Below are 40,955 nucleotides of genomic sequence, written 5' to 3'. Positions count from 1 at the left end.
GGGGGATGTGAGAGGGGGTCAGCGGGCCAGGCGGCTCACCTTCACGTACTGGAACATCGAGGTGAAGTCGCCGGGGCCGCCGAGCGAGATCAGGCCGATTCGCGCGGTCGACCCGAGCGCGGCCGTCCAGGTGATGCCCTTGTCCCAGTGGTGCCCGTCGAGGCTGGTGTACGCGGTGTACGCCTCCTGCCCCGACACCGTGTGCTTCACGATCCGGAGATAGGTCCAGTCGCCGACCGGCCCGACCACGCCGTTGCCGTAGGACGGCTGACCGGGCGCGGCGGTGCTGATGTGCTTGCCGAACTCCGTCTGCCGCGTGTTCCAGATCGAGTTCGAGGTGAGGCGCACGTAGTCACCGTCGCTCCTGTACACGATCAGGCCGCCCTGCACGTAGTTGTGCACGTCGTTCAGGCCGGTGTTCACCGACACCTTCGTCTCGACGACGTAGTCGCCCTGCGGTGCCGGCTCGGTCAGGACGGATGCCTGCGAGTTGTCCGGCGGCTGCAGATCGGCGTTCTGCACCTTCCACGAGAACGCGCCGCCGCTCACCGAGTAGGTGCTCGGATCCGGCTGCCGCACCCACGACCAGCGGCTCGACAGCGACGATCCGTTGAACGTGTCGGACAGCGCCGCGATGGGCTTGCCCGGCTTCGCCTGCGGGACGAACGACGGGCGGTACGCCGTCCGCTCGCCCGGCTGCGCGGCGGGCGCCGGCATCGTGCCGTCGGACGGGCCCCGGTCGCCCCGGACGACGGGCCAGCCGCCGCGCCAATCGAGCGGATCCATCAGCGCGGGCCGCTTCGTGTACGTCGCGTTCGTGCCGCCGCTGTAATACGGGTCGGTCCGATCCACGGCGTGGTAGACGATCCAGTCCTGGCCGGAGTAGTCGGTGATGACCGCGTTGTGGCCCGTGCCGACCCAGCGGTTCCCGTTCTGGCCGAGCACCGGGGTGCCCCCGACGCGGCTGGCCGTGATCGCGACGCCGTCCTTGTCGACGAACGGCCCGAGCGGGCTCCTCGACCGGGCGGTGAAGACGCTGTAGCCGGTCAGCGAGCCGTTGCAGCAGTTCGTGGCCGAGCCGAAGAAGTAGTACCAGCCGTCGCGCTTGACGATGTAGGTGCCCTCGTAGCGGTTGTCGATCGCGATCCGCTTCTCCGTGGAGGCGATGGAGGTGCGGCCGTCGGCCGACAGCTGCCGCACGAAGATGCCGCCGTTGTACGAGCCGAAGTACAGGTAGTCGTGGCCCTTCGCCGAGATGACCTCGGGATCGAACTCCCAGCGGCCCTGGCCGTTGTCCGGGTTCACCCCCGGCGGCACGACGGGCGTGCCGGTGTCGGTCCACGGCCCGGTCGGCGACGAGCTGGTCGCGAGGCCGATCGCGGAGCCGCCCGCCTTCGTGTCGGATGCCGTGTAGTACATCCGGTACTGCCCGTTCCGGTACACGACGTCGGGCGCCCAGACGCCCGCGTCCGACTTCAGCCAGGACGGCTTCGTCGGGAACGCGTCGCCGGCGTAGATCCAGTGCACGAGGTCGGTCGACCGGTACTGCGGCACCTGGTGGATCACCAGCGCGCCGGTCGAGTCGGTCTCGCTCGAGGTGAGCGCATCCGCGGTGCAGTAGAGCGTCCAGCGGTGGTCACCGGCGGTCGGTCGCAGCACGAACGGATCCGCGCAGCTCGCCGCGGTCTGCCCGTGCGGCAGCTGCAGGTCGAGCGGATTGGAGTAGGTGCCGGCGGTCCTGGCATGGGCCGGGGCGGCGGATGCGGCCGGCGCCGCAGCGACGCCGAGCAGAGGTACCGCCAGGACGGCGGCCGTGAGGACCACGGGGATCTTGAGGCGCACAGATGCTCCCACTTCGTCGTAGGCCGCCGGGACCGGCGGGTCCGCGCAGCGTAGGAAGCGCCTCTGCGAGGTCTCTGGTAAGCGCTGTAAATACGCCGAGTCCACGGCGTGTGGGTGCCACCCGCGCGGCGCCGTGCCCGCGAGGCCCACCCGCGAGTGCTGTCCGTGCGGACAACTGCTCGCGCTGCAGCAGCCACAGTTGTCCGTGCGGACAGCAGACGGACGTCGGGCGGGCGGATGCCGTCCGCTCAGGCGGATCCGGGATCGCGCGGCCTAGCCTGAAGCCATGGCAGCCGAAGCCTCCGCCACCCGCTCCTTCTCGGTCCCGCAGGAGCGGCGGCTCGTCACCGAGCTGCCCGGCCCGCGATCCCGCGAGCTGCAGGAGCGGCGCATCCGCTCGGTCTCCCGCGGTGCCGGCACCCTCGCGAACATCTACATGGACCACGGGTCGGGCGCGGTGCTCGTCGACGTGGACGGCAACCAGATCATCGACCTGGGCTGCGGCATCGGCGTCACGACCATCGGCCATGCGAACCCCGACGTCGCCGCGGCGGTCGCCGAGCAGGTCGCGAAGCTCACCCACACGCTCTTCACCGTCACGCCGTACGAGAACTACGTGCGAGTCGCGGAGAAGCTCGCGGAGATCACCCCGGGCGACTTCGAGAAGCACTCCGTGCTCGTCAACTCGGGCGCGGAGGCCGTCGAGAACGCCGCGAAGATCGCCCGCCGCTACACCGGCCGCCGCGCCCTCGTCGTGCTCGACCACGCCTTCCACGGACGCACGAACATGACGATGGCCATGACCTACCGTCCCTGGCCCGAGCGCGAGGGGATGGGGCCGTTCCCCGGCGACATCCACAGCGTGCCGATCAGCTACCCGTTCCGGGACGGCCTCTCCGGCGAGGAGGCGGCGGAGCGCGCGATCGACCTCATCGAGACGCACATCGGGCCGCGCGAGGTGGCGGCGTTCTTCGCCGAGCCGATCCAGGGCGACGGCGGCATCATCATCCCGGCGCCCGGCTACTTCGCCCGCATCGCCGAGTACTGCCGCGACAACGGCATCGTCTTCGTCGCGGATGAGATCCAGGCCGGCATCGCCCGAACGGGCGCCTGGTACTCGATCGAGCACCACGGCGTCGTGCCCGATCTCGTCACCTCCGCCAAGGGCATCGCCGGCGGCATGCCGCTCGCGGCCGTCACCGGTCGCGCCGAGATCATGGACGCCGTGCAGCCCGGCGGCATCGGCGGCACCTTCGGCGGCAACCCGGTCTCCACCGCGGCCGCGCTCGCCGTCTTCGACCTGATCGAGCGCGAGGACCTGATCGGTGAGGCGCAGCGCGTCGAGCGGACCCTCGTCGAGCGGATCGGCGACTGGCCCGACCGCTTCGACGTGGTCGGCGACGTGCGCGGCAAGGGCGCCATGTTCGGCGTGGAGCTCGTCCAGCCCGGCACGAGGAAGCCGAACCCCGCCGCGCTGAAGCACGTGCTCACGTACGCGGCCGAGCGCGGCGTGATCGCCCTCGACGCCGGCTCCTGGGACAGCGTGCTGCGGCTGCTGCCGAGCGTCGTCATCTCGGGTGCCCTGATCGACGACGCGGCCGGCGTGCTCGAGGAGGCGCTCGCCACGCTGCCGGGCAGCGGCGACGAGCCCGATCCCGTGCCGGCGTCCTGAGATCTCCCAGCAGAACTCCCGTGATCGCGGTACCTTTTTCGCACCCCGGCGCGCTTCGGGCGATCGAGGAATCATGACCCAGCACGACCAGCATCCTGCGCACGACGGCGTCTCCGCCGAGGCGGTGCTCGAGATCTCCTCGGTGGCGGGTGCCTCCATCTCGACGTTGGGCGGCCTTCTGGGCTCGGAGACCCTCTCCGCGAGCGACGAGATCATCGCCCGCATCGACGAGATCCAGTTCGATCTCGGCGAGGGGCCCTGCTGGGACGCGATGAGGATCGGCCGTCCCGTTCTCGAGCCCGACCTGCGCCATCGCACCGACGCGACCTGGCCCGCCTTCATGCGAGCGGTCACGAACGACAAGGTGGCGGCGCTGTTCGCCATCCCGCTGAACGTCGGACCGCTCCGCATCGGTGCCATCGACATGTACGACGTGCGCGTGCGTTCCCTCGACGAGGGCGAGCTCGGCCGCGCCGTGGCGCTCGCAGCCGACGTGAGCCGCACGGTGCTGCGGCAGGCGATCGAGGAGAGCGGTCTCGAGGAGACGCCGGCCGCCGTCCGTCCGATGTCGCGCCGGCGGATCCACCAGGCCACCGGGTTCGTGATCGCGCAGCTCGACGTGTCCGCCGCGGATGCCGAGCTGCTGATCCAGGCGAGGGCGTTCGCCGAGGGGCGCACCATGCTCGAGATCGCCGACGAGATCCTCACCCGGCGCCGACGGTTCACCGTGCGGGGCGGCGAGATCGAGGACGAGCGGTGAACGAGACCAGCCGCGAACTGGAGCTGCTCGACGCGTTCGCCAACCTCTCCGACACGCTCGTCGGCGGCTACGACGTGGTCGAGCTGCTGCAGCTGCTCGTCGACACCTGCCGTGACGTCCTCGACGTCACCGCCGTGGGGCTTCTGCTCGCTTCCCCCGACGAGGAGCTCGAGCTGGTCGCCTCCACGAGCGAGGAGAGCCGGATCGTGGAGACGTTGCAGCTCGGTGCCGAGAACGGCCCGTGCGTGCACTGCTTCCACACCGGGCAGCCGGTCGCGGTACCCGACATCGCCGCCATGCGGGACACGTGGCCGGAGTTCGCGGCGAGCGCGAGCGAGCAAGGGTTCCGAGGCGTCTTCGCGATCCCGCTCCGGCTCCGCTCGACCACGATCGGGGCGATGAACCTGTTCCGCGCCGAGCCGGGCGAGCTGAACGAGCGCGACCTGCGCGCCGCGCAGGCGCTCGCCGACGTCGCGACCATCGGGATCCTGCATGAGCGCAGCTTCCGTGCGAACGATGTGGTGCGCGAGCAGCTGCAGATCGCGTTGAACTCCCGGATCCTCATCGAGCAGGCGAAGGGCGTCATCGCCCACCGCCACGGCGTCGACATGGACGAGGCGTTCGGCATGCTGCGCACGTACGCCCGGACGAACCGCGTGCGCCTCGTCGAGACCGCGCGGGGCGTCGTCGAGCGGCGGGTCCCGCTCTAGGTCCTAGGCCTCGTCCACCTCGAAGGCCGCGGCGTCGTCGAACTGCGCGACGGGCAGCGGCTCGCGGAGATGAGCGGACCGGTCCTTCAGCCCGCGGACGAACTCGCGGTCGACGAGCTCATCACCCGCGGTCGTCAGGTCCTCGGACGACAGCTGGCTCATCGGCCCGATGAGCAGCGTGGACCGGCCGGCGGATCCATCGGGGCGCCTTGTGGGCACCCGCACGAGATCGTGCCGGCCGTACTGGGCGAGGACCCAGGCGTACTCGAGCACGGCATCCGCGACGTCGTCACCGGTGAGGAACGATGTCCCGGTGCAGAAGTAGACGCGTTGCATTTCCAGTCCCTTGATCGGCCGATGATCGGATCCCTGGGTCTGGGGGAAACGGTTGCGGCAGCGACGGTACACCCGGATGCGCACGGACCGAGGGGGATGCGCGATCGGGGCCGCTGTGCTACCCGCGGGCCCTGCAGGTGATCGGGCCGTTCAGCGCTGCTCGGCGAGGAGCCGCGGGAGCTCGTCCGCGAGCTCCCGTGCGAGGAAGCCGACGGGGCCGATCCGCTCCGCGAGCCGGTCGCCGGCGGTCGCGTGGAGCCAGGTCGCCCAGCAGGCGGCGTCGCCGAGGTCGACGCCGCGGGCGACCAGTCCGGCGATCGCGCCGGCGAGCACGTCGCCGCTGCCGGAGGTGGCGAGGCCGGGGTTGCCGGCCTCGATGTGCCGGAGCCGGCCGCCCGGCTCCGCCACGTAGCCGCTGCCGCAGACCACGGCGCCGTAGCGGTCGGCGAGCTCGGGCAGGTCGTCCGTCTCATCTCCCGCATCGTGGCCGAGCAGGATCTCGGTCTCCGTGCTGTTCGGGGTGAGCAGCAGCCGCCCCTCGAGCGGCCGGCAGACGTCGGGGTCGTTCGCGAGCGCGCCGAGCGCGAACGCGTCGAGCAGCACGACGGTGTCGTCGCCCGTCATCGGGACGAGGCGTTCGAGCAGCTCGTGGGCCTCGTCGGCGTCGTCGAGACCTGGCCCGACGACCACGCAGTCCACATCGAGCTGGCCCTCGAGGGCACTGCCCGCGCCGCCGGTGACGGACCCCGCGCGGTTCTGCGGCAGCCCGATCACGCCCGCCTCGGGGAAGGCGACGGCGAGCGGCGCCGCGACGGCCTCGGCGACCGCGACCGTCAGCCGGCCGGCGCCGACGCGGAGCACGGCGAGCCCGGTGAGGGCGACTGCGCCGGGGGTCTTCGCGGCGCCACCGACCACGAGCACGTCCCCCCGCTGCCGCTTCGACGGCGCCGGTGCCGGCAGCGCCGGCAGGGTCTCCGGGGTGGTGGTCTCAGACTCGCGCGGCATCCGTGCTCCCTCCGTGCTCCGTCACCTCGTCGAGGTGGCCCACCTCGTTCACGACGGTCGCGCGCCACGGCCCGGCCCGGTCGTCGCGGACGAGTCGCGTGATCGAGGCGTTCGGGATGGGGTGAGCAGCCGCGCCCTCGAGCAGGGCCTGCTCGTCGATCCGCTCGCAGACGGCCCGGAAGAGGTGGATGACGGCGTCGTGCGCGACCACCAGCACGCGGTCGCCGCTCGCCGTCAGGTCGATCAGTACCGAGCGCACCCGGAGCGCGACGTCCACCCACGACTCGCCCCCCGGCGGACGGTAGTAGTACTTGCCGAGGAAGGCGCGGCGTGCGGCCTCCTCGGGATGCAGCTCCCGCACCCCGCGGCTGGTGACCGTGTCGAGGATGCCGAGCTCCCGGTCGCGCAGCCGTTCGTCGATCCGCGGCTCCGCGCTCCAGCCGGCCGCTGCGAGCGCGATGGAGGCCGTCGAGCGGGCGCGGAGGTAGGGCGAGACCCACACCGCGTCGGGCTCCGCCTCGTCGGCGAGCCTGCGGCCGAGGTCCTCCGCCTGGCTGCGACCCAGGTCGGAGAGCGCCACGTCGGGATCCCGCGCGGGGACGGCGACGCGGAGCGCGCCTGTGCGCTCGGCCTCGGACGCCGCGATGTTCCCGGCGCTCTCGCCGTGGCGGCAGAGGATCAGCTCCATCTGGGCCGCCTCAGTGCGACGAGCCCTCGGACTCGATCTCCGTGCGGTCGTCGCTCCAGAGGGTGTGGAAGGTGCCCTCCTTGTCGACCCGGCGGTAGGTGTGGGCGCCGAAGAAGTCGCGGAGGCCCTGGATGAGCGCGGCCGGCAGGCGGTCGGCCCGCAGCGAGTCGTAGTACGACAGCGCCGACGCGAAGCCCGGCACCGGCACCCCGGACAGGGCCGCGGTGGAGACCACGCGCCGCCAGGCGGCCTCGCCGTCTGCGACGGCCTTCGCGAAGTACTCGTCCGCCAGCAGCGTGGGCAGGTCGGGGTTCCGGTCGTAGGCCTCGACGATGCGGTTCAGGAACCGGGCGCGGATGATGCATCCGGCGCGCCAGATCTTCGCGACCGCGCCCTTGTCGATGTCCCAGCCGAACTCCTTGGCGCCCGCGATGATCACGTCGAAGCCCTGCGCGTAGGCGACGACCTTCGAGGCGTAGAGGGCGGCGCGCACGTCGTCCTCGAATCCGTCTGGCTTCGCCACCGGCTTCGGCCGGTCGCCGGCGAGGGCGCCGACCGCGGCCCGCTGCTCGGGCTTCGAGGACACGGCGCGGGCGAAGACCGCCTCGCCGATGCCCGAGACGGGGATGCCGAGGCCGACGGCGTTCTGTACGGTCCAGACGCCGGTGCCCTTCGAGCCCGCCTGGTCGACGACGACGTCGAGGAACGGCTTGCCGGTCTCGGCGTCCTTCTGGCGCAGCACCTGGGCCGTGATCTCGATGAGGTAGGACTCGAGGTCGCCCTCGTTCCAGGCGTCGAACACCTGGGCCATGTCGGCGGGCTCGTACCCGCCGATGCGCCGCAGCAGGTCGTAGGACTCGGCGATGAGCTGCATGTCGGCGTACTCGATGCCGTTGTGCACCATCTTCACGAAGTGCCCGGCGCCGTCGGAGCCGATGTGGGTGACGCAGGGCTCGCCCTCCGCCTCCGCCGCGATCGACTCGAGGATCGGGCCGAGCGTCTTGTACGCCTCCGCCGAGCCGCCGGGCATGATCGACGGGCCGTTCAGCGCGCCCTCCTCGCCGCCCGAGATGCCGGTGCCGACGAAGTTCAGCTGCTTCTCGCGCAGCGCCTTCTCCCGGCGGATGGTGTCGGTGAAGAGGGAGTTGCCGCCGTCGACGATGATGTCGCCCGGCTCGAACCGCTCCGCGAGCTGGTCGATGACCGCATCCGTGCCCCGGCCCGCCTGCACCATGATGATCGCCGCGCGCGGCTTCTTGAGGCTCGCGACGAACGCGTCGATGTCGTGGCTCGGCACGAAGTCGCCCTCGTCGCCGTGCTCCGCGATCACCTGGTCGGTCTTCGCGGCCGTGCGGTTGTAGACGGCGACGGTGTGGCCGTGGTGGGCCAGGTTGCGGGCGAGGTTGGAGCCCATGACGGCCATGCCCACCACCCCGATGTCGGCGGTGGCCGTGGTGCCGGAGTCGGAGGTTGCGGTGTCGCTCACGAGCTGCTCCCAGGGGGTCGGATGGCGTTCAGGCGACTGTATCCGTCCTCCCCGAAGGCTCGCCCCGCGTTGTCGAGGAGCGGGTGGCTGCCTCACTGCCGCGGCCGGGTGGGGCGTCGGTAGGCTGCGGCCGCCCCGCATCCCTCGACGAGAGCGAGCCCATGCCGAACGAGCGCCTGCGCGTCGTCGCCGCCACCCCCATCCCCGACGAGCTGGTCGCGACCGTGCTCGCCGCGGAGCCGCGGATCGACTTCGTCGTCGACCAGTCCCTGCTGCCGCCGATGCGCCACCCCGGCGACCACGCGGGCGACCCCGGCTTCCGGCGCACCGACGAGCAGCAGCGCCGCTTCGAGGAGCTCGTCGACTCGGCGCAGGTGCTCTACGGCATCCCGGGGGAGCGGCCGAGCGAGCTGCGGCGCACGGTCGAGGCGAACCCGTCGCTCGAGTGGGTGCAGCTGATGCCCGCGGGCGGCGGCGCCCAGGTGCGCGGGGCGGAGCTGACCGAGGAGCAGCTCGGCCGCATCCGCTTCACGACCACCGCCGGCGTGCACGCGGGACCGCTGTCGGAGTTCTGCGTGCTCGGGCTGCTCGCCGGCTTCAAGAGCCTGCCCCGGCTCGAGGAGCACCAGCGGCGGCACGAGTGGGCCGACGGCCGCTGGATCATGAAGCGCCTCGACGGCAGCCGCGTGCTGCTCGTCGGGCTCGGCGGCATCGGGCGCCTGACGGCGCAGAAGCTCGCCGCCCTCGGCGCGCACGTGTCCGGCACCTCGCGGCGCGACGTCGAGGTCGATGGCGTCGAGGAGGTGATCCACCCGGATGCGCTCGCGGACCGGGTGGGGGAGTTCGACGGCATCGTCGTCTCGCTGCCGGGCACACCGGACACGGAGGGCCTGATCAGCGCCACGGTCCTGGCGAGCGCGAAGCCGGGGGCCGTGCTCGTCAACGTCGGGCGCGGCACCGTCGTCGACCAGGAGGCGCTCGTCGAGCAGCTGCGCGCCGGGCGGATCGGGTTCGCCGCCCTCGACGTGACGACGCCGGAGCCGCTGCCCGCCGACCATCCGCTCTGGGACGAGCCGAACGTGCTGATCAGCCCCCACACCGCGGCACTCAGCGACCTCGAGGACGAGCTGATCGCGAGGCTCTTCGCCGAGAACTGCACCCGCTACCTCGACGGCCGCGAGCTGATCAACCCGGTCAACACCCGCGAGTTCTACTGAGGCGCCGCCGATCGCCGCGCTGGAATCGCGCCGTTCCGGAGTTCCTGAGCGACACGCCGCGCCTCGGCGCTCATCCGCGGGGTGTCGCCCGATTTCTCCGGATCCGCGCGATGCCGGCCTCGTCGCTCACCGTGCGGAGCGGATCCCTCGCCGCCTCGGAGGTCGGGGCGCTACCGTCTGCCCCGTGGACCTGCCTCCGATCGTCGTGATGGGCGTCTCCGGATCCGGGAAGACGACCGTCGGCACCGCGCTCGCCGAGCGCGTCGGCGGGGTGTTCCTCGACGCCGACGACCTGCATCCGGCCGCCAACGTGCACAAGATGTCCCAGGGCATCCCCCTGAACGACGCCGACCGCGCCCCGTGGCTCGACATCGTCGGCAAGGAGATCCGCAAGCGGCAGGGCGAGGGCCGGACCGTCGTCATGGCGTGCTCGGCGCTGAAGCGGAAGTACCGGGAGCGGATCCGCGCCGAGGAGCCCGCCGCCTTCTTCGTGCTGCTGACCGGCACGCGCGAGGAGCTCGAACGGCGGATGCAGGCCCGGCACGGGCACTTCATGCCGGCGTCGCTGCTCGACTCGCAGCTCGACACCCTCGAGCCGCTCGGCTCGAACGAGCACGGCGCGACGGTGAACATCCACGGCACGAAGCAGCAGGTGGTCGACCGCGTGCTCGACGCGGCGACGCACTCGAAGCGCCCCGCCTAGCGCCCGCGCCCGTCGTGCTCGGCCCTCGGCCTTGAAGTGCTTGACCGCGCGATTCCGGGCGCGGCGGCCGTGCGGAAGGGGCCCGGCCGCGTCCGGTATGCTCGTCCGTCGGACTTCGGCGAGGGATGCGCATCCGCATCCGTGATCGACGCGGCGCGCCAGGAGGCGTGCGCTCGACCGCCGACCGATCGACCGGGCCGGTAGGGCCCACGGAGGGACCGACATGGCCGAGAAGATCACTGCAGAGCGTCGCGAGTCGTTCGGCAAGGGCGCTGCCCGCAAGCTGCGTGCCGCAGGCCGCATCCCCGCGGTCATCTACGGGCACGGCGCCGAGCCGGTGCACATCTCGCTGCCCGGCCACGAGACCGCGCTGATCATCCGCAAGGCGAACGCCGTGCTCGAGCTCGACTTCTCGGGTGCGACGCAGCTCGCGCTGATCAAGGACGTGCAGAAGGACCCGGTGCGCCAGGTCATCGAGCACGTCGATCTGCTGCTCGTGCGCAGCGGCGAGACCGTCCAGGTCGAGGTGCCGGTGCACCTCGAGGGCGAGTCGGCCCCGGGCACCATCGCGACGCTCGACGCGCAGACCCTGCTGCTCGACGTCGAGGCCACGCACATCCCGGAGCGGGTCCTCGTCTCGATCGAGGGCCTCGCCGAGGGCACGCACGTGACCGCGGCGGACGTGACGCTGCCGGAGGGCGCGAAGCTCGCCTCCGACCCGCAGCTGCTGATCGTCGGCATCTCGGGCGAGGCGTCCGACACGGAGGACGAGACGGCGACGCCGGCCGCGCCTGCCGAGCCGGCCGAGACCGCCGCCGCGAGCTAGTCGCAGCATGGACGAGGGCCCCTGGCTCGTCGTCGGACTCGGCAACCCCGGGGGCCAGTACGCCGGCAACCGGCACAACGTCGGGCGGATGGTGCTGGACGAGCTCGCGCGCCGCATGGGCGTGCGGTTCGGCCGGCACAAGACGAACGCGTTCGTCGCCGAGGGCCGGGAGACGCCAGGCGGTCCGCGTTACGTGCTCGCCGCGCCCGAGACGTACATGAACGAGTCGGGCCGCCCCGTCGGGCGGCTCGTCAAGTTCTACTCGCTGACGCCCGAGCGGCTGATCGTCGTGCACGACGAGCTCGACATCCCGTTCGGCGCCCTGCGTCTGAAGACCGGTGGCGGGCACGGCGGCCACAACGGCGTGCGCGACATCGCGACGGTGCTCGGCACCCCGGAGTTCGCCCGCGTGCGCGTCGGCATCGGGCGGCCGCCCGGCAGGCAGCCCGCGGCGGACTTCGTGCTGCGCGACTTCACGCCCGCCGAGCGCAAGGAGCTGCCGCTGCTCGTCGGCGCCGCCGCGGATGCGGTCCTCGCGCTCTCGACGGACGGCCTGGCGGCGGCCCAGCAGCGCTTCAACACCGCGCCCGCCTGACCGCCGCCCCCTTCTCCTCCTCGACTGTTGCCACTTTCTGCGACCTTGCCGGCGTCAAGGTCGCGAAAAGTGGCAACAGTCGTCTCTGCGAGAGGCGCAGCTGCAGGGGTTGCCACTCGTGGTGACTTCTCGCGTCCGGAAGTCGCCACGAGTGGCAACTCCCGGGGTCGGACGGGTGAGACCGGTGAGGTGGGGTGCGCGGGTCAGGCCGGGTCGAAGCGGCGGCGCACCGTCGACGCATCCGCACCCGATCCGCCGACCGCGGCCATCGGATCCCCGGAGGCCAGGTCCGTGACGCCCGCGGTCTCGAGCGCCCCGATCGCCATGGTGCGGCGCACGGCCGCGAACGTGAGCACGTGCGCGACCACCCCGCCGAGGGTGAAGGTCTGCGGGGGATCGCAGGTGAGGTCGACGAACGTCGCCTCGGCCTGGCCGTCCGCGACCGGCGCGACGATCACCTCGCGGAACCGCGGCGCGACGGCGTCGAGGCGCCTGCGCAGCCCGGCCGGGCTCGTGTCGCCGGCGGCGATGCTGGTGCCGCCCTCGATGGCAGTGACCCACTGCTCGAGCTGCCGCACGAGGCGGTCGCTGAGGGTGCGCAGGGTCGGCGACGCGTCGATGCCCTCGACGGAGAGGGCGATTGGGGAGTCGAGCGCATCCGGGACGGCGTCGAGCCGGTCGAGGATCGCGGCGGTGGTGTCGAGGTGGTGGTCCACCATGCGGAGAAGGACGTCCATGGGATCGCTCCGAGCGAGAGCCGACAGCGCGAGGCCGCCGGGCGGATGGAAGTGGATGCCGGACGGCGCCGGGATGCGGTGGCGCACCCGGGCCGTCCGGCGGTAGTCCGACGGCGGCAGCCCGAACGCGCGGGTGAACGCGCGGGTGAAGCCGTCGGGGGAGTCGTACCCGGAGGCGATCGCGACGTCGACGACGGTGTCGGCCGTCGTCGTCAGGCGATGCGCGGACCGCTCGAGCAGCAGCCGCCGGCGGAGCGCGCCGGGCGGCTCGCCGAGCGCGGCGGTCAGCAGACGGTGCAGGTGGAACCGGGAGAGATGCACCCGCTCGGCGAGCGACCCGAGGTCGGCCTCGTCGAGATGCGTGTCCAGGAGATCCAGGACCTCGTCCACCGTCGGCATGCCCTCATCCTGCGCGGAGGGAGGCGCATCCGTGCCGACCGTTCTTGCGCACCTTCGAGCGCCCCCGATCTCGCGACTGTTGCCACTTTTTGCGACCGTGAGGCACTCAAGGTCGCAAAAAGTGGCAACACCCGGGACTCGGATGGCAGGGGTTGCCACTCGTGGTCACTTCTTGAGCCCGCAAGTCGCCATGAGTGGCAACTCCCCAGATGCGGATGGGATGCGCGTCAGTGGGGGAGCAGGCTCACCGGCACCATGTAGAGGCCGAAGGCCATGACGATCCCGCAGAGGATCCAGACCGTCCAGCGGTACGCGCCCCGCATCGCGTGCTCCTTCGGCAGCGCCTTCACCTCGAGCGCGAGCAGGAAGCCGAGCACGATCGGCAGCAGCAGCGCGTTCATCACCTCGACGTCGACGGCGAGGGTCACGAGGTCGACCGCGGAGAGCACGACGACGGCGCCGAGGATGTGGGCGAGCGCGTAGACCGTGTAGAACTTCCAGCTCGAGCGGTCGATGCGGCTGTTCAGGCTGTGCTTCCAGCCCATCACGTCCGCGACGCCCCAGGAGCCCGCGAGCGATACGACGAGCGCCGCGACGAGCCCGCCGCCCAGCACCGCCGCGCCGATCAGCACCTTCGCCGGCATCCCGCCGAGGAACGGGGTGACCGCGTTCGCGATGTCGCCGACGGTGTTCAGCGTCGGCTTCAGCCCGTGGGTGAAGACCGTCGCTGCAAGCGTGACGATGACCGCGATCATGATGACCTGCGTGAGCACCGCGCCGAACGCGGTGTCCCGCCGCTCACGCGGCAGCGCGGCGACCGTGAGGCCCTTCTCCACCACCGCGGTCTGCTGGTAGAAGATCATCCACGGCATGATCACCGCGCCGATGTTGGCGGCGAGCAGGTACACGTAGCCCGGCTGGTTCAACGGGATGCTCGTCGCGCCCGACACGATGTCGCCGAGCTTCGGGCCGGCGAGCACCATCGCGACGATGAACGCGAGCTCCCCGAGCCCGACGAGGATCCCGATCCGCTCGGCCCGCCGATACCGCCCGAGCAGCGCCACCGCGAGCAGCAGCACCGTGGCGACGGGGATGGTGAACCAGCGCGAGACGCCGAACAGCTCGCCGACCCCCGCGATGCCCGCGAACTCGGTGAGCAGCGCCCCGATCGACGACAGCAGCAGCGTGCCCGCCGAGAGGTAGCCCCAGCCGCGCCCGAAGTGCTCCCGGATGAGCAGGCCGTGCCCCTTGCCGGTGACGATCCCGAGCCGCACCGTGATCTCCTGCACCATGAACAGGATCGGGATGAGCAGCAGCTGCGGGATGAGCAGCGCGTAGCCCCACGAGGCCCCCGACTGGGCGGCGGTGACGAGGCAGCCCGCGTCGGTGTCGGCGAGCATGACGATCAGGCCGGGGCCCCAGACGCGCAGCAGGCCGCGACGGGAGCCGACGGCCTCGGCCGGCTCCGCGGGGCGCGTGGTGGTGTCGGTCCCCGCGCTCACTCGTTCCACGGTAGGTGAGGTGAGCCTTACCTCCCAACCGGGGGAGGGGCTCCGGGGCGTTCTCTCATGGAACGCCCGGACGACGGGGCCACGCTGCTCGCCCGGGACGGATCGGTCGCCGCGGCGACCCCGCCAGGGGCCGGACGTCGAGGAGGTCGGATGAGGGACGCGGCACGCGAGACGCTGGACGGCGCGGTGGCGGGGGTCGTCGCCACCGTCGCGATGAGCGCCGCGCTCGCCGTCGCGGCGAAGGCGGGGCAGCTGCGGGAGCCGCCGCCCCGCGCGATCGTGCGCGCGCTGCTGCCCGGCCTGTCCACGGAGGCGGTGAACGCGGGCGCCCTCATCGCGCACCTCGGCTACGGGGCCGGCGCAGGCGCCGTGCACCGCTCGCTGCTGCGCGGTCCCGGCGTCGCCGCATCCGTCGCCTCCGCGCTCGCCATCTGGGCGGGTGCCTACGAGGGGTGGGTGCCGCTCATCCGCGCGCTGCCGCCCGCGCATCTCGACGACCGTCGCCGCCAGACCTCGATGGTGGTCGGCCACGTCGTGTACGGGGCGACCCTGGGGCTGCTCGCCGTGCGGGCGCGCCGCCGGGATCGGGCCGCGCTGCGCCGGGCGACGGCGACGGCAGCCCACGCCGCCACCGAGTAGCGGGGCCGTTCGCGTCGCGATTCGTGCCGCTTCGCGCGAGCGGATGCGGCAGAAGTCGCGACGCGAACGGAGCGCGTGCGGGCGCCGTGGTCGCCCGCAGCGAACGCCGCCGCCGGCCGTCTGCCGCGCCGTAGAATCGAACGAGTGAGTCTCGAGGGTCTGCCGCGTCTGCTCGCCGACGGTGAATCGGTCGCGAGGGCGCTGGCCGCGGCGTCGCGGAGCGCCGACTTCTCCGCCACGAACGGCCTGCACGCGCCGCTCGTCGTCGCGCTGCTGCAGCGGCGCAAGGACCGGGGCGAGGCAGACGCGGCCTTCCTCGTCACCGCCACCGAGCGGGAGGCGGATGCGCTGCGCGCGAGCCTCGAGTGCCTGCTCCCGGCCGCCGAGATCCTCGACTTCCCGGCCTGGGAGACGCTGCCCCACGAGCGGCTCAGCCCGGGCGTGGAGACGGTCGGCCGCCGGCTCGCCGCCATCCGCCGCATGCACCTGTGGCGCATCGGGGACGCACCGCTGATCGTCGTCGCGCCCGTCCGCGCCGCCCTGCAGCCGCTCACCGCGGGCCTCGAGACCGTCGAGCCGGTCGAGATCGCCCTCGGCCAGCGCGGCGTCGACCTCGGCGCCGTCACGCAGCGCCTCGTCGAGCTGGCCTACTCCCGCGTCGACCTCGTCACGCGCCGCGGCGAGTTCGCGGTGCGCGGCGGCATCCTCGACGTCTTCTCGCCCGTGGCCGAGCACCCCGTGCGCATCGACTTCTTCGGCGACGAGGTGGACCAGCTCCGCTTCTTCTCCGTCGCCGACCAGCGCTCGCTCGAGACGCCGGTCCAGGCCGTCTCGCTCGTCCCCGCCCGAGAGCTGCTGCTCACCGACGCGGTGCAGCAGCGGGCCCGCGAGCTGCAGCACGAGTTCCCGAACCTCACGACGATGCTCGCGAAGATCGCCGACGGCATCCCCGTCGAGGGGATGGAGTCGCTCGCGCCGGTGCTCGTCGACCGGCTGATCCCGGTGAGCGACTACCTGCCCGACGGCGCGGCGGTCGCGATCCTCTCGCCCGAGCGCGTCGCGTCGCGCGCGGTCAGCCTCGCCGAGACGAACCGCGAGTTCCTGCACGCCGCGTGGGCCGCGGCGACGGCGGGCGCCCAGGCGCCCATCGATCTCGACGCGGGCGACTTCCTCACGGTCAAGGCGCTCCGCGATGCCGCCGGTGCGAAGCGCACCTGGTGGACCATCAGCTCGTTCGAGGCGCAGCCGACCGAGGACGCGGATCCGGCGCTCGCCGCGGCGCTGCTCGCCGACTCCGCCGAGTACCTGCGACTCGACGGCGGCGCCACCCCGGTCACGCCGGGCAAGCCCGCCGAGCTGCTCGACCACCTCGCCTCGCGCCTCCGCCACGGCTGGAGCGCGGTCGTCACCGCCGCCGGCCGCGGCCTCGTCGAGCGGGCCCGCGACGTGCTGGCCGAGCGCGGCCTCGCCGCCCGCCAGGTCGACCAGCTGCCGAGCGAGCTCGAGCCGGGCGTCGCCTACATCACCCTCGGCGACGTCGAGGCGGGCTTCGAGCAGCCCGAGATCGCGCTCGCGCTCGTCACCGAGCGGGAGTTCTACGGCCGGTCCGCATCCGTCGACAACCGCCAGCACAAGCTCGCGACCCGGCGCAAGAACGTGGTCGACCCGCTGCAGCTGAAGGCCGGCGACTACGTCGTGCACCAGACGCACGGCATCGGCCGCTTCGTCGAGCTGGTACGTCGCGAGGTCGCCGGCACCACCAGGAAGGGCCCGCGCCGGGCGGGGGAGAAGGCGCCGGAGAAGGTCACGCGCGAGTTCCTCCTGATCGAGTACGCGCCCTCCAAGCGCGGCTACCCGGGCGACAAGCTCTACGTGCCGACCGATCAGCTCGACCTGCTCACCCGGTACGTCGGCGGCGAGGCGCCGCAGCTGTCGAAGATGGGCGGATCCGACTGGGCGGCCGCGAAGGGCCGTGCCCGCAAGGCGGTCCGCGACATCGCCGTCGAGCTCGTGAAGCTCTACTCCGCGCGGATGGCGAGCCGTGGCCACGCCTTCGGCCCCGACACCCCGTGGCAGCGCGAGCTCGAGGAGGCGTTCCCGTTCGCGGAGACGCCCGACCAGCTCGAGACCATCGACCAGGTGAAGGCCGACATGGAGCGGCCGATCCCCATGGACCGCCTCATCTCCGGCGACGTCGGCTTCGGCAAGACCGAGGTCGCGGTCCGCGCCGCGTTCAAGGCGATCCAGGAGGGCAAGCAGGTCGCGATGCTCGTGCCCACGACGCTGCTCGTGCGCCAGCACCTCGAGACGTTCCAGGAGCGGTTCGCCGGATTCCCCGTGCAGGTGCGGCCGCTCAGCCGCTTCCAGAGTGACAAGGAGGCGAAAGAGACCCTGAAGGGCCTCGAGGACGGCTCCGTCGACATGGTGATCGGCACCCACCGCATCCTCTCCGACGGGATGCGGTTCAAGGACGTCGGCCTCGTCATCATCGACGAGGAGCAGCGCTTCGGCGTCGAGCACAAGGATCAGCTGAAGAAGCTGAAGACCAACGTCGACGTGCTCGCGATGAGCGCGACCCCGATCCCGCGCACGCTCGAGATGGCGGTCACGGGCATCCGCGAGATGTCGACGCTGGCGACGCCGCCGGAGGACCGGCATCCGATCCTCACCTACGTGGGCGCGCGGTCCGCCGGCCAGATCACCGCGGCGATCCGCCGCGAGCTGCTGCGCGAGGGCCAGGTCTTCTACGTGCACAACCGGGTGTCGTCGATCCAGCGGGTCGCCGCCGAGATCGCCGAGCTCGTGCCCGAGGCCCGCGTCGCCGTCGCGCACGGGCAGATGGGCGAGCACGCGCTCGAGCAGGTGATGGTCGACTTCTGGGAGCGGCGCTTCGACGTGCTCGTCTCCACGACGATCATCGAGACCGGCCTCGACATCGCGAACGCGAACACGCTGATCGTCGACCGCGCCGACAAGTACGGTCTCAGCCAGCTGCACCAGCTCCGCGGCCGCGTCGGCCGTGGCCGAGAGCGCGCCTACGCGTACTTCCTCTACGACGCCGAGAAGCCGCTCTCCGAGACGGCGGTCGACCGGCTCGAGACCATCGCCGCGAACAACGAGCTCGGCTCCGGCATGCAGGTGGCGCTGAAGGACCTCGAGATCCGCGGCGCCGGCAACCTGCTCGGCGGCGAGCAGTCCGGTCACATCGCGGGCGTCGGCTTCGACCTCTACCTGCGGATGATCGGCGAGGCCGTCGCGGACTTCCGCGGCGAGGTCGCCGAGGGCCAGACCGAGCTGCGGCTCGAGCTGCCGGTGGATGCGCGCATCCCCGAGACCTACATCGACAGCGAGCGGCTGCGCCTCGAGGCGTACCAGAAGCTCTCCGCCGCATCCGCGCCGACCGCGCCCGACGGGCAGATCGACCTCGTGCTCGACGAGCTCGTCGACCGCTACGGCCCCGCGCCGGACGAGGTCACCAACCTCATGCGGGTCTCGCAGCTGCGCCGCGTCGCCCAGCAGGCGGGCCTGTCGGACGTCGTCGCGCTCGGGCGGATGCTCCGCGTCGCCCCGGCGAACCTGGCCGACTCGATCCAGGTGCGCCTGCAGCGGATGTACCCGGGCTCGAAGGTGCTGGCCACGGCCGGCGCCGTGACGGTGCCGATGCCCCTGCTCGACGGGGAGCCGCTGCCCGACGCGGGCCTCATCGAGTGGGTGCAGCAGCTGCTCACCGCGATCTTCGCGAAGCAGCCGCAGCCGACCGCGTAAGCCGCCGCGCCTCGTCGCGCTCCGCAGCATCCGGCCGCCTGAGCGCCCATCCCCATCCGCCCATCCGCCGTTTTCAGGACTTCCGGCGGGACACCCGGCATTCCCGCCCGGAGGGTCCTGAATTGCAGCGGCTGCTCCTGAAGACGCCGGATGGGCCGCCGCCACGTCCCGCTCCCAAGGAATCGCGGAGGCGCGCTCAGTACTCAGCCGCTCTTGCGGGAACTCCCGGCCGACATCGATAGAAACCTTCGCACCGGCGTCCGCGCCGCGATCAGGAGGGACATCCGTGACGAAGGTCGACGAGTCGAGGTCCGCGAAGACCGGTACGGGGTTGAAGCGGGATGTCGGACCCATCGGGCTGCTGTTCGCCGCGATCGGCTCCATCATCGGATCGGGCTGGCTCTTCGGCGCCTTCAACGCCTCCGCCATCGCAGGGCCGGCGGCGATCTTCTCCTGGCTGATCGCCGGCGTGATGATCATGCTCATCGGGCTCACCTACGCGGAGCTCGGGCCCATGTTCCCGATCTCCGGCGGCGTCGTGCGGTACCCCCACATCGTCTGGGGCTCGTTCGCCTCCTACTCGCTCGGCTTCATCACCTGGATCTCCACGGCGGCGGTGCCCGCGATCGAGGTCGAGGGCGCGCTCACCTACGCGACGAAGTACGCGCCCTTCACGGAGGCGTCGAAGGCGAACGGCATCGAGGTGCACGTGCTGACCCCGCTCGGGATGCTCGTCGCCGCGATCCTGCTCGCGGTGTTCGTGGCGGTGAACGCCTACGGGGTGCGGCTGTTCGCGCAGATCAACAACGTGCTCGTGTGGTGGAAGCTGATCGTGATCCTGCTCGTCGTCGCGGTCTTCGTGGTCTGCGCGCTCATCGGCGTCGGCGGGATGGGCGGCCCGGCGAACTTCACGAGCCACGGCTTCGCTCCCGGCGGCCTCCCCGGCATCTTCGTCGCGATCTCGACCGCGGGCATCGTGTTCTCCTACCTCGGGTTCCGGCAGGGCATCGAGCTGGCCGGCGAGACGAAGAACCCGCGCCGCAACATCCCGCTCGCCGTCATCGGCGCCACCCTGATCTGCGCGTTCATCTACATGGCGCTGCAGGTCGCGTTCACGATGGGCGTGCAGGGCTCCGCCCTCGACAAGAGCGGCAGCTGGCAGAAGCTGTCGTTCGCGAACGACTTCGGGCCGCTCGCGGCGATCGCCACCGCCGCGGGCCTCACCTGGATCGCGGTGCTGCTCTACATCGACGCGGTCGTCTCCCCGGCGGACACCGGCCTCGTCTACACGACCATCGCCTCCCGCGTCTCCTACGCGTTCGGCCGCAACGGCAACGCGCCCCGGTGGCTCGCGACGACCAGCAACCGCGGCGTGCCGTGGTGGAGCCTCGTGCTCGTCTACGGCATCGGGCTCCTGCTGCTGCTGCCCTTCCCGAGCTGGCAGCAGCTCGTCGGGTTCATCACGAGCGGCACCGTGATCTCGTTCGCCGCGGGTCCCCTCACGGTCGCGGCGCTCCGCCGCCGGGAGCCCGGCCGCGAGCGGCCCTTCCGGCTGCCGGGCGGCCACATCGTGCCGATCCTCGCCTTCTACAGCGCCAACCTCATCGTGTACTTCGCCGGATGGGAGACGAACCAGAAGCTGTTCATCACCATCGTGATCGGCTACCTGGTGCTCGTCGTCCTCGAGCTGATCGGCCGCGGCAAGGCGCACAAGCCGCCGCTGGAGTTCCGCTCCGGCTGGTGGGTGGCGCCGTGGCTGGTCTGCCTCGCCCTGATCAGCTGGCTCTTCGACCCCACCTCGCACCCGGATCTGTTCGGGTGGGGCTTCGTGGTCACCGCCGTCGTGAGCGTCGCGATCTACGCGCTCGCGATCCGCCAGGGGCTCGACGAGCGGCAGCGGCGCGAGCACATCGAGGAGGCCGAGCGGGAGGCCGCGGCGGAGCCCGCGGGGGTCTGAGCCGGGCTCGGAGGACGAGCGGTCGCGCTCCCTAGGATCGAACCCGTCGGGACGACGACCGGCGCGGGGGAGAGCGGATGAGTGAGACCGAGGTCTTCGCGCTCGTCGTGCTGTTCTCGGCACTCGGCCTGGTGGCGGCGATCGCGGCGAACGCCCTCGGCTCCCGCATCCGCGTGCCGGCCCCTGCGCTGTTCCTCGTCGTCGCGGCGACCGCGTCGGGGCTCTTCCCGGAGCTCGGCAAGGTGCCGCTCGTCGACGACGAGCGCATCGTCACGGTCGCGCTGATCTTCATCCTCTTCGACGGCGGCATGCACATCGGGTGGCGCCGCTTCCGCGCGAGCGCGGGCCCCATCACCTGGATCGGCATCGCCGGCACCGCCGTCACCGCGGCGGCGGTCGCCGTCGCGGCCCACCTCCTGTTCGGCATCGGGTGGCAGGGCGCCCTGCTGCTGGGCGCCGCGCTTTCGCCGACCGACCCCGCCGTCGTGTTCGCGGTGCTCGGCAAGCGCGACATCGAGGGCCGCTCCGGCACGATCCTCGAGGGCGAGTCCGGGGTGAACGACCCCGTCGGCATCTCGCTCCTCGCCGCGCTGCTCGTCGCCGGCAGCGGCGCGAGTGCCGTCCTCTCCGGCGTCGGCGACTTCCTGCTGCAGATGGTGGTCGGCACCGCCGTCGGGCTGGCGGGCGGATGGCTGCTCGGCCTGCTCATGCGCCGTGTGCGGCTGCCCAACGAGTCGCTCTACCCGCTCCGCACCATCGCGTTCGCGGCGCTCATCTACGGGGCGGGGACGGTACTGCAGGGCTCGGGCTTCCTCGCCGTGTTCCTCGCGGGCATCGTCGTCGGCGACATCGACGCGCCGTACCACCAGGAGGTGCGCCGCTTCAGCAGCGGGCTGTCGAGCCTGGCCGAGATCATCGCGTTCACGGTGCTCGGCCTCACCGTCTCCTGGAGCGACGTGCTGAGCCCCGCCGTGCTCCTGCCCGGCCTCGCGATCTCGGTGCTGCTGATCCTGGTGATCCGGCCGCTGCTGGTCGGGGCGCTGCTGCTCCCCATCCGGCTCGCGATGGGGGAGCGCGCATTCATCGTGCTGGCCGGTCTGAAGGGCGCCGTGCCGATCCTGCTCGGCATCCTCATCCGCGACGCGAACGTGCCCGGCGGCCAGCAGCTCGCCGACCTCATCTTCGTGGTCGTCCTCGTCTCGGTCGTCGCGCAGGGCAGCGCCGTGCCGCTGCTCGCCCAGTGGTTCGACGTGCCGATGCGCACGGTCGAGCAGCAGCCCTACGTGGCCGGGCTGCGGTTCAACAGCAAGCCGCAGGGGATGCAGCACTTCGTCGTCGCGACCGGGTCCCCGGCGGACGGCGCCGCCGTCGGCGAGATCTCGCTCGGCGAGGGCGGCTGGGTGAGCATGGTGCGGCGCGAGGGCGGGGCCGTCCGGCTGAACGGACGCACCCGCCTTCAGCCCGGCGACGAGGTGCTGGCGTTCGCCGATCCGGATCTCGACGTCACGGACCTCTTCGAGGCGCCTCCCGCCTGAAGCGGGTGAACGAGCCGTCCAGGTTCTGGATGCAGGCTGCATCCTGGAGGACCGATGAGCGCGACGGATCAGCACTGGACCGACACCACCGTGGACGTGGACGGACATCCTGTGGGCCTGACCGTCACCGGCTCCGGCGCGCCGGTCGTGCTGCTGCACGGCATCGGCCGCGACCGGACCGACTGGTTCCGGGTGGCCCCGGCGCTCGCGGAGCGACACACCGTCTACGCGATCGACATCGAGGCGTTCGGCCAGTCGGAGGCGTGGGGTGAGCGGATCACGCTCGCGTCGATGGCGCACATGGTGCGCCGCACGCTCGCGACCCTCGGCGAGCGGCGGCCCGTCGTGCTGATCGGCAACTCGATGGGCGGCGCGGTGGCGCTGCGGATGCACGCCGACGACCCGTCGGCCATCCGCGCGCTCGTGCTGGTGAGCCCCGCCGGTTTCGGCGCCGACGCGTCGCTCGGCCTGCGCCTCATGACCCTCCCGGGTGTCGGCGAGGTGCTGCAGCGCTGGCACATGGCGGCCGCGGTGCTGCAGGTCCGCTCGCTGTTCGCGGATGCAGCGCTCGCGACCCGGGAGATGGCGGAGGCGTCCGCGCAGCGGATGCGCAAGCCGGGCGCCAGGAGGCACTACCTCGAGGTGATCCGGGACCTCGGCGCCTGGCGCGGGATCCATCCCGAGTGGCGGGCCGAGGTCCTCCAGTCGCTCGCGGCGGCGGGCACGCCGGCGCTGGTCGTCTGGGGCGACCGCGACACCGTGCTGCCCTACCGGCACCTCGACGCGGTGTCGGTGACGGTGCCGCACGCGCATCCGGTGACGCTGCCCGGGCTCGGCCACGCGCCGCAGCTCGAGGCGCCCGAGCAGTTCCTGGAGGTCACCGTCCCGTTCCTCGGCGGCCTGCCGCAGGCCTGAGCCCGCGCGTCAGCCGAGGCGCACGGCCAGCGTCTGCACGGTCGGCAGCCGCTCGGGCGTGAGCCGGATCTCGCAGCGGAGCGCCCCCGTCGCGCCCGGCACCGTCCAGATGAGGTGCGCGGGCGTGCGGCTGACGGGCGCGGCGTCCTCGAGCGGCAGCACGGGCGTCGCCGCGTCGATGCCGGCGCGGGCGGTCAGGTCGTCGATCCGCGCGCGGCGCCGCTCGATCGACTCGTCGAGCACGATGTTCTCGGCGAACAGCGCATCCGCCGCCGCGTCGTCCCACCCGCGCAGCAGCCGCTCGACCGTCTCGCGGGCGGCGACGGTCTCGGGCCAGAGGTCCGGCAGGCCGTTCGGCACGGCGACCTGGTCGAGCACGAGCTCGAGCCCCTTCGTCGCCGGCACGGTCGCGCCGCTGTACCGGCCGTTCTCGAGCACGACGATGCCGATGCCGCTCGCGGCATGCCAGCGCATGTGCGCGCCGTAGCCGGGGTAGCCGCCGGAGTGCGAGACGAGCAGGCCGTGCCGCGGATGCTCGTCGAGGAACAGGCCGTAGCCGTACGAGCCGGCGCCCTCGATCGGGATGTGGGCGGTCTGCGCCTCCCGGCGCGACGCGGCGGACAGCACCGCGTCGTCGGCGTCGAGCCGCCACGCGGATGCGAGCCAGGCGACCCACCGGGCCAGGGCGTCGGGTGTCGCGAACATGCCGCCGATCGGGGAGAAGGCGCCGGGGCCCGAGAACGGCTGCGCCTCCCACCGGCCGCCGAACTTCGCGAAGCCCGTGGCGATGCCGCCGGGGGCATCGACGCTCCGGTCGTAGCCGAGGCCGGTCAGGCCGAGCGGCTCCAGCACGTCCTCGCGGACGAGGTCGAGGTATGGGCGGCCGCTGACGCGGGCCAGCACGCGGCCGAGCAGCGCATAGCCGAGGTTCGAGTACTCGAACCGGGTGCCGGGGGTGTCGATGAGCCGGAAGCCGGCGGCGGCCAGGGCGTCGAGGACGTCGAGGGGGAGGGACTCCTGCCGGTCGCCCCACGGGTCGTCGGTGGGGAAGCCGGCCGCCATCGAGGCGAGGTGCGCGACCGTGGGCGCCGCATCCGGGATCGTGGTGAGCGGCAGGTACTCGCCGACCGGGGCGTCGAGGTCGAGCAGGCCGGCGTCGCGCAGCTGCAGCATCGCGACGGCGGTGAAGCTCTTCGTGCACGACGCGATGCGGAAGGCGGTGTCGGGGCCGGGCGTCGGCGTCACGGCCTCGTTCGCGAAGCCGCCGGCGTGCACGACGCGGCCGTCCGCCACGAGCGCGTAGGCCACCGACGGCGTGCGGCCCTCCCGCACCCGGGCTTCGAGCAGGTCGTCGAGCGCGGGCGCCGACAGGGCGGCGCGGTCGATGTCGTGGTGCACGGGACCTCCAGGGGCGTCCCGTCGATCCTGCCGGATGCGCTCCCTGCTTCCCTGCGCCTGCCGCTCAGTAGGCTCCCGGCGTGCCCGTGGTGCTGCGAGAGCTCGAATCCGCCGACCTGCCCGCGGTGACGGCGATGAACAACGACGCCGTCCCCGCTGTGCCGATGATGGACGAGGACGAGATGGCCGCGCTGACCGCGGTCGCCACCCTCTGCCTCGTCGCGGTCGACGAGGCGGACCTCCGCACCCCGCTCGGCTTCGTCGTCGCGATGGATCCGGGGCTCGGCTACACGAGCGAGAACTACCGCTGGTTCTCGGACCGGGGCAGCGACTTCCTCTACGTCGACCGCATCGTCATCGACGCCGAGACGCGCGGCGCCGGCATCGGTCGGCTGCTCTACGGCGCGGTGTTCGCGCAGGCGGAGGCGGACGGCCGCGAGGAGGTCGCCTGCGAGGTGAACGTGCGCCCGGCGAATCCGCGATCCCTCGGCTTCCACGCCGCGCTCGGGTTCGAGCGCGTGGGGGAGCAGGAGACGAAGGGCGGCCGGTACCGGGTGGCCCTGCTCGCCGCGAAGGTCGCCCCAGCCGACGACTGACGCCTCCGCACTTGGTGAGTTGCCACTTCTGGCCCTCGAAGCGGCCGTTCGAGGGCGAATAGTGGCAACTCACGTGTGTTGGCTGACGCATCGACCGCGCGCCCGCCCTCGCAGCCTGGTGGGTCGCCACTTCTGGCCCGTGAGGCGGCCCTTCGAGGGCGAGAAGTGGCAACTCACGCGTGGGGTGCAAGCGCGCGTGGCCCCGAGGCTGCGGATCCGGCCGCCCCGGGAAGAGCGGATGCACCCGGCGGCTTGTCTCCTGTCGTGACCCAGACCATCAGACGCCGCGACGTGGGCCTGCGGTCCGAGCGCGGCCCCATCCTGCTCGCCCTGATGATGTCGACCGGGCTGATCGCCATCGACTCGACGATCCTCGCGACCGCGGTGCCGTCGGTCGTGAAGGACCTCGGGGGCTTCTCCAGCTTCCCCTGGCTGTTCTCGGTCTACCTGCTCGCGCAGGCCGTCTCGGTGCCCGTCTACGCGAAGCTCGCCGACACGGTCGGCCGCAAGCCGATCCTGCTCATCGGCATCGGACTGTTCCTGCTCGGCTCCGTGCTCTGCGGGTTCGCGCCCTCGATGACGGTGCTCATCGCGTTCCGCGCGGTGCAGGGTCTCGGTGCCGGCGCGATCATGCCCGTCTCGATCACGGTCGCGGGCGACATCTACACCGTCGCCGAGCGGGCGAAGGCGCAGGGCTACCTCGCGAGCGTCTGGGCGATCTCGTCGGTCGTCGGCCCGACCCTCGGCGGCGTCTTCTCGCAGTTCCTGTCGTGGCGCTGGATCTTCTTCGTGAACATCCCCCTCTGCTTCCTCACGGTGTTCCTGCTGCGCCGGTACCACGAGAGCGTGACGCGCACGAAGCACACGATCGACGTCGCAGGCGCCGTCACCCTGACCATCGGCCTCACGGCGCTGCTGACCGCCCTGCTCGAGGGCGGCACCGCGTGGGCGTGGAACTCGATCGGCAGCTTCGTGTCGTTCGGGATCGCCGTCGTGGCGCTGCCGGTCTTCATCCTGATCGAGCGCCGCGCGCCGGAGCCCGTGCTGCCGCTCTGGGTGTTCTCGCGCCGCCTGCTGCTGACCACCGCGCTCATCTCCGCCGGCGTCGGGGCCGTGACGATCGGGCTCACCTCCTACGTGCCGACGTTCCTCGAGAAGGTCGTCCCGACCACGCCGCTCGTCAGCGGCCTCGCGCTCGCCGCGCTGACCGTCGGCTGGCCGCTCGCCGCCTCGAACGCCGGCCGCCTCTACCTCCGCTTCGGCTACCGGCCGACCGCGCTGATCGGCTCGGCGCTCGCCGCCACCGGCGCGATCGGCGTGACGGTCACCGCGCCCCTGGCGTCCATCGGGCTGATGGCCCTGACCTGCTTCGTCGTCGGCCTGGGGCTCGGTCTCGTCGCGACCCCGACCCTGATCGCGGCGCAGTCGAGCGTCGGATGGTCGGAGCGCGGCGTCGTGACCGGCGCGAGCCTCTTCCTCCGCTCGATCGGATCCGCGCTGGGCGTCGCCGTCTTCGGCGCGATCGCGAACGCCGTGCTCGGCAGCTGGAACGGCTCGTCCGTGAACGGCACGGCCGCCGCATCCGCGGCCGTGTTCGACGCGGTCGTGGTCGCCGGGCTGCTCACCCTGCTCGCCGCGGTCTTCATGCCTGCAGCCCGGGTGCAGACCGAGTCGGCGCCGTCGGGTGCCGCCCCCGAGGCCGCCTGACGCGGCCTCACCCGCTTCGCGTCGCGATTTCTGCCGCCTCCTGCGAGTCGGAGCGGCACGAATCGCGACATGAGCATGTGCAGAGAGCGACGCGCGAGGATCGACGGGTGACGGATCCGCTCTCCGACCCCGACCTGCCCGAGATCGCGACGCCCGAGCTCACCCGCCTCGTCGCGGTGATGGCCCGGCTCCGCGGGCCCGGCGGCTGCGCGTGGGACGCCGAGCAGACCCATGACTCGCTCGTGCGCTACCTGATCGAGGAGACCGCCGAGCTGGTCGAAGCGATCGAGTCCGGTGACACGGGTGCGATGCGTGAGGAGCTCGGCGACGTGCTCTACCAGGTGCTCTTCCACGCCGACCTGGCCGCGGCGTCCGGCGAGGGCTTCGGCCTCGAGGACGTCGCCGCCGCCACCGCGGCGAAGATGATCGGCCGGCATCCGCACGTCTTCGGCGACATCGCGGCGGCCGACGCCGAGGCCGTCGTCGGGGTCTGGGAGGAGCAGAAGCGGCGCGAGAAGGCCGACCGCACGAGCGTGCTCGATGGCGTGCCGATGACGATGCCGTCGCTGCTGCTCGCCGAGAAGCTGCTCGGCCGCGCCGCCCGGGTGGGCCTCGAGGTGCGCCCCGCAACGCCGGTGCCCACGGATGAGGAGGCGCTCGGCGACGCGCTGCTCGACACCGTGGTCGCCGCCGCGGCGCAGGGCCTCGACGCCGAGCGGGCGCTGCGGGGCGCGATCCGCCGCCTCACGACCCGCATCCGCGAGGCCGAGGCCCTCGCGAACGCGTCGCCCCGAGACGCCTGACCGCAGCTCTGGCTGTTGCCACTTCTTGCGATCTTGAAGCCCTCAAAGTCGCAAGAAGTGGCAACACCCGGGCGGCGATACCGACGGTTGCCGATCTCTGCGGCTATCGGGGCCTGCTGACCGCAGAAGTGGCAACAGCCGGATGCGAGGGGCGGCTCTAGGCGACGCGGCTGCCGCGCGGCAGCTTCCGGGTCGGGGTGAGCAGCGCTCGCCACGCGCCGAGGAGGATCGCCGCCGTGAGCAGGAGGTGCAGGCCGAGGCCCGCGAACCAGCTCGGGATGGTGCGGGCCATGATCTGGGCGGGTGTCGGGCCGTTGGTGCTGGCGGTGCTGCAGTCGTCGTAGGTCACGACCGGCTTCGGGGCGATCTGGGCGAACCGCGCGCCGGACGCGATGCCGCCGAAGAGATCCTTCGGCTCGCCGTTCTTGTCGAACGATCCAGGCACCGCATCCGCGAGCACGACGTAGGGGTTCGCGGACAGCGACCACCAGACCAGGTCGAAGCGTGGGACGGCCTGGTGCGTGTCCTCGAACGGGCCGCAGACGGGCGTCTTGGATGCGTCGGACGACGTGGTGTCCTGCAGGCTGCGGGAGTGGACCACCTGGTCGGTCTGCAAGGCGAGGCCGCCGAGCGCGAACACGAGCAGGGTGCCGAGCGACAGGGCGGCGACGATGAGATAGGTCACGACGACGGAGAAGACGGTCCTCGTGATCAGGGCCGACAGCCCCACCCCGATCCCCGCGACGATCCCGAGCTCGATCGCCACGATCAGCACCGAGACGAGCACGGTGTCGATGCGCAGGCCGCCGGCGATCACCGCGACCGCGAGGAACGGCAGCGCGATCACGACGAGCGCCAGCGACGACACCCACGCGGCGAGCACCTTCCCGAGCAGCAGCGCGCCGGTGCGGACGAGGGTCACCTGCGTGGTCGCGAGGGTGCCGGCCTCGCGGTCGCCGTTCACCGAGCCCCCCGAGAGCGCCGGGGTGATCAGCGTGCCCAGCAGCAGCACGAAGAACACGATCGTCGAGAAGGCGTAGCCGCCGCCCTGGTTCCGAAGGCTGGAGATCGGCAGCAGCAGCGCGGTGATGCCGAGCATCAGCACCGCGAAGACCCCGAGCAGCACGTACCAGGCGGTGCTCCGCACGCGCTGCGCGAGCTCGAGGGAGACGACGGTGCCGATGTCGGTGAAGGCGCGGGGCGGGGAGGCCGTCGTGGTCATGCGCCGCTCCGTTCGAGCTCGAGGAAGGTGGTCTCCAGCTCGCCGACGGCCGGCCCGAACGCGGCGACGGGCACGCCGGCCCGCACCAGCTCGGCGAGCAGGTCGGCTGCGGCGCGGTCGCCCCCGACCGGCACGAGCCGGTCGCCGCGCTCGGGCCGCACTCCCGTCCGCCCGGCGAGCGCCGCGTCGAGGGCGGCCTCGTCGAGCGAGCGGATGCGCCAGTCGCGCACCCGTGACTGCGCCCGCTGCAGCCGGTCGACGGTGACCGTCTCGCCGGCCGCCATGAAGACGGCGTCGTCGGTGACCTCTTCGAGCTCGGCGAGGTCGTGGCTCGAGACGAGGATCGTGCATCCGTCGGCGGCGAGGCCGCGGAGCAGCCGGCGCAGCTCGACGCGGGCGGCCGGGTCGAGGCCGCTGGCGGGCTCGTCGAGCAGCAGCACGCGCGGGCGGTGGACGAGCGCCCGCGCCAGGCTCAGCTTCTGCTTCTGGCCTCGGGAGAGCACTCGGGTGGGGCGGTCGGCGAACTCCGGGAGGCCGACCAGGTCGAGCAGCTCCGTCGCGCGCGCCGCGGCCGCGGGCTTCGCCAGCCCGTAGAGGCGCCCGGACATGGCGAGCGACGCGCGGCACGACAGCGACGCCCACGAGCCGAGCGTGTCCGGCATCCAGCCCATGACGGACCGTACGGCGGCGGTCTCCGTCAGCGGGTCGTGGCCGAGGATGCGGATGGTTCCGCCGTCCGGCTGCAGCAGCGAGGCGAGCAGGAGCAGGAGGGTGGTCTTGCCGGCGCCGTTCGGACCGATCAGCCCGGTGACGGCGCCGGGCGCGGCGGTGAAGGTGACGTCACGCACGGCGCGGACGGGTCCGAACGCGCGGTGGACCCCCTCGACGGCGATCCCGGGCTCGTTCGGCATCCCCGGAGGCTATCGGCGGCCCGGGAACGGCGGGCCCTCACTTCCAGGGCGCGCCGCCGGGCAGCTGCGGGCCCGCATCACGCCGCACGAGCATCCGCGAACCCGAGAGCCCGTGAGTTGCCACTTCTGGCCCTCGAACGGCCCGCTCGAGGGCCAGAAGGGGCAACTCACCTGCTGCACGCGGGCCGTCGGCCAGGATGGAGGCATGGCCGCTCCCGTCAATCCGCCCCGCGGCATGCGCGACTTCCTCCCCGCCGACAAGGGCCGCCGGGAGCGCGCGCTCGCCACCATCCGCGCCGTCTATCGCGCGCACGGCTTCGACGAGATCGAGGCCCCGGCGCTCGAGGAGTCCGCGCGGCTGCACAGCGGCATCGGCGGCGACAACGAGAAGCTCGCCTACAACGTGCTGAAGCGCGGGCTCACGGATGCGGATCTCGCGGCGGCGGCGGACGCCGGCGATCCGCTCGCCCTCGCCGACCTGGGGCTCCGCTACGACCTCACCGTGCCGCTCGCGCGCTTCTACGCGACGAACCAGGCGCAGCTGCCTGCGGTGTTCCGCGCGATCCAGATCGGGCCGGTCTGGCGGGCGGAGCGGCCGCAGAAGGGTCGCTACCGCCAGTTCCTGCAGTGCGACATCGACGTGCTCGGCGAGCCCGGGGCGATCGCCGAGCTGGAGCTGCTGTCCGCGACGACGGATGCGCTCGCCGCGCTCGGCCTCACCGGCGTGCAGGTGCGGATCAACGACCGGCGGATCCTGAACCGGCTGCTCGCCACCTGGGGCGTCGGGGACGACGCGGCCCCGCGGGCGCTCATCACCGTCGACAAGCTGGACAAGATCGGCGTCTCCGGCGTCGTGGGGGAGCTGGCCGAGCTCGGCGTGGACACGAGCGGCCTCGACGACGCGTTCGCGCAGCTGGCGGACGCCGGCTGGGACCTGCTCGTCGATCCGCCGGCCTGGCTCGACGCCGACGCCTACCGCGACCTGCTCGCGCTCCGCGACGCGCTGCCGTCGGTCGACCTCGTCTTCGACCCCGTGCTCGTGCGGGGGATGGGCTACTACACCGGCACGATCTTCGAGATCGCGCACCCGCGCTCGTCCTCGTCGGTGGGCGGCGGCGGCCGGTACGACGGGATGATCGGCCGCTTCCTCGGCCGCGACGTGCCCGCGGTCGGGTTCTCGATCGGATTCGAGCGCATCCTCGACCTGCTGCCCGAGAGCGCCGCGGAGGGCACCGCGCTCGCGCTGCTGCACGACGCCGACGTGCCCGCGCCGGCGCTGCTCGCCGCGAAGCGGGAGGCGCAGGCGCTCGCCGGCCGCGTGCGGCTGGAGCGGGGCCGCAAGAACCGCAAGGCGCAGCTCGACGCGCTGGCCGCGGAGGGCTTCACCGCCTTCGCGACCGTCACCGCCGACGGACTGGGGGAGCAGCGCCCGCTCTCCTGACGGGCCACTGCAATCGCGCCGTTCCGGAGAAATCGCGCGACACGCCGTCGTGCGTCGCGCAGAGGCGGCGTGTCGTGCAAGAACTCCGGAACCGCGCGATGACCAGGTCAGATGCGCCCGTCGAGCTCCTGCACGAGCCGCGCCGGCGCCACCCACCTGAACGACGCATCGATCAGCTCTGCCACCTCGGTCCAGTCGCACTCCGGTGTGCCCACGTCGATGCCCAGCCAGCCCTTCGGCCCCACGTACGCCGGGACGAAGAACCGCGGATCCGCCATCCGGGCCGGTCGCTCGTCGTCGTCCACGTGCACGAGCAGCCCGTGGTCGTGCCGCACGGAGTCGGGACCCTTCGTGCCGCCGCCGTAGACCGCGAACGCCTGCCCGGCGTGGAACCACGGTCGTCCATGGGAGATCCGCTCCTCCGCACCCGGGAACGCCAGCGCGAGCGTCCGCACCCGGGCGAGGGCCGGGTCGTCCTCCTCGAACATGATCGGATGCGTGGGCATCGCGTCCCTCCCATCGCGCCGTTCCGGAGTTCTTGGACGGCACGCCGCCCCGAGCGCTCAGAGGGCGGCGTGTCGCCCAGTTTCTCCGGAACGGCGCGATGACGGAAGGCGGAAGTGGGCCGGATCCGGGCGGCCAGCGACCGTTCCCGGGCGGTCACTAGGCTGACCACCGGCCGCTCCGGCGGCCCGAAGACCCCGACGGAAGGACCCTCTCCATGGCCGCCATCGACACCATCGACGCCCGCGAGATCCTCGACTCGCGCGGCAACCCGACCGTCGAGGTCGAGGTGCTCCTCGAGGACGGTGTCGTGGCCCGCGCGGCCGTGCCGTCCGGCGCCTCCACCGGCGCGTTCGAGGCCTACGAGCTGCGCGACGGCGACAAGGGTCGCTACGGCGGCAAGGGCGTCGAGAAGGCCGTGGACGCGGTCATCGACGAGCTCGGCCCGGCCGTCGAGGGCATCGACGCCGCCGACCAGCGCATCGTCGACGCGGCCCTGATCGCCGCCGACGGCACCCAGAACAAGTCGAACCTCGGCGCGAACGCCATCCTCGGCGTCAGCCTCGCCGTCGCGAAGGCCGCCGCGCTCTCCGCCGAGCTGCCGCTGTTCCGCTACGTCGGCGGCCCGAACGCGCACGTGCTGCCGGTCCCGATGATGAACGTCATCAACGGCGGCGCCCACGCGGACTCGAACGTCGACATCCAGGAGTTCATGATCCTGCCGATCGGCGCGGAGTCGTTCCGGGAGGCGCTGCGCTGGGGTGCCGAGACCTACCACGCCCTCAAGGGCCTCATGAGCAGCAAGGGCCTCTCCACCGGCCTCGGCGACGAGGGTGGCTTCGCCCCGAACCTCGACAGCAACCGCGCCGCGCTCGACCTGCTGCTCGAGGCCATCGAGAAGGCCGGCTACAAGCCCGGCGCCGACATCGCCCTCGCCCTCGACGTGGCGAGCACCGAGTTCTTCAAGGACGGCACCTACACCTTCGAGGGCCAGGCCAAGACGGCCGCCGACATGAGCGCCTACTACGCCGACCTCGTCGCGAACTACCCGCTGGTCTCCATCGAGGACCCGCTGGCGGAGGAGGACTGGGCCGGATACGAGACCCTCACCGCCGACCTCGGCGCGAAGGTGCAGATCGTCGGCGACGACCTCTTCGTCACCAACCCCGCCCGCCTGCAGGAGGGCCTCGCCCGCAAGGTCGCCAACTCGATCCTCGTGAAGGTGAACCAGATCGGCACCCTCACCGAGACCCTCGACGCGGTCGAGCTCGCGCAGCGCAACGGCTACACCGCGATCCTGTCGCACCGCTCCGGCGAGACCGAGGACACCACGATCGCCGACCTGGCCGTCGCCACCGACGCCGGCCAGATCAAGACCGGAGCGCCTGCCCGCTCCGAGCGGGTCGCCAAATACAATCAGCTGCTCCGGATCGAGGAGGAGCTCGGCGAGGCCGCGGTCTACGCCGGCAGGAGCGCCTTCCCGCGCTTCCAGGGCTGACACCGGCCCGGCCGCGGGATCGGGCGGAACGGGGACCCATGTCGGACGCGGAACACGAGCGCCAGGCGCCGCCTCGGCGCGGCCTCGCGCTCGCTGGCGGCCCGCTCGCCGGCGTGCGCATCCCCGGCCTCGCGGTCGCGGCGCTCGTGCTCCTCGTGTTCGCGGTCCTGACCCTCGCCCCGCAGGTGAGCACGTACCTCAACACCCGCCAGCAGCTGAAGGACGCGACGGCGAAGGTCGCCGCGCAGCAGCGCGACCTGCAGCAGCTCGACGCCCAGGTGGCGCGCTGGAACGACCCCGCCTACATCCGCTCGCAGGCCGGCAGCCGGCTCTTCTACGTGCTGCCCGGAGAGACGACCTACCGCGTGCTCGGGCCACCGCCGACCGGCGCCACCACGGCGACGCCCTCGAAGACCGTGCAGCACACGCCGACGAACTGGATCGACGGCCTCCTCGGCTCGGTCGTGACCGCCGGCACCACCGACTCCGCCCATCCGACGACGGCGACACCCGCCGGATGAGCGATCCCACCGAGGCCGACCTCGCCGCCGTATCCGCGCAGCTGGGGCGGCCGGCCCGCGACGTGCTCCGCATCGCGGCCCGCACCCGCGACGGCGCGCCCGCGGTCGTCGCCACCGCGCCGCGCCTCGCGGACGGCACGCCGTTCCCGACCTTCTACTACCTGACGCATCCGCTGCTCGTGGCCGCCATGTCGCGGCTCGAGGCGGATGGGCGCATGCGCGAGCTCACCGCCCGCGTCGAGTCCGAGCCCGACCTCGCCGCCGCCTACGAGCGGGCCCACCGGGCCTACCTCGCGGACCGCGACGCGGCCGGGATCGTGTCCGAGCTCGCCGGCGTGAGCGCGGGCGGCATGCCCACCCGCGTGAAGTGCCTGCACGCGCTCGCGGGCCACGCGCTCGCGGCCGGCCCGGGCGTCAACCCGATCGGCGACCTCGCCCTCGCGGAGGCCGCAGCGGCCGAGCCGCCGGTCGCCCGCGCCATCGGCGACTGGCCCGGGTGGACCGCCGACGACGGCCCGGCTGAGGGCCTCCTGTAAACTCGACCCCCGACCAGGCCCGCCACCCCAGAGGAGATCTGAGACCTGTGCCTCGCATCCTGATCGTCGGAGGCGGCTACGCCGGCTTCTACACCGCGTGGAAGCTCGAGAAGTGGCTGCAGAAGGACGAGGCGGAGATCGTCGTCGTCGATCCGCTGCCGTACCTCACGTACCAGCCGTTCCTCCCCGAGGTCGTCGGCGGATCCGTCGAGCCTCGCCACGCGGTCGTCCTGCAGCGCAAGCACCTCAAGCGCAGCCGCGTCATCACCGCCAAGGTGACCGCCATCGATCATGCGGCCAAGACCGTGCAGATCACGCCCGAGGTCGGCGAGCCGTGGACCATGTCCTACGACCAGATCGTCGTGACGGCCGGCTCCGTGAGCCGCACGTTCCCGATCCCCGGCGTCGCGGATGAGGCCATCGGCCTGAAGACCATCGAGGAAGCCGTCGCGATCCGCGACCGCATCATCACGAACTTCGACAAGGCCTCCAACCTCCCGGCCGGCCCGGAGCGCGACCGGCTGCTCACCTTCGTGGTGGTCGGCGGCGGCTTCGCGGGCATCGAGGTCTTCGGCGAGATGCGCTCGCTCGCATCCGCGCTGCTGCGCTACTACCCGCAGCTCACGTTCGACGACACGCACTTCCACCTGATCGAGGCGATGGGCCGGATCATGCCCGAGGTGTCGCTGCCGACGAGCCACTGGGTGCTGAAGAACTACGCCCAGCGCGGCGCGTTCGTGCACCTCGACACGCAGCTGAAGAGCGCCGAGGGTGGCCGGATCGAGCTGTCGACGGGCGAGACGTTCGAGTCCGACGTGATCGTCTGGACCGCCGGCGTGATGGCCTCCCCGGTGCTCCGCAACACCGACCTGCCCGTCGAGGAGCGCGGCCGCCTCCGCGTGCGCGCCGACCTCCGCGTCGTCACCGCCGAGGGCGAGATCGTCCCGGATGCGTGGGGCGCGGGCGACGTGTCCGCCGTGCCCGACCTCACCGGCAAGGGCGTGGGCGGCTTCTGCGTCCCGAACGCCCAGCACGCGGTGCGCCAGGGCAAGCTGCTCGCGAAGAACATCGCGGCCACGATGCGCGGCGAGGGCGTGAAGGACTACTACCACGAGAGCCTCGGCGCGGTCGCGGGCCTCGGCCTCTACGAGGGCGCGTTCCAGAGCGGCAAGATCGCCGTGAAGGGCTTCCCGGCCTGGGTGATGCACCGTGGCTACCACGGCCTCGCGATCCCGACATGGGAGCGCAAGATCCGCGTGGTCTCCAACTGGGTGCTCAACTTCCTGCTCGGCCGCGACATGGTGAACATGGAGGCCGTCCAGCACCCGCGGGTGGCGTTCGAGACGTTCGCGTCGCGTCCGCGCCCGGCTGCCGCCGCGCCTGCTCCGGCTGCAGTTGCCGCGGCGCCTGCGGCGGTCGCGGCCGCGCCGGCCGCCGCGCCCGCGGCTGCTCCTGCTGCCGCCGAGCCCGCACCTGCCGCCGCTCCCGCTGCCGAGGCCGCGCCGGTCAAGGCGCCCGTGAAGCGCGCGCCGCGTGCCCGCAAGAAGCCCGTCGAGGAGGCGCCGCCGTCGCTACCGGGCGCGAAGGGCGTCGACGCGCCCGTCTACGCCAACCCGGCGCCGGAGCCCGAGACCGAGGGCGCCCGCAAGTAACCGCTCCACCGCTCACGGGCGGTTTCCGACGATCCGGGCGCAGGAAGACGCCCGCATCGGCGGAAGCCGCCCGTCATCGCGTCCGGCCTCACCTCAAGGTTCGAGCTCCGGCCCCCTCCTAGGCTCTGGCCATGGAGCTGCTGGAGTGGGACGCCGCGACCTACGACTCGCTGCCCCTGCCGCACGAGCGGTGGGGTGCCGGCGTGATCGACCGCCTCGACCTTCGGGGTGGTGAGACGGTCGTCGACCTCGGCTGCGGCACCGGCCGCGACACCGAGCGCCTCCTCGAGAAGCTCCCGGACGGCCGCGTCATCGCGGTCGACGGCTCCGTGCAGATGCTCGACCGTCTGCGGGAACGTCTCGGCAAGTCCCTCGACCGCGTCGAGGTCGTGCAGGCGGACCTCACGCAGCCGTTCCCGGATGTGGTCGCGGGCAACGCCGTCATGAGCGTCGCCACCTTCCACTGGATCCCCGACCACCCCGCCCTCTTCCGTCGCGTGGCCCGCTGCCTCCCGCCGAACGGTCGCTTCGAGGCCGAGTTCGGCGGCGAGGGCAACATCGCCGGCTTCCTGCAGGCCGTCGAGCGCGCGGCCGGCCCCAAGCAGGAGTCGCCGTGGGAGTTCGCGAACCGGCTCGAGACCGTGGAGCAGCTGATCACGGCCGGCTTCAAGGACATCGAGGTGCGCGTGGTGCCCGACCCCGTGGAGCTCGAAAGCGGCCCGCAGCTCGAGGCCTTCATCGCGACGGTCCTCCTGCCCGCGGTCCTCCGCGACATGGATCCGGAGGAGGGCCGTGCGCTCGTCAAGCGCGTCGCCGCGGAGATGCCGGAGCCCGTCGTCGACTACGTGCGGATGCAGGTCAGCGCACTCCGCGCCTGAGCGCCGTGCGAGCCACGACCAGGGCCCGCAAGTGGGAGGTCGGCGACCCTCACGGCTCATCCGTGCCGGTGAGCCACTCGAAGGGGACACCGCTCGCGCGAGCCCAGATCATCAGATGGGCCAGACGGGGCGATGAGGTGCCGGCGAGCCAGGACTGCACCGTCGGTTCGGTGATGCCGAGCCGGTCCGCCATCTGGGAGGGGGACAGGTCAGCGAACTGCAACGACTTCGTCAGACGCTCGCCGAGCGCCGCGCGGGCCTGTGCCGATTCAGGAGACATGGCGGACGGTACCGCCCGGCCGAGGTCATGGGGTTAAGGCTTTGGTCCCCGCCTGCCCATCCGTTGTCCGGGCCGCTGCGTCCTGTCTGAGAGGTGCCAACGACCCGAGAGAACACCTGGCGGGGCGAGCGCTTCAGCGGCTTCGGTCAGGCTTCTTGCGCGAGCAGATCGCCGCCTGTTGCGACGGGGCGGTCCGGTCGGCCGGAACCGCTCTCGCCACCCCGGACCGCGGGGTGCAACGACCTGACGAAGGGCCCCACACTGTGCTCAGACTGATCCGACTCCTTCCCCTGATCATCCCGGTCCTCACGTGGGCGTCACACAACCCGAAGGTGCGCGAGCTGCTGCACCTGAAGCCCGAGGCGCCGCGCGGACGAGCCGGCCGGGGACGATCGACGCGGCGGCGATAGCGAACAGCGCCGAGGCTGCCCGCGTCCGATCATCCGGCCGACGAGCGCGGGGTTCCGGCGGGGGAGTCCCGGTGAGCGGCGATCGCCTTCCACGTCAGCTGCGCGGCGACCAGCACGAGCAGGGCGGCGAACAGCGTCGTGGAGAGTCGCGCCGGGAGGGCGAGTGCCATGGCCGCGCCCGGCAGGGAGGCGACGGTCGCCGCGGCGCCGACGACCAGGCCGTCGCCCACGCGGACGGTTCGCGCGCGCCAGTTCGCGACGGTGCCGACCAGGCTGGTCGGGATCATGACCAGCAGCGAGGTGCCCTTCGCCACCAGATCGCTGACGCCGAAGACGCCGACCAGTGCGGGCACGGCGATGACCCCCCCTCCGATCCCGAGGAGACCGGAGAGCACGCCCATGACGAGCCCGAGCAGCACGTACCCCGCACCGATCGCCGGATCGAACGGGACCTCGCCGCCCCGCGATGCAGGGACCAGGAACAGCCGCGCGGCGACCAGCAGCATGAAGACGATGAACATCCAGCGGAGCAGCGCGACCGGTAGCCGCTTCAGCATCGCGCTGCCCAGCAGCGCTCCGGGGATGGCCCCGACCGAGATGAGCAGAGCCGCGAGCAGGTCGGCCTGACCGGCCGCGAGGTAGGTGCCCGCTCCGACGATCGCGGTGGGCACGATCGCGGCGAGCGAGGTCGCTGCGGCCGACCGCTGGTCGAGCTTCCCGATCCCGGTGAGCAGCGGAACCATCACGATGCCGCCGCCGATGCCGAAGAGCCCGGAGAGCAGGCCACCGACGATGCCGATGACGGCGAGCAGCGGCCAACGGGGCCGGTGTGGGGGATGGTCGCTCTGGGTCACGGTGCCTCGTCCGGAACGCTATCGCTGCGTCCCGGCCGAACCTGCACGCGTCGCCTCCACCTGCATACGGCCGCCGTCCCTAGGCTGATCTGGCACGCCCCCGTAGCCCAATCGGCAGAGGCAGGCGACTTAAAATCGCTTCAGTCAGGGTTCGAGTCCCTGCGGGGGTACCCGACTTTAGCCCGTCACACCCGCATGTTTCCGGGCTTCTCGCTCTCCTCGGGGCCCTGGTCGGCAGGGAAACTGCGCAGAAACTGCGCAAGCGACGCCGCCCTCGCCTCATCGAGCGCGAGCGAGACGCGGTCGAGGTCCTCCTCGAACAGGTCGGTGTAGACGTCCAAGGTCATCGCGGCCGAGGCGTGCCCGAGCATCCGCTGGACGGCTTTCACGTTCGCGCCGGCACTCACGGCGAGGCTCGCTGCCGTGTGCCGGAGGTCGTGGATGGTCGGTCTCGGGAAGGTCGGGTCCGCTGCCTGTGCACGCTTCACTGCAGAGACGTACCAGCCGCCCTTCGCGGTCGGCTGCTGCAGGTAGGCGCCGTTGCTGCTGAACACCAGCGCCGACTCGGGTTGGCCGTCGACGAGTGCCGCGATTCCCGCACAAAGGAACGGCGGTATCGGCACCGTTCGGGTGTGGTGAGTCTTCGGAGTGCCAACCAGGATGCGGCCGTTGACGCGAACCGCGTTCTCGATGACTCGAAGTCGCCGGCGTTCGAGGTCGACATCTCGGACCCGTAAGGCGGTGGCCTCGCCCCACCGCAATCCGGTGTAGCAGAGGAATCGGACGAGTGAGCCCTTCGTTCGCGTCTCGCTGGCGAGCAGCTCGACTTGCTGGTGGCTGAGGTACTGGTGTCGGCGCGGCACCTTCCGCGGCAGGCTGACGCCGCGGGCAGGGTTCGACTGCAGCAGGCGATCCCGCACGGCGACATCCAGGATGGAGGCGAGCACTCCGTGGGCGCGTTTGACGCTGGTAGGACCCAAAGGCCGCGGGGTGGTGGTCGAGGGGGCCGAGCCTGCGATGAGGTCGGCGATCCATGCCTGCACCTCGCTCGGGCGGATGCGTCCGATCTCAGTGGCGCCCCATCGAGGCGCGACATAGACACGCCAGGCTGCCTCGAGCGGCGCGAAGGAGCTCGGCTTGAGGTGGTTGAGGGTGGCAAGCCACTGCGGCCCGAGCACGCCTACGGTGCGTCGACCGGCGCCCGGGTCGACGTAGTCGCCGTGCTTCACCGCGACGCTGACCTCCGCGAGGAACGCTTCCGCGTCCCTCCGAGTGCGGAACCCCGCCTTTGCCTTCGTTCGCCGCTCCGGGTCGCGGTAACGGACCCGGTATCGCCGTCCCTGGTCAGTTGCATACGGCTCGACACTGCCCACGAAGCATCCCTCCGACGGGCGGAGGGTAGATCGGCGGTCGGACAGCCCTGCCTGATAACCGAGGCATGGGCGCCCTCACCCGCACTTTCAGACGTAGAGCCAGGGAATGCGGATTAGTGGGTTTGTGCAGACGTGTGTGATGACAGGAATGCACTCTGATCAGGCCACCTGGATACGGCGGGAGTCCCCGGATGACCACGGATCGGCCCCAATATTCGGGGTGAGTTCGGGGTGCTGGTCCATGACTTGAGCCCGCTCATTCGCGCCTGTCACGAGTTGTGGTGGCTTGCGTGCCCCTGAATTTCGACTTTCCAGGGCGTGTGTCTGCGACGGTTCTCCTGGGTGCGAGCGGTTCACCCGCGCGCTGGACCTTAGCGTGGTAGTCCTGCGTCGAGTCGGGCCATGATGCGGGTGAGGTCGGCGAGATCCTGATCGTCGAGCGCGTCCCCGAAGACGTGTTGCAGGAATGCGTGGTGGCGCGGGCGGGTCTTCCTCACTGCGGCGCGTCCGTGCGCGGTGATGGCCGCGAATGTCGAGCGGGCGTCGTCGGGATCGGGTTGCCGATCGACGAGACCGGAGTCCTGCATGCGGTCGAGCAGCTTCGACAGTCCGGACGGGGACAGGACCACGGCTTCGGCTAGGTCGCCGAGCCGGAGTCGGCCACCGGCCATGTCGAGGTGCATCAGGACGTCGTACCGCGCCACGGTGAGCCCGCTGTGCCGGCGGACGTCGACCTCGAGGTGGTCCTTCAGTCGCGCGTGAGTGCGGAGCAGGGCGAGGAACGCCGGCATCCACCTGCCTGACTCGTCCTCGCTCACGTCTCTCATCCTAGACGATGTACTTGACATGCCAAGGACTCGGGCGTATCACTTGTCATGCCAAATGTTTGCTCCCGCGGACGCGCGCACGGCACGATCCGCTTCCACCCCCACAAGTGAGGAACAACTGATGCCGTCGATCGCATTTGCCGCCCCGTTGCTACCGGGCATGACCGGACCCGACCGGGACGTCATGACGTCTTTCCAGGCAGGCGAGCGCAAGACCGACTATGAAGACGCCCGCCGACGGGCCGG

Annotated in this window: 36 protein-coding genes and 1 tRNA gene; 22 read left to right on the top strand and 15 right to left on the bottom strand. The window is 72.0% G+C overall.

The window, feature by feature from the left end; all coding sequences use genetic code 11:
- Positions 1-18 precede the first annotated feature (18 nt).
- Positions 19-1,842, bottom strand: a complete 1,824-nt coding sequence (locus VIG76_RS07105; RefSeq protein ID WP_331952547.1) for a family 43 glycosylhydrolase — start codon at positions 1,840-1,842, stop codon at positions 19-21.
- A gap of 286 nt (positions 1,843-2,128) precedes the next feature.
- On the opposite strand from VIG76_RS07105, the gene VIG76_RS07100 reads away from it, so the two are divergent.
- From VIG76_RS07100 to VIG76_RS07090, 3 genes are all read left to right on the top strand, one after another.
- On the top strand, positions 2,129-3,514 hold the full coding sequence (locus VIG76_RS07100) for an aminotransferase class III-fold pyridoxal phosphate-dependent enzyme (RefSeq protein ID WP_331952545.1): 1,386 nt from the start codon (positions 2,129-2,131) through the stop codon (positions 3,512-3,514).
- 73 nt (positions 3,515-3,587) lie between these two features.
- Positions 3,588-4,274, top strand: coding sequence for a GAF and ANTAR domain-containing protein (locus tag VIG76_RS07095; RefSeq protein ID WP_331952543.1), 687 nt, complete (start codon positions 3,588-3,590; stop codon positions 4,272-4,274).
- Entirely contained in the window at positions 4,271-4,984 is a 714-nt protein-coding gene (locus VIG76_RS07090; RefSeq protein ID WP_331952541.1) for a GAF and ANTAR domain-containing protein, read from the top strand. Before VIG76_RS07095 ends, VIG76_RS07090 begins: the two co-directional genes overlap by 4 nt.
- 3 nt (positions 4,985-4,987) lie before the next feature.
- On the opposite strand, the gene VIG76_RS07085 is transcribed toward VIG76_RS07090, so the two are convergent.
- The 4 genes from VIG76_RS07085 to gndA all read right to left on the bottom strand — a co-directional run bounded on the left by VIG76_RS07085 (position 4,988) and on the right by gndA (position 8,640).
- Positions 4,988-5,320: a hypothetical protein gene (locus tag VIG76_RS07085; RefSeq protein ID WP_331952539.1), complete on the bottom strand. Its 333-nt coding sequence runs from the start codon at positions 5,318-5,320 to the stop codon at positions 4,988-4,990.
- Positions 5,321-5,470: 150 nt separating this feature from the next.
- The gene (locus VIG76_RS07080) at positions 5,471-6,325 is read right to left on the bottom strand and encodes an NAD(P)H-hydrate dehydratase (RefSeq protein ID WP_331952537.1); all 855 of its coding nucleotides are present in this window, start codon (positions 6,323-6,325) and stop codon (positions 5,471-5,473) included.
- Positions 6,309-7,013: a histidine phosphatase family protein gene (locus tag VIG76_RS07075; protein WP_331952535.1), complete on the bottom strand. Its 705-nt coding sequence runs from the start codon at positions 7,011-7,013 to the stop codon at positions 6,309-6,311. Before VIG76_RS07075 ends, VIG76_RS07080 begins: the two co-directional genes overlap by 17 nt.
- A gap of 10 nt (positions 7,014-7,023) precedes the next feature.
- Positions 7,024-8,640 (bottom strand): NADP-dependent phosphogluconate dehydrogenase, encoded by a 1,617-nt coding sequence (gene gndA, locus VIG76_RS07070; protein WP_414640614.1) that lies wholly within the window; start codon positions 8,638-8,640, stop codon positions 7,024-7,026.
- A gap of 20 nt (positions 8,641-8,660) precedes the next feature.
- Between gndA and VIG76_RS07065 the strand changes: the two genes are divergently transcribed.
- The 4 genes from VIG76_RS07065 (at position 8,661) to pth (ending at position 11,840) form a co-directional block, all read left to right on the top strand.
- Positions 8,661-9,716 carry a D-2-hydroxyacid dehydrogenase gene (locus VIG76_RS07065; protein WP_331952531.1) on the top strand — a complete coding sequence of 352 codons (1,056 nt, stop codon included), beginning with the start codon at positions 8,661-8,663 and terminating at the stop codon, positions 9,714-9,716.
- Between the two features lie 184 nt (positions 9,717-9,900).
- Positions 9,901-10,419: a gluconokinase gene (locus tag VIG76_RS07060; RefSeq protein ID WP_331952529.1), complete on the top strand. Its 519-nt coding sequence runs from the start codon at positions 9,901-9,903 to the stop codon at positions 10,417-10,419.
- Positions 10,420-10,642: 223 nt separating this feature from the next.
- Positions 10,643-11,245 carry a 50S ribosomal protein L25/general stress protein Ctc gene (locus VIG76_RS07055; protein WP_331952527.1) on the top strand — a complete coding sequence of 201 codons (603 nt, stop codon included), beginning with the start codon at positions 10,643-10,645 and terminating at the stop codon, positions 11,243-11,245.
- A 7-nt stretch (positions 11,246-11,252) separates the two neighbouring features.
- Positions 11,253-11,840 (top strand): aminoacyl-tRNA hydrolase, encoded by a 588-nt coding sequence (gene pth / locus VIG76_RS07050; protein WP_331952525.1) that lies wholly within the window; start codon positions 11,253-11,255, stop codon positions 11,838-11,840.
- Between the two features lie 203 nt (positions 11,841-12,043).
- Here pth and VIG76_RS07045 read toward each other — a convergent pair whose 3' ends face one another.
- On the bottom strand, positions 12,044-12,976 hold the full coding sequence (locus VIG76_RS07045; protein WP_331952523.1) for an AraC family transcriptional regulator: 933 nt from the start codon (positions 12,974-12,976) through the stop codon (positions 12,044-12,046).
- A gap of 227 nt (positions 12,977-13,203) precedes the next feature.
- Entirely contained in the window at positions 13,204-14,478 is a 1,275-nt protein-coding gene (locus tag VIG76_RS07040; protein ID WP_331952521.1) for an NRAMP family divalent metal transporter, read from the bottom strand.
- 159 nt (positions 14,479-14,637) lie between these two features.
- Here VIG76_RS07040 and VIG76_RS07035 point away from each other — a divergent pair, with 159 nt between their 5' ends.
- The 5 genes from VIG76_RS07035 (at position 14,638) to VIG76_RS07015 (ending at position 23,298) form a co-directional block, all read left to right on the top strand.
- The gene (locus VIG76_RS07035) at positions 14,638-15,126 is read left to right on the top strand and encodes a hypothetical protein (protein WP_331952519.1); all 489 of its coding nucleotides are present in this window, start codon (positions 14,638-14,640) and stop codon (positions 15,124-15,126) included.
- 144 nt (positions 15,127-15,270) lie between these two features.
- Positions 15,271-18,891: a transcription-repair coupling factor gene (gene mfd / locus VIG76_RS07030; protein ID WP_331952517.1), complete on the top strand. Its 3,621-nt coding sequence runs from the start codon at positions 15,271-15,273 to the stop codon at positions 18,889-18,891.
- 286 nt (positions 18,892-19,177) lie between these two features.
- Positions 19,178-20,848: an APC family permease gene (locus VIG76_RS07025; protein ID WP_331952515.1), complete on the top strand. Its 1,671-nt coding sequence runs from the start codon at positions 19,178-19,180 to the stop codon at positions 20,846-20,848.
- Between the two features lie 77 nt (positions 20,849-20,925).
- Positions 20,926-22,383, top strand: coding sequence for a cation:proton antiporter domain-containing protein (locus VIG76_RS07020; RefSeq protein WP_331952513.1), 1,458 nt, complete (start codon positions 20,926-20,928; stop codon positions 22,381-22,383).
- Positions 22,384-22,437: 54 nt separating this feature from the next.
- Entirely contained in the window at positions 22,438-23,298 is an 861-nt protein-coding gene (locus VIG76_RS07015) for an alpha/beta fold hydrolase (RefSeq protein ID WP_331952511.1), read from the top strand.
- A 9-nt stretch (positions 23,299-23,307) separates the two neighbouring features.
- Here VIG76_RS07015 and VIG76_RS07010 read toward each other — a convergent pair whose 3' ends face one another.
- Positions 23,308-24,696 carry a serine hydrolase domain-containing protein gene (locus VIG76_RS07010; protein WP_331952509.1) on the bottom strand — a complete coding sequence of 463 codons (1,389 nt, stop codon included), beginning with the start codon at positions 24,694-24,696 and terminating at the stop codon, positions 23,308-23,310.
- A gap of 80 nt (positions 24,697-24,776) precedes the next feature.
- On the opposite strand from VIG76_RS07010, the gene VIG76_RS07005 reads away from it, so the two are divergent.
- The 3 genes from VIG76_RS07005 to mazG all read left to right on the top strand — a co-directional run bounded on the left by VIG76_RS07005 (position 24,777) and on the right by mazG (position 27,802).
- The gene (locus tag VIG76_RS07005) at positions 24,777-25,292 is read left to right on the top strand and encodes a GNAT family N-acetyltransferase (protein ID WP_331952507.1); all 516 of its coding nucleotides are present in this window, start codon (positions 24,777-24,779) and stop codon (positions 25,290-25,292) included.
- 333 nt (positions 25,293-25,625) lie between these two features.
- Positions 25,626-26,999 (top strand): MFS transporter, encoded by a 1,374-nt coding sequence (locus VIG76_RS07000; protein WP_331952549.1) that lies wholly within the window; start codon positions 25,626-25,628, stop codon positions 26,997-26,999.
- 107 nt (positions 27,000-27,106) lie between these two features.
- Positions 27,107-27,802: a nucleoside triphosphate pyrophosphohydrolase gene (gene mazG, locus VIG76_RS06995; protein ID WP_331952505.1), complete on the top strand. Its 696-nt coding sequence runs from the start codon at positions 27,107-27,109 to the stop codon at positions 27,800-27,802.
- 157 nt (positions 27,803-27,959) lie between these two features.
- Here mazG and VIG76_RS06990 read toward each other — a convergent pair whose 3' ends face one another.
- Both VIG76_RS06990 and VIG76_RS06985 read right to left on the bottom strand, forming a co-directional pair.
- Positions 27,960-29,024 (bottom strand): ABC transporter permease, encoded by a 1,065-nt coding sequence (locus VIG76_RS06990; RefSeq protein ID WP_331952503.1) that lies wholly within the window; start codon positions 29,022-29,024, stop codon positions 27,960-27,962.
- Positions 29,021-29,935 carry an ABC transporter ATP-binding protein gene (locus tag VIG76_RS06985; protein WP_331952501.1) on the bottom strand — a complete coding sequence of 305 codons (915 nt, stop codon included), beginning with the start codon at positions 29,933-29,935 and terminating at the stop codon, positions 29,021-29,023. The genes VIG76_RS06990 and VIG76_RS06985 overlap by 4 nt, the downstream gene beginning before the upstream one ends.
- A 205-nt stretch (positions 29,936-30,140) precedes the next feature.
- On the opposite strand from VIG76_RS06985, the gene hisS reads away from it, so the two are divergent.
- Complete coding sequence (gene hisS, locus VIG76_RS06980) at positions 30,141-31,376, top strand: histidine--tRNA ligase (RefSeq protein WP_331952499.1); 1,236 nt, start codon at positions 30,141-30,143, stop codon at positions 31,374-31,376.
- Positions 31,377-31,483: 107 nt separating this feature from the next.
- Here hisS and VIG76_RS06975 read toward each other — a convergent pair whose 3' ends face one another.
- A complete protein-coding gene (locus tag VIG76_RS06975; protein WP_331952497.1) occupies positions 31,484-31,882 on the bottom strand; it encodes an MmcQ/YjbR family DNA-binding protein in 399 nt (132 codons plus the stop codon).
- A 215-nt stretch (positions 31,883-32,097) separates the two neighbouring features.
- On the opposite strand from VIG76_RS06975, the gene eno reads away from it, so the two are divergent.
- The 5 genes from eno to VIG76_RS06950 all read left to right on the top strand — a co-directional run bounded on the left by eno (position 32,098) and on the right by VIG76_RS06950 (position 36,965).
- A complete protein-coding gene (eno, locus tag VIG76_RS06970; protein ID WP_331952494.1) occupies positions 32,098-33,378 on the top strand; it encodes a phosphopyruvate hydratase in 1,281 nt (426 codons plus the stop codon).
- A 38-nt stretch (positions 33,379-33,416) separates the two neighbouring features.
- On the top strand, positions 33,417-33,899 hold the full coding sequence (locus tag VIG76_RS06965) for an FtsB family cell division protein (protein WP_331952492.1): 483 nt from the start codon (positions 33,417-33,419) through the stop codon (positions 33,897-33,899).
- Positions 33,896-34,435 (top strand): DUF501 domain-containing protein, encoded by a 540-nt coding sequence (locus VIG76_RS06960; RefSeq protein WP_331952490.1) that lies wholly within the window; start codon positions 33,896-33,898, stop codon positions 34,433-34,435. Before VIG76_RS06965 ends, VIG76_RS06960 begins: the two co-directional genes overlap by 4 nt.
- 47 nt (positions 34,436-34,482) lie before the next feature.
- A complete protein-coding gene (locus VIG76_RS06955) occupies positions 34,483-36,087 on the top strand; it encodes an NAD(P)/FAD-dependent oxidoreductase (protein ID WP_331952488.1) in 1,605 nt (534 codons plus the stop codon).
- A 131-nt stretch (positions 36,088-36,218) separates the two neighbouring features.
- Complete coding sequence (locus VIG76_RS06950; RefSeq protein ID WP_331952486.1) at positions 36,219-36,965, top strand: class I SAM-dependent methyltransferase; 747 nt, start codon at positions 36,219-36,221, stop codon at positions 36,963-36,965.
- A gap of 49 nt (positions 36,966-37,014) precedes the next feature.
- Here VIG76_RS06950 and VIG76_RS06945 read toward each other — a convergent pair whose 3' ends face one another.
- Both VIG76_RS06945 and VIG76_RS06940 read right to left on the bottom strand, forming a co-directional pair.
- Positions 37,015-37,245 carry a helix-turn-helix domain-containing protein gene (locus VIG76_RS06945; RefSeq protein WP_331952484.1) on the bottom strand — a complete coding sequence of 77 codons (231 nt, stop codon included), beginning with the start codon at positions 37,243-37,245 and terminating at the stop codon, positions 37,015-37,017.
- A gap of 439 nt (positions 37,246-37,684) precedes the next feature.
- Positions 37,685-38,509 (bottom strand): sulfite exporter TauE/SafE family protein, encoded by an 825-nt coding sequence (locus tag VIG76_RS06940; RefSeq protein ID WP_331952482.1) that lies wholly within the window; start codon positions 38,507-38,509, stop codon positions 37,685-37,687.
- Positions 38,510-38,605: 96 nt separating this feature from the next.
- On the opposite strand from VIG76_RS06940, the gene VIG76_RS06935 reads away from it, so the two are divergent.
- Positions 38,606-38,679, top strand: a tRNA-Leu gene (locus VIG76_RS06935).
- A 15-nt stretch (positions 38,680-38,694) separates the two neighbouring features.
- On the opposite strand, the gene VIG76_RS06930 is transcribed toward VIG76_RS06935, so the two are convergent.
- Complete coding sequence (locus VIG76_RS06930) at positions 38,695-39,882, bottom strand: tyrosine-type recombinase/integrase (RefSeq protein ID WP_331952480.1); 1,188 nt, start codon at positions 39,880-39,882, stop codon at positions 38,695-38,697.
- Between the two features lie 371 nt (positions 39,883-40,253).
- Positions 40,254-40,700 carry a MarR family winged helix-turn-helix transcriptional regulator gene (locus VIG76_RS06925; RefSeq protein WP_331952478.1) on the bottom strand — a complete coding sequence of 149 codons (447 nt, stop codon included), beginning with the start codon at positions 40,698-40,700 and terminating at the stop codon, positions 40,254-40,256.
- Positions 40,701-40,955: the final 255 nt, after the last annotated feature.

Source organism: Amnibacterium sp. (genome assembly GCF_036559085.1).
GTDB lineage: Bacteria > Actinomycetota > Actinomycetes > Actinomycetales > Microbacteriaceae > Amnibacterium.
This window is presented reverse-complemented; position numbering and strand designations above follow the sequence as displayed.

Coding starts and splice junctions, on each gene's coding strand:
- VIG76_RS07100 (WP_331952545.1), top strand. CDS start 2,129: ATGGCAGCCGAAGCCTCCGCCACCCGCTCCTTCTCGGTCCCGCAGGAG.
- VIG76_RS07095 (WP_331952543.1), top strand. CDS start 3,588: ATGACCCAGCACGACCAGCATCCTGCGCACGACGGCGTCTCCGCCGAG.
- VIG76_RS07085 (WP_331952539.1), bottom strand. CDS start 5,320: ATGCAACGCGTCTACTTCTGCACCGGGACATCGTTCCTCACCGGTGAC.
- VIG76_RS07080 (WP_331952537.1), bottom strand. CDS start 6,325: ATGCCGCGCGAGTCTGAGACCACCACCCCGGAGACCCTGCCGGCGCTG.
- VIG76_RS07075 (WP_331952535.1), bottom strand. CDS start 7,013: ATGGAGCTGATCCTCTGCCGCCACGGCGAGAGCGCCGGGAACATCGCG.
- gndA (WP_414640614.1), bottom strand. CDS start 8,640: ATGCGGGGCGGCCGCAGCCTACCGACGCCCCACCCGGCCGCGGCAGTG.
- VIG76_RS07065 (WP_331952531.1), top strand. CDS start 8,661: ATGCCGAACGAGCGCCTGCGCGTCGTCGCCGCCACCCCCATCCCCGAC.
- VIG76_RS07055 (WP_331952527.1), top strand. CDS start 10,643: ATGGCCGAGAAGATCACTGCAGAGCGTCGCGAGTCGTTCGGCAAGGGC.
- pth (WP_331952525.1), top strand. CDS start 11,253: ATGGACGAGGGCCCCTGGCTCGTCGTCGGACTCGGCAACCCCGGGGGC.
- VIG76_RS07045 (WP_331952523.1), bottom strand. CDS start 12,976: ATGCCGACGGTGGACGAGGTCCTGGATCTCCTGGACACGCATCTCGAC.
- VIG76_RS07035 (WP_331952519.1), top strand. CDS start 14,638: ATGAGGGACGCGGCACGCGAGACGCTGGACGGCGCGGTGGCGGGGGTC.
- VIG76_RS07020 (WP_331952513.1), top strand. CDS start 20,926: ATGAGTGAGACCGAGGTCTTCGCGCTCGTCGTGCTGTTCTCGGCACTC.
- VIG76_RS07015 (WP_331952511.1), top strand. CDS start 22,438: ATGAGCGCGACGGATCAGCACTGGACCGACACCACCGTGGACGTGGAC.
- VIG76_RS07000 (WP_331952549.1), top strand. CDS start 25,626: ATGATGTCGACCGGGCTGATCGCCATCGACTCGACGATCCTCGCGACC.
- VIG76_RS06990 (WP_331952503.1), bottom strand. CDS start 29,024: ATGACCACGACGGCCTCCCCGCCCCGCGCCTTCACCGACATCGGCACC.
- VIG76_RS06985 (WP_331952501.1), bottom strand. CDS start 29,935: ATGCCGAACGAGCCCGGGATCGCCGTCGAGGGGGTCCACCGCGCGTTC.
- hisS (WP_331952499.1), top strand. CDS start 30,141: ATGGCCGCTCCCGTCAATCCGCCCCGCGGCATGCGCGACTTCCTCCCC.
- VIG76_RS06975 (WP_331952497.1), bottom strand. CDS start 31,882: ATGCCCACGCATCCGATCATGTTCGAGGAGGACGACCCGGCCCTCGCC.
- eno (WP_331952494.1), top strand. CDS start 32,098: ATGGCCGCCATCGACACCATCGACGCCCGCGAGATCCTCGACTCGCGC.
- VIG76_RS06965 (WP_331952492.1), top strand. CDS start 33,417: ATGTCGGACGCGGAACACGAGCGCCAGGCGCCGCCTCGGCGCGGCCTC.
- VIG76_RS06960 (WP_331952490.1), top strand. CDS start 33,896: ATGAGCGATCCCACCGAGGCCGACCTCGCCGCCGTATCCGCGCAGCTG.
- VIG76_RS06950 (WP_331952486.1), top strand. CDS start 36,219: ATGGAGCTGCTGGAGTGGGACGCCGCGACCTACGACTCGCTGCCCCTG.
- VIG76_RS06945 (WP_331952484.1), bottom strand. CDS start 37,245: ATGTCTCCTGAATCGGCACAGGCCCGCGCGGCGCTCGGCGAGCGTCTG.